Here is a 54,664-nt window from a genome sequence, read left to right as displayed (position 1 = left end):
GCGGCGCCCTCGGGGGCTCCTACCTTGGCCGAGCGCAGCAGGTGCTCCAGTTGCCGAATCCGGCCCTCCATCTGGCCCTGCTCCTCGCGGGCGGCGTGATAGCCGCCGTTCTCGCTCAGGTCGCCCTCTTCGCGGGCGGAGGCGATCCGGGCGGTGACCTCGGGGCGTCCGACGGTCTTGAGGTGGTTCAGTTCCGCCTTGAGCTTGTCGTAAGCATCCTGGGTGAGCCAGATAACGTCGGTGGTGGTTTCAGACATGTCGCATCAGGTGTTGTTTGGGGCTGCTCGCAACAGAGCGGACAGCCAGGCGTGCGGACCCTGTTTGGGCCCCGGGAAGGCGCCCCGAGCGGGGCGCATATTCAGGACAGCTTAGTCAGTTGACGCAAAAGCACAAGAACCCGGCATTCGAGCGGGGATGCGGGTTACGCCGAGCCGGGCGTCTTGTCGCCGGAGGGGTGGGCGGCGATCTCGGTGCACAGACGAGCGATGTGAAGGGCGATGTAGGCGGTCTCGTCGAGCGTGAGGGACGCGTCGAAGCGCACCTCGATCAGGAACCGCACCTTCATCGCGCACGCCATGGCCTCGGGGTGGGTGTTGGAGATCGCGTCGAAGAGGGCCGGGTGCGGATCCGCGATCTGTTTTCCCGTGGCGATGCGGACGAACACGTAGCGCAGGTGCGTGACGAAGCGGCTGGCGCTCATCGACGGCTGCGTGATCTTGATCGCGAACGTGTCCTCGACGATCTGGAAGATGCGGGCGATGATCTCGGTCATCCGGATCGTCTCGGCGTGGCCGGGGCCGGCGAACTGCACGTTCACCAGATGCATCGCGATCGCGGTGCATTCCTGCGCGTCGAGGTGCACGCCGAGGCCCTCGTCGGCGATCGCTATCGCCTCGACGCCGATGCCGTACTCGACGGGGTACAGCTGGCTGACCTCCCACTGCAGGGGATATTCGATCGTGACGCCCTCGCGAACCCGCCGCATGGCGAAGTTCAGGTGGTCGGCGAGCGGCAGGATCAGCGACTGCGTCACGTTGATGCCGAGCTGCCGGTGCGCGAGCTCGGCGATCTGGCCCGCGACGCGGAGGCACTCGGCGGGCGTCTCCGCGAGCAGGGTCGTGAGGTGCTGGTCGTGTCCGTCGGTGCTCGCCAGGAACACCTGCTCGACACGCTCCTTCTCGACGACATCGCCCGGGCGGCGCCCGAAGCCGACGCCCCGGCCGAGGACGACGACCTCTAGGTCTTTGTCGTCCTCGGCCAGAACGGCGTTGTTGCTGATGACGCGCACGACGCGCATCACAGCGTTCCTTCTCGTGGATCAGGCATCGGAGGCGGCGTCGCTCCGGAGGTCGGTGCCGTTGCTGCCGATCACGCGCTGGTACCAGAAGAAGCTGTCCTTCTTCACCCGGGCCAGGTCGCGCAGCTCGAACTCGTCGCGGTCGACGTAGATGAATCCGTAGCGCTTCTTGAACCCCTGATGCGTCGAGATCAGATCGATCGCCGTCCAAGGGCAGTAGCCGAACACGTCGACCCCGTCCTGGATGGCGAGGCCGATCTGCTCGATGTGCTGGCGCAGGAAGTCGATCCGGTACTCGTCGTGAACCCGCCCGTCGACCAGCTCGTCGATGGCTCCGAGGCCGTTCTCCGTGATGATCAGCGGAAGGCGGTAGCGGTCCCAGATGCGACGCAGGGTGGTGCGCAGGCCCGCCGGGTCGATGGCCCAGCCGAACGAGTTCACCGGGAGGTTCGGGTTGACCGCCGGGCGGTAGACGCCCTCCTCGCCCACGATGATCTGCTGATCGCCGGGCCGGGTCTGCACGTCCGTGCCGTCTCCGCGAGGCGCCCCCACGGTCTGGGTGTTGTAGTAGTTGAACCCGATGAAGTCCGGCTTGCCCGCCGCGAGGATCTCCAGGTCGCCGTCGAGGATGGTGGGCTGGTAGCCCTTCTCCACGAGGTAGGCCCAGGCCACAGGATGGTAGGTGCCGCGCACCGCCAGGTCGAGGTAGAGCAGGTTGCGGATGGCGTCCCGGTCGTCGGCGGCGATCACGTCGGCCGGCGAACAGGTCTCCGGGTACACCGAGACGATGTTGGGGGCCGGCCCGATCTTGGCGTCGGGCAGCAGCTCGTGACACAGCGCCATGGTGCGCGCCTGGGCGAGGGCCATGTGGTGGTTCTGCTGGTACATCACCTTCATGTCGGTGCCGTCGCCGCCGCTGCGGCCGAGCGAGCCGACCGCATTGCCGTGCAGGATCATCATGTTCTGCTCGTTGATGGTGAGCCAGTAGCGCACCTTGCTGCCGTACTCCTCGAACAGGACGCGGGCGTAGCGCTCGAAGGCGTCGACCGTGGCGCGGCTGTTCCAGCCGCCCTTCTCGTCGAGCGCGTCCGGCAGGTCGAAGTGATACATGGTGACCAGTGGCACGATGTCGTGCGCGAGCAGCTCGTCGATCAGCCGGTGGTAGAAGGCCACCCCGGCGGGGTTCACCTCGCCGTCGCCGTCCGGGATGATCCGGGTCCAGGCGATCGAGAAGCGGTAGGCCTTGAGGCCCAGCTCGGCGAACAGCGCGACATCCTCGGCGAAGCGATGGTAGTGATCGGCGGCGACGGCGAAGTCTGTGATGCCCGCCGGGCGATGGCTGTTCGCATCGATGACGGATGGGCCCTTGCCGTCCTCGTTCCACGCGCCCTCCACCTGATAGGCGGAGGTGGCTGCGGACCAGAAGAAGGTATCGGGGAACTGCGGGGGAGCGGTGTATTTCATGTGCTCGATCCTCTTTTCAGTGCGTGAGGGCCACGATGGGCTCGCCGGCGATCACGTCGCTGGCCTCGTTGACAGGGCTGATCTCGGCGATGCCGCCACGGTTGGTAATGATGACGATAACGGTCGCGGGATGGCCGGCGGCCTTGATCGCGTCAAGATCGACCTGAGCGAGCGTCTGGCCGGGCTGGACGACATCGCCCTTCTTGACCTGGGGGCTGAAGCCTTCGCCCTTCATCTGCACGGTGTCGACGCCGATGTGCACGAGCACTTCGACCCCGTCGGCGGTGCGGATGCCGTAGGCGTGGCCGGAGGGCATGGCCGCCACGATGGTGCCGCCGCAAGGAGCGACGATGCGGCCGTCGAGAGGTTCTACCGCGATACCGGGGCCGAGTGCGCCGGAGGCGAAGGCCGCGTCCGGCACGTTGGCGAGAGCCACGACGGTGCCCCGGCATGGCGAGGTCAAGTCGGCGGTGGCGACCGCGACCGCAGTGGCGACCGAGCCGGTGACGGCCGCAGCGGCAGGAGTGGAAACCGGGGCGGCCGCGGAGGTCGAGGCCGCCGTCGACGCAGCGAGCCTCTTGGCCTTCGCGTCGAAGCGGGAACCGAGGATCGCGGTCAGCGTGCCGGTGACGGCTGTCGTGATGAGCAGCGCGATCACGATGTTGATCAGGTGGCGCATGGTGCCCTCACCGATATACATGGGCAGCGTCGGAATGCTGGAGCTGCCGGCGGCGAAGCGTCGAACCCCCATGAGGCCGGCGTAGAGGCCGCCCGCGGCTCCACCGATGACGCCGGCGATGAGCGGGTAGCGCTTGGGCAGGTTGACGCCGTAGAGCACCGGCTCGGTGATACCCATGAACGCCGTGATCGAGCCGGCGGTGGCAATCTGCTTCTCCTTGAGATCCTTGACGCGGAAAGCCACTACGGCGCCCGCGACGGCCATCGAGATGTTGGCGACGACGGCGCCGGGGCCGATCAGGGAGTCGTAGCCGTAGGTGCTCAGCTGCAGGAAGAGCAGCGGGGCGACGGCGATGTGCACGCCGAACATCACCATGATCGGCCACAGCGCACCGACCAGGAATACCGGAGCCCAGGGCGCGTTGGCCGCCAGCCACTCGAAGCCGATTGCGATGCCGCTGCCGAGGAAGGTGCCGATCGGGCCGAGCAGGGAGAAGGCGAGCGTGCCCACCACGAGGAACAGGATCATCGGGATGACGACCAGCTTGATGGAGTTGGGAATGATCTTCTCCAAGAAGCGCTCGATATAGGACTGCACCCACACGACCAGCAGGATCGGGATCACCGACGAGGCGTACGAGGTCAACGTCAGCGGGATGAACTCGAACAGGGCGATGGGTTCGCCGGCCGCGACGATCTCGGCCCACTTCGGGTGCAGCATCATGGCGGCGAGCACGGCGGCGAGGATGCGGTTGGTCTTCAGCTTGTCGGCCGCGGCGAAGGCAAGGAAGATCGGCAGGAAGTGGAACACCGCGTTCGCCATGAAGGCCAGCACGATGTAGGTCGGCGAGTCGGTGCTGCTGAGGTTGAACACCACCAGCAGCGAGAGCAGCGCCGAGATCATGCCCGCACCCGCGAGGGCCGGGATGACCGGCATGATCGTCGCCGAGATGAAGGTGATGAAGCTGTTGATCGGGTTGAACTTCTTCTTCGCTCCGCCCGCAGGGGCGTCGTCGCCCGGGCCCTCGGCGCTGGCAGGAAGCAGGCGGGCGACCTCTTCGAACACGTCCTTGACGTGGGTGCCGATGATGACCTGGAACATGTCGCCGGCGAAGAGCGCCGAGGCCACCCCGTCGAGATCCTTGACCGCCTGCATGTTCGCCTTCGCGTCGTCGCGGAGGGTGAATCTGAGACGGGTCTGACAGTTGAACACCGAGGCGATGTTCTCGGGCCCGCCCACCAGACCGATGATCTGCTCGGCGAGCGGTGCGTATTGGCTACTCATAGCGGCTGCACTCCTCCTTGAGACAAAAAAAGACCCGAACCACGAACATCGGATTCGATGCGATCGTGATTCAGGTCTTGCTCCGCGCGATGCGGATAACATCCTGTGTGCCCGCCGTCGTCGGCAGACACCGAGGATGCTACCGGCGGCCTCCGTGCAGTGTCAATGGTCGGCAGCGGGGTGTGAACAGTAGCTAGCCCACGATCCGGCAGCCCTCGATGGAGATTGATGCCGGCTCCTTGATGGTGTTCAGGGACACCGTGATGGCGGTGAGCTTCTCGGTGCCGGGCGGGATCTCGACCATGGTCTCAGCCACCTTCTCGTAGCTGAGGGCTTGGGCGAACATCGCGCACTCGGCGGCGTCCGACGGAGTGGTGCGCTGCACCACGATCTCAGCTTGGATCTCCGTCGGGCTGATCACGTCGAAGGAGCGCACCATGGCCGCGACCGGCGGGTTGGAGCGCTGCACGCCGCTGATGGCGACGAAGACGATGGTGCCGATCAACACCGCGAGGGCGACGCCGAACAACAGGTAGTCGGTGGCGGTCCTGCGGGGGTAGCGGGCTTTGATGCGCGCCTCGTCGGTCATGTCCACCGCTCCATTGTGCACCAGCGGCACCATGGCGACGTGCGCCGCTATCGGCGAACGGGTGCGCGCAGGCGGCGGAAGGGCGGCACAATACTTCCCATGTCTACGACCACCGCCTCGCCGAGCGTGCTGCGCCTGCTCAATGTGCATGCGCATCCCGACGACGAATCCAGCAAGGGAGCGGCCACCACGGCCAAGTACGTTGCCGAGGGCGTCGAGGTGATGGTGGTCACCTGTACCGGAGGCGAGCAGGGCTCGATCCTCAACCCGCACCTGCTCGACGATCCGCAGCAGCTCGCGGACATGCCGGAGCTTCGTCGTCGCGAGATGGCGCGGGCCGCGGAGATCCTTGGGGTCCGACACGTCTGGTTGGGCTTCGCGGACTCGGGCTGCCCCGAGGGCGACGAGCCCCATCCGCTCCCGGAGGGATGCTTCGCGACGCAGGACGTCGACGAGGCCGCCGGAGGGTTGGTCAGGGTGATCCGCGAGTTCCGCCCGCACGTCATCACCACCTACGACGAGCACGGGGGTTACCCGCATCCCGATCACGTGATGTGCCATCTGATCACGGTCGCGGCCTTCAAAGCCGCCGCCGACGAGCACCTCTGGCCGGAGCATGGCGCGCCCTGGCAGGTGGCCAAGCTGTACTACCACATGAGCTTCCACCGTCGTCGTTATGCGGCGCTCGACCAGGCCATGCACGAGCACGGGCTCGAGCCCAAGGGGCCGCCCTTCATCGACGACGACATCTACTCCGACGGCCGGCTCACCACCTTCATCGAATGCTCCGAGTACTTTCCAGTGCGCGATGAGGCGTTGAGGGCGCATGCGTCGCAGGTGGACCCGGATGGGCCCTGGTTCGCGGTGCCGCTGGCGGTGCAGCAGAAGGGGTGGCCGACCGAGGACTACCAGCTTGTCGTCTCCAAGGTGCCGACGATCATCCCTGAAGACGACCTGTTCACCGGGCTGCGCGCGCCGCTGACCGCTCCGGAGTTCTATATCTGATCGCCTATCCGATCGTGGGCGCGTCAGCTCGTCGGTCGGCGGCCGTTCAGCAGCCAAGCGGCGATCACACCACCGATGGCCCCGCCCAGGTGAGCCTGCCACGACACCCCGGCTGTCATCGGAAGGATGCCCCAGAGCACGCCGCCGTAGACGGCGAGGATGAGCACTGCCAACAGGATCTGGCCGATCCGTCTGGTGAAGAACCCGCGCACCAGCACGTAGGCGAGCCAGCCGAAGACCACCCCGGAGGCGCCGGCCGTGATGGAGCCCGACGGTGACATCAGCCACACCAGGAGCCCGGAGGTGACCACCACCGTCAGCGTCGTGATCACCCAGCGGCCCACCCCGTCGAGATAGACGATGACGCCCAGCGCGAAGAACGGCACGGAGTTGGCGATCAGGTGGGCCCAGCCGAAGTGCAGCAGCGGCGCGGTCGCGATGTGGGCCAGGCTTCCCAGCCGGCGCGGCACGATGCCGAAGTTGTCCAGGGCGTGCCCGGTGAGCACGTCGACGATCTCGACGACCCAGAGCAGGACCAGTAGCGCGCCGATCACCTGGATGGCACGAACCAGGGGACGCTGCGGGGTGGCGGTGCTCGACATGCACCCATGTTAGGTGGGCGAGGGAAGCGCTCGGGTCGGGTTCCGTGAGCCCCTCTTTCGATCTCGCTCAGGAGATCCTGGCGGTGTTGGGAGAACCCATCGGGTTCACAGGTTCGGCCGATGTCGGTGCAATCGCTGCGGCGCGGCTGGCGCTCGACCCGGCGCTCGACCTCGCGATGACGTCGGGTGTTGAGGCGTGGCGTCGACGATGGGGCCGGATTGGGCTCGTTGACGAGCGGGGTCTGGTCGTTGCCGACAAGGAGGCCGATCTGCTGTTCCGCGCCGGTCGTGCCGCTCGCCTCACTCGGCGTCCTGGTGCTGCGGACTTCATGCCTGGTGCGACTGCGCACGATATCGCCGACGCGCTTGGCAAGAGCGGCATCGACTACGCCGTGACGGGGGATGCCGGCGCGAACCTCTACCGCTCCAGCGCTGGGGAGGCCTGGCCCGTGATTTACGTCGAGGATGTGAAGCGGGCCGCTGAGGTGGCTGTGCTGGTGCGCAAGGAGCCGGGTTCCTTCGGCATGCGGGTCACGCTGATCCCCTTCGACGGTGTGAGCGAGGTTGGTCGAACTGCCATCGATGGAGTGAAGGTGGTCGTGCGTGATCAGGTCATCGTCGATGCCTACGGCGGGATCGACCGAATGGCCGAGCAGGCGGACATCTTGTTGGGCAGGCGAGTGGCGTGACTGAATACAAGGCACCTCGCACCGAGATCGAGTGGAGCCGCCGAGCGATCATCAATGTGGTCACCATTCTCGCCGCTCACGTCGAGTCGTTGACGCTCGTCGGGGCACACGCCGTCTTGCTGCGCACCGTGGATCTCGACGTGCCGAGCATGCCGACCGGTGATGGTGACCTGGGCGTCACCCCCGGGTTGGTCGGCGATGTACCCAGCGTCGAGGCGAGGAACGTCTGAGATGAGAAAACCCGGCCCCAGAGGGGCCGGGTGGTATGGCCCAAGTATAGCAGCGCGCTGACTCTGGCTACCAGGCTGGAGGTTTGATGATACGTGGTCCGATGGTTGGCGGTAGCTGGTGGGCGTACCAGTCGGAGGGCTGCATCTGGTACCACCAGTGGTTGCCGACGCCGTCGGTGTGCTCACCGGCGAGTTTTCCTGCCCGGTAGCCCTTGGTGGGGTTGATGAGGCCGATCGGTATTCGGTCTCGCGCGAAGGCGATGGGGTAGGCCAGGTCGCTGTCGTTGGAGATCACTACGGCAGCGTCCACCGCAGTGGTGAGCACATCGATGAGTAGATGGGACGCGACGTTGACGTCTGAACCCTTCTCTTCGCGCCGAGCAACCGAAGCCATGAACCTGGCGTCGGGAACGTCTTGCTCGGCTCCGTCTTGCACCATCAGTGGCCAGTGTGGGTGACTGATGACCGGCTTGCCATTGCGACCGGCGGTTGCGAGCGGTGCCGTGGCGACTCGTGCGACGTAGTTGCCGTAGCTGATCCGAGTTGTCGAGCCGGAGCGGTCCAGCGCACGCAGGTAGACGTCTTGTTCGCGTTGGCCGACGGGGTTACTGGCTCCGCTCACCCGCGCCGTGCAGTAGGTCACTGTCTCGACGATCGCACCCTGCCAGTGCGAGTGTGAGGCGATCAGATTGGAGGCCAGAGCCTTCACGGCGGCCTCGCCGTGGAAGTGCGGAGTAAGCGCCGGCCGGGTGAGCCGGCGGGGTCCCAGCCAGTAGCCTTGGGCGCATGAATCGATTGGGAGAATCCTCCAGCGACTACCTGCGCCAGCACGCGCACCAGGCCGTCGACTGGTGGGAATGGTCGCCCGAGGCTCTCGCGGAAGCGCAGCGCCTGGACCGGCCCGTGCTGCTGTCCATCGGCTACGCGTCGTGCCATTGGTGCCACGTGATGAGCCATGAGTCCTTCGACGACGCCAGCATCGCCCAGCTGATCAATGCGAACTTCGTGGCCATCAAGGTGGACCGGCAGCAGCTGCCCGAGGTGGACACCGTCTTCATGACCGCCACCCAGGCGATGAACGGAGGGGCCGGAGGCTGGCCCCTGACCGCCTTCCTCACGCCCGACGCCAAGCCGTTCTTCACCGGCACCTACTTCCCGCCGGAGCCACGCGACGGACTGCCGTCGTTCCGACAGGTGCTCGAGATCCTGGCGCTCGGCTGGCAGAAGGATCGCACGCAGCTCGTCGACTCCGCCCACGTCATCGCGGCTCACCTGGGCAGCCTCACCTACGAGCAGCCCGACGCCGCACCCGAGCCGCGGGAGGCGCTCGACGCCGTGCAGGAGTCCTTCGACCTGATCCATGGCGGATTCGGCACCGCACCGAAGTTCCCCGCTCCCACCTTGATCGACGCGCTGCTGGTCAAGGGCGACCCGTCCTCGCTCGAGCTGGCCCAGCGCTCCCTCGAGGCGATGGCGCGCGGCGGCATCTACGACCAGGTGGGCGGCGGCTTCCACCGCTACTCCGTCGACCCCGGGTGGGTGGTGCCGCACTTCGAGAAGATGCTCTACGACAACGCGCTCCTGCTGGGTTCCTACATCCGCGGTTGGCGGCGCACCGCCGATCACGACGCCGGCCTGCGCGTGCTGTTCGAGCGCACGGCATACGGCATCGTCGACTGGCTCGAGCGCGAGATGGTGAGCGAGCACGGCGCGTTCATGGCCGGCCTCGACGCCGACTCCTGCGACATCCGCGGAGCCGTGCACGAGGGCATCTACTACCTCTGGAACCCCGCCCTGCTGGAGGACTCGCTCGGTGCCGAGGACGCGCAGTGGGCGCAAGACGTCTTCCACGTCACCAGCGTCGGCACCTTCGAGGACGGGTTGTCGACGCTGCAGCTGCGCGGTCGCCCCGACTTCGCGCGGCTCGACGCCGTGGTTTCCGCGCTCCGGGCCGAGCGGGAGAACCGGTTCCGCCCGGCCACGGACTCGCTGGTGGTGTCGTCGTGGAACGGCTGGACCATCTCCTCGCTCATCACCGGGGCCTTCGTGTTCAACGAACCTGGCTGGCTCGCCCTGGCCGAGCGCGCCGCGCGCCACTTGATGGAGGTGCACGTCGTCGACGGCACGCTGCGCCGTTCTTCGCGCGACGGCGTGGTGGGCGAGTCCATCGGCAGCGCTGAGGACTTCGGCGCGGTGGCGGAAGCCTTCGCCCTGCTGGCCGGTGCCACCGGAGACGCGGCGTGGCTACGGGCCGCGGAGGCTCTGGTCGACCAGGCGGTCGAGCTGTTCGGCCACGACGACGGCGGCTTCTATGACGGCGTCGAGACGGGGCTGTTCACGCGCCCACGCACGCTCACCGACAACGTGACTCCCAACGGCACCTCCGCGCTGATCTTGGCGCTGCGGGTGGTGGGCCTGCTGGCGGAGCGTCCTGAGCTGATCGAGCGCGCCGACCGTGCCGCCAAGTCGACCTGGCAGACCCTGCACGACACCCCGCGCTTCGCCGGTTCCGCGCTGGCCGACCTGCTGATCGCCGACGAGGCCCGCCGCGGCCTGAAGCCCGCCACCGCCGTCGTGGTGGTGGACGACCCCTTCGACGAGCTGGCTAGAGCTACCTGGCGGATGGCGCCGGCGGGATCGGCGATCCTCGTCGGGGCAGCGGGCACGCAGGGCTTCGGCAGCCATTTCGACGCTCGCGAGCGCCGGGGTACGTATGTCTGCCGTGGCACGGTCTGCTTCGATCCTGTCGACGACTACAACGACCTGAAGACCCCGCTCTGGAGCCGGGTTTAGGGGCCCTTCGAGACGATCTCCGCTGGCTCTTCCAGCCTCGAATATAGCGCTGGCTATCTGGCGCGGCGTGTACCTATGGCACAGGCCGCGCCAGATAGCCAGCGTTATCCGCGCCAGTGGGCTTTCGCCGCCATAGCGCACCAACAAGAATCGGTGATCAGTCCTCGAGCATCTCGGTGACCAGGGCGGCGATCGCGGACCGCTCCGAGCGCATCAGGTTGATGTGGGCGAACAGAGGATTGCCCTTGAGCTTCTCGATCACCGCGACCACGCCGTCGTAGCGGCCGACGCGAAGGTTGTCGCGCTGGGCGACGTCGTGGGTCAGCACCACGCGGGCGTTCTGGCCGATGCGCGACAGCACGGTGAGCAGCACGTTGCGCTCCAGCGACTGCGCCTCGTCGACGATCACGAAGGCGTCGTGCAGCGAGCGGCCGCGGATGTGGGTGAGGGGGAGCACCTCGATCATCTCCTGGGCTATCAGCTCGTCGATCACGTACTTGCTCGCCACTGAGCTGAGCACGTCGAACACGGCCTGGCCCCAGGGCTGCATCTTCTCGTCGGCGTTGCCCGGGAGGTAGCCGAGTTCCTGGCCACCGACGGCGTAGACCGGGCGGAACACCATCACCTTCTCGTAGATCCGCTGCTCGAGCACCAGCTCGATGCCGGCGCTGAGCGCCAGCGCCGACTTGCCGGTTCCGGCCCGGCCGCCGAGCGAGACGATGCCGATGCTGTCGTCCATCAGCAGTTCCAGGGCGACGCGCTGCTCGGCGGAGCGTCCACGGATGCCGAACACCTCGCGGTCTTGGCGCAGTTTCTCGACGGATCCGTCGGGGAGCTTGCGGCAGAGAGCTGTTGAGTTGGGGCCCTTCAGCACGACGCCGGCGTGCACGGGCGCCCTCTCGACGGCGTCGTCGACGTAGGCGAGTCGGCCCTCGTGATGCAGCTCGGACACCAGATCGGCGGTGACGTCGACCTCCAGCATCCCGCCCCACCCGGCCTCGCGGGGGAGTTGGCTGCGGTACTCCTCGGCCGTGATGCCCAGCACGGAGGCCTTGATCCGCAGCGGCACGTCCTTGCTGACCAGCGCGACATCGTGGCCCTCCTCGGCAAAGCTCGCGGCGACGGCCAGAATCAGGGTGTCGTTGCTCGCCTGCCGGAATCCCGGCGGCAGGATCTCCGGCGTCATGTGCGTCAGATCCACCTCGAGCGTGCCGCCGCGGTCGTTGATCGTCAGCGGCTGGTCGAGGCGCCCGTGCTGACGTCGCAGCTCGTCGAGCAGGCGCAATGCGGTGCGGGCGAAGTAGCCCAACTCGTGATGATGGCGCTTGGCCTCGAGCTCCGTCAGCACGACGAGCGGCAGGATCACCCGGTGCTCGTCGAAGCGCTGGAACGCCTTCGGGTCGGACAGTAGGACAGAAGTGTCCAGGACGTAGATGCGTTGTCCCTCCATGACCCGACGATACTCCTAGCCAGGAGTGAGCTCAGGCCCTAACTGAAGACGGCCAGCCAGATGGCGATGAGGTGGCAGAGGGCGGCGACGATGGTGCAGGCGTGGAACACCTCGTGGAAGCCGAAGCGTCGGGCGTTGGCTCCCGGCCATTTCAGGGCGTAGGCCACGGCACCCAGCGAGTAGACGACGCCGCCGACGGCGATGAGGACCACCACGGCAGGGCCACCGGAGGCCCAGAAGGCGGGCAGCCATCCGACGGCAGCCCAGCCCATGCCGACGTACAGCAGTGTGTACAGCCAACGCGGGGCGCCCAGCCAGGTGGTGCGGAAGATGACACCGAGGACGGCCATCGACCAGACCAGGATCAGCAGGGTCGCCTGCGGTCGCCCGTCCAGCATGGCGAGCGTCAGCGGCGTGTAGCTGCCGGCGATGAACAGAAAGATGTTGGAGTGGTCCATCCGACGCAGCACCGCCTCCATGCGGGGGCCCCAGGTGCCGCGGTGGTAGACGGCGCTGGTTCCGAACAGCAGCACGGCCATCAAGGTGTAGACCGCGCATCCGATGCGCGCCTCCAGCGTGGGGGCGACAGCCGTGAGGACCAGCCCGGCGATGAGGATCAGCGGCACCATGCCCAAGTGCAGCCAGCCGCGCATGGCCGGCTTGGCCGGGGGTGCGGCCTGGGCGATCGTGTGCTCGGTCAAGGTGGTCATGTCCTACCTACGCTTCCGTAACTTACGGTACCGTAGGTTACGCCAGTTGGGCCTGAAATCAAAGTCTCTGCGCGGGAGATCTCCATGGCCACGTGCCATCCGCCTCGGAAGCTCTTGGTCGCGCTAGTCTGGTCGGCATGACAGCCGCTGGGGAGTTCGTGGGCCGGTTCTGGCCGCCCAGCTTCCTGTACTCGGGGTACGAGAAGAAGATCCTTTCGCACCTCGACGCCGACCGGCTCCCGCGTCACGTCGCGGTGCTCGCCGACGGCAACCGTCGCTGGGCCCGGATGAATGCGCCGGGGGAGCCGTTGGTCGCCGGCTACCGAGCCGGTGCCGTGAAGCTGCTGGACTTCGTCGAATGGTGCGACGAGGTGGGCATCCAAGTGGTGACCCTCTGGGTGCTCAGCACCGACAACCTGGCCCGCTCCGAAGCGTCCGAGCTCGCGCCGTTGCTGGGTGTGATCGAGCAACTCGTCGACGACCTGGCCACCCGGGGCACGTGGCGGGTCCGCGCGGTCGGTGCGCTCGACCTGCTGCCGGCGGAATGCGCCGAGAAGCTGGCCGCGTCGGCCTCCCGCACGGAGGGCGCGGACGGAATGCAGGTCAACGTGGCGGTGTCCTACGGAGGCCGGCACGAGCTGCGCGACGCCGTCCGCTCACTGCTCGCCCAGCGCGCGGCGGAGGGCGCCACGCTGGACGAAGTGGCGGAGACCCTCGAGATCGACGAGATCTCCGAGCACCTCTACACCAAGGGCCAGCCCGATCCCGACCTGATCATCCGCACCTCCGGCGAGCAACGGCTCTCTGGCTTCCTGCTCTGGCAGTCGGCGCACAGCGAGTTCTATTTCTGCGAGGCGTTGTGGCCCGACTTCCGCCGCGTCGACTTCATCCGGGCACTCCGCGCCTACACGCAGCGGGAGCGGCGATTCGGCCGATAGCCTCGGCTGCGGCACGATAGGGGCATGGCAGCACCGCACGGTATGAAGGGCAACAGCCGCGACATGGTCATCTCGATGGTCGTGCTGATCGTCCCCGTGCTGCTGATCACCTGGTTCTTCACCCGTACACCCGCTCCGGAGGTGGAGACGGTGGACGTCGCTCCGGTGCTCGCGCAGGCTCAGGAGGAGTCGCCGTATCCGGTGCTCCGGCCCGCCGGACTGCCGGCCGACTGGCAGCCGGTGCGAGCGGCATGGGCCGCCGACGGCGAACGCTGGATCACCGGGGAGCCGGCGGTCGGCAACTCCTGGCAGCTGGGCTACATGGCCCCCAATGACATCTACGTCGGCCTGCAGCAACGAGATCGCGCCATCCCGAGCTTCATCACCTGGGTGACGCGCGAGGGCCTGAAGGAAGAGGGGTCGCTCGACGCCGCGGGCCTCACTTGGGACAGGTATGTCTCGCACGACGGTCGCACCCGAAGCCTGATCGCAGAGACCGACGACGTGGTGGCCGCCATCACCGGCGACACCGACTACACGCAGCTTGAGGCCTTCGCCACGACGCTGACCAGCCAGGCTGCGGACTAGTCCGTTTGCCGCGCCCTGGCTACCTGCTCGCGGGCGCCGTCGAGGAAGCCTTGGCAGACGCCGGCCAACTCCTCGCCGCGTTTCCACAGGGCCATCGACTCGGCCAGTGACACCCCGCCTGACTCCAGTGTGCGCACCACCTGGGCGAGTTCGTCGCGGGCGGCCTCATAGGTGAGTTCCTCACTCATGGGAGTCCTCTCTTCCGGCATGCGGGATGGCGTCGACGACGTCGAGCGTGAGTTCGCCGTCGGCGAGGTAGGCGTGGATGCGCGATCCGGGCTTCGCGTCGTCCACGACGGAGACCGAGCGCCGGTCGTCATCAACGAGCACCGCGTAGCCGCGCTCCAGCGTGGCCTTGGGCGACATCGCGCGGATAGCGCCCAGGTGGGTGCGCAGCGTCGCCTGCTCGTCGGCGAGCCGGCGGTCGATGGAGGTGGTCAGCCGATGACGAAGCAACTCGAGCCGGTCGTAGTGGGCGATGAAGGCGCTGGTGGGATCCACCATGACGGGGCGTGCGCGCAGCTCGTCGAGGTGACGCTGGGCGGCGTCGAGTTGCGACGAGACGGCGCGGCGGAGCCGGTTCCTCGCATCTCGGATCAGGGCGGCCTCCTCGGCGACGTCAGGCACCACGCGCTTGCCGGCGTCGGTGGGGGTGGAGGCGCGGACATCCGCGACGAAGTCGATCAGCGGCACGTCGCGTTCGTGTCCGATCGCCGAGATCACTGGTGTCATGGCCTCGGCCACCGCGCGCACCACACCCTCGTCGGAGAAGGGCAGCAGATCTTCGAGCGCTCCGCCGCCGCGGGCGACGATGATCACGTCGATGTCCGGATCCTCGTCGAGATCTGAAAGGGCGTCGATCACCGACGCGGCCGCGCGAGGGCCCTGGACCAGTGCATAGCGGGTGCGGATCTGCGCGGCGGGCCAGCGCCTGGTGACGGTGGTGATCACGTCGCGTTCGGCGTCGGAGTCTTTGCCCGTGACCAGGCCGATCACCCCGGGGAGCAGTGGCGGCCGGCGCTTACGGTAGGCCTCGAAGAGCCCCTCGGCCTGGAGCTTGCGCTTGAGCTGCTCGAGCTGTGCCAGCAGTCGGCCCTCGCCCGCGACCCGCAGTTCCAAGCACTCGAAGCTGAGCTGCCCGCTGCGCTCCCATACGCGAGGACGAACCCGAGCGACCACTTGGGAACCCTCCGGCAGTGGGCCGGCCGCGTCGAGCACGTAGGCGGTGGTGGTGACCTGCACCGACGACTCGGTGAGCCGGTCGCGGAAGGTGAGGAACTGCGTCGGTGCGCTGCGGCGCTTGATCTCCACCACCTGGGCCTCCACCCAGACCTCGCCCAGGCGGCCCACCCAGTCGCGCACGGCCAGGATGATCCGGCCGAGCGGCTGCGGCTGCTCCGGCGAACTGGTCAGCGCCATCGGGATCTCCGGCGCGATGAGCGGATCATGCAGCCGAAGCTATCAGCAGATAGGGACATTCTGCGGAACCTCTTAGACTGGGGCGCATGACTGACCAGACGGGCAAGAGGGTGGTGGTGGCCGCGCCGCGCGGCTACTGCGCGGGCGTCGAGCGTGCCGTGGTAACGGTAGAGAAGGCGCTGGATCTCTATGAGGGGCCCGTCTACGTACGCAAGCAGATCGTGCACAACAAGCACGTCGTGGAAGACCTCGAGGCGCGCGGCGCGATCTTCGTCGACGAGCTCGACGAGATCCCCCAGGGGGCGACGGTGGTGTTCTCCGCGCACGGCGTCTCGCCGGCGGTGCATGCCGAGGCGGCCGAGCGCAGCCTGAAGACCATCGACGCCACCTGCCCGCTGGTCACCAAGGTGCATCACGAGGCCAAGCGCTTCGCCAAGGACGGCACCAAGATCTTGCTGATCGGCCACGCCAACCACGAAGAGGTCGAGGGCACCATGGGTGAGGCGCCGGAGATGACCACTCTGGTGGAGCGTCCCGAGGACGTCGAGAAGCTCGAACTTCCCGACGCCACGAACGTCGCGTGGCTGTCGCAGACCACCTTGTCGGTGGACGAGACCATGGAGACGGTCACCCGGCTGCGCCAGAAGTTCCCGCTGCTGATGAACCCCCCGTCAGATGACATCTGCTACGCGACGCAGAACCGCCAGCTCGCGGTCAAGCAGATCGCCGGCGGCGGCTGCGACCTGATGATCGTCGTCGGCTCCAAGAACTCGTCCAACTCGGTGCGGCTGGTGGAGGTGGCGCTGGAGGCCGGCGCCAAGGCGTCCTACCGCGTCGACAATGCGGGGGAGATCGACGAGGCGTGGCTGGAGGGCGTCGAGAGCGTCGGCGTCACCAGCGGCGCGTCGGTGCCGGATGAGCTGGTGCAGGGCGTGCTGGAGTTCCTGCGCGAGCGCGGCTATCCCGAGGCCGTCGAGGAGCGCCTGACGGAGGAGACCCTCCAGTTCGCGCTGCCTCCGGAGCTGCGTAAGGATCTCCGCCGTTCCGTGAAGCACTGATCCGCGCTCTTTTCGAGGCTCGTCCCTCGCACCTCAAAGAGCGTCATCGGCGCTCTGTGAAGCACTGATCCGCGCTCTTTTCGAGGCTCGTCCCTCGCTCCTCAAGGAGCGCAGGTGGTCACACCAGGAACTGGAAGTAGGGGGAGTCGTAGGCGACCTCGTGGATGTGCATGCCCGACTCCTCGAGCCTCAGCAGGAGGAACGGATAGTCGGTGGGATTGCCCAGCTCGATGCCGACCAGCGCGGGGCCGGTCTCGCGGTTGCTGCGCTTCACGTATTCGAAGTAGGTGATGTCGTCGTCGGGGCCGAGCACGTTGTCGAGGAACGAGCGCAGAGCGCCGGGCTGCTGAGGGAAGTCGACGAGGAAGTAGCGCTTGCGTCCCTCATGGATCAGCGAGCGTTCCACCACCTCGGCATAGCGCGCCACGTCATTGTTGCCGCCGGAGACGATGGTGAGCACGCGCGACCCGTGGGCGATCTGGGCGCGCGGACCGACGCCGCCGGTGGGCAGGGCCGACGGGGCCAGCGCGCCGGCGGGCTCGGCGATGATGCCGTCGGTCTGATAGAGGTCGAGCATCTCCGTGCACACCTGGCCCTCGGGCACGCGGATCAGCTCCACCTGGGCCTCACGGATGGCCTGGAACGTGAAGTCGCCCACCTGCGCGACGGCGGCGCCGTCGACGAAGGTCTCGATCTCCGGCAGCTTGACCGGGCGTCCGGCCGAGATGGCGGCGGCCACGCACGGCGCGCCCTCGGGCTCGACGCCGATGATGCGCACCTCGGGATGCGTGTGACGCAGCCATGCGGCCGCGCCGGAGAGCAGACCACCGCCGCCGACCGGGATGACCACCACGTCGGGCACGAAGCCGAGCTGCTCGAAGGCCTCGACGATCACCGTGGCTTGCCCGGCGACGATACGCGGATGGTTGAACGCCGGAACCGAGACGCGGCCCGTTTCGGCGGCGTAGGCCCGCGATGCTTCCATGGCGGCGTCATAGGTGGAGCCCATCAGCTTCAGCTCGACGTGGCCCTGGCCGATCGCCAGGATGCGGTCGCGCTTCTGTCTGGGCGTGGTGCGCGGCACGAAGATGGTGGCGTGGATGCCCAGCGCCGCGCAGCTGAAGGCCACGCCCTGAGCGTGGTTGCCCGCGGAGGCGCAGACGACGCCGGCGCGCTTGTCCTGCTCGCTCAGCTGAGACATCAGGTTGTAGGCGCCGCGCAGCTTGTAGGAGCGCACCGGTTGGAGATCCTCGCGCTTCACCCACACGTCGCATCCGGTAGCTGCGGAGAGACGCTGATTGCGCTGCACGGGGGTGTGCTCGGCAACGCCGCTGAGGCGTCGCCGGGCCTCGGCGATCTCCGGTACCAGATCTGTCAGGATGCTCACCGCACCATTTCTACCACTCCGGGACGCGGTAGCTCGGTCAGCCCGCCGACGGGCTGACGTCGCGTCGGTCGGCTAGTTTGGCCAGCTCCGCGATCTGCATTCTTTCCTCCTCGTAGGCGAGCATTTCCGGTACGGCCGGCGTGCGGACCGGCTCGTCGATAGGGTCCAGCTTCTTCAGCTCCGTGTCGGCCACGCGGAGATCGTTGAAGCGGCGGGCCGACACCATGACGCGCGACTCCAACGAACTGACGGCGCTGTTGTACGCGCGCACCGATGAGGTGAGCGAGCGGCCGAGCTTGTCGACGTGGGCGCCCATGGTGCTCAGGCGATCGAACAGCTCGCGTCCCAGGCGAATCACCTCGGACGCCGACTCGGCCAGCTCCGTCTGACGCCATCCGTGCGAGATGGTGCGCAGCAGGGGGATGAGCAGCCCTGGCGACGCCAGCACGACGTCGTGTGTGGCCGCGTAGTCGTGCAGATCGGGCAGTGCCTCCAGCGCGAGTCGTAGGAACTCGTCGCTGCCGAGGAACAGAACGACGAAATCCGGCGAGCGCTGATCGAGCTGCCAGTAGGACTTGGAGCCCAGCTGCTCGATATGGGTCTTCACATGCGTGGCGAACCGCGCGATGTGCGCGCGCTGAGTGGTTTCGTCGTCGGTGTTGTAGGCGTCGAGGATGGCGGCCAAGGGCACCTTGGAATCGACGAAGACCACCCGCGAGTCCGGCAGGTTGACCCGCATGTCGGGGCGGAACCGACTGCCGTCGGAGGCGGTGTAGGTCTGCTGGTCGTCGAAGTCGCAGCGTGCTGTGAGGCCGGAGATCTCGACGATGCGTCGCAGGCTCTGCTCGCCCCACGCCCCGCGCACCTGTGGCGTGCGTAGCGCCGTGGCCAGGCTGAGTGCCTCCCTGCGCACCGACTCACCGGAGTCCTGCACCTGGCGTACCTGCTGGGACAGCTCGGCGGACAGCCGGGCGCGTTCCTTCTCCACCTCGGTGAGGCGAGCGGTGAGCGTCTTGAGGTTTTCTGCCAGTGGCTCTACCAGTTGTTGAGTGGCGGCCATCCTGGCCTCCGCGGTCCTGTCGGCCTTTGCCGATTGGGCCTCCAAAGAGCGCTGTGACAACAGTGCGAACTGATCGGCCATCGCGGCGCGGTCTGCTTTCAGTTCGTCGGCCAACCGGACGGCCGCGTCGCGCTCTGCCGTCGCCTTGGCCTGGGCCGTACGGGCATCGGCTTGTGCCCCCGAGGAGGACAAGCGGGCGAACAGATAGCCGACGACGCCACCGACCAGTAACGCGACGAGGAGGAGCACGAGGCTGATTGTGTCCATGTCCCAAGCCTCTCAGGCACCTCTGACAAAACGGTCGGAGGTGCGTGTGCGACTGGGGCTCAGCCCTGACGACGCCGGAGCCGCAGCTCCTCCAGCTCCTTGCGCTCGCGCTTGGTGAGGCTGTGGATGCCCTCCGCACTTATCTTTGCGAGAAGCTGATCCAGCCGTTCCTCGTCGCTGGCCCGACGGCGTTCCTGACGGCTGGGAGCAGCAGGTTGCTGCGCGGCATGCGAGCGGGTGCGCTGCGGGCGCGGGGCGCCGCTGGGCAGCCAGTCGTAGGCGCTGAGCAGGCCCACCCGTCGCGCGCCGAGTGCCACGAACACCAGAGAGACAGCCGTGGCGATCAGCGCGCCCCAGGCGCCCATCACGAGCATCTGCAGCGTCTGGAGACCGAGGATGAAGGCCCCGAACACCCATGCCGGGATGTTGAAGAAGAATCGGGCCCGAGGGAACTCCGCGATCCACAGCAGCAGGATCAGGAACTGCACCTGGCCCACGCCGGCGAGCCCACCGACGGTGGTCAGAACCAATCCGAAGATGCCGGTCGTGACCGTGAGCGTGGCCCAGATGGTCACATAGAGCCGCATCATCCGGTCGCGGCCGAGGTTGCTCTCCAGCATCGAGCCGAAGTACCAGAGCATCAGGAAGGTGAGCAGGCTCCAGATCGTCAGTTCTCCGGCCAGCGGCCAGGTCACGATCCGCCAGAACTGGAGCTGGAACAAGCTCGACGCGTCGAAGTAGAGGGCGAGGCGCAGATCGCCCGAGAAAGTGCACGCCAACGCCCCGATGGCGCCCAGCAGCACGACCAGCATCGTCGACGTGACATGGAGTTTTCCGACGCGGAACCAGTAGTCGCCGCTGGCTTGGGGCTGGAAGGGGCTGCTCACGTGTACCAGGGTGTCATGCTTCGACCCCCGATGCGAGCCTTGCCCACCCTCAAAGATGTCAGGGAGCACCGTTATGAGGTTCCGCAGGTAGGTGGCACCTACTGCGGCGCACTGGATGGCGACCTGGCTTCGTTGTCGAACTCACTGGCATGACCCGATGGCAGTTTCGTTCTCCGTCTTGCCAGGTCATCCATCCAGCACGTCCTCGCTACGGCACCACCTACCTGCGGAACCTCTATCTTGGACAGATGCACCCCGACGCACGTTCCCACATCCAAGATTTGGCCGACTTCGTCGTCGCCTCGCCCACCTCGTATCACGCGGCGTCCCAGATCGCTCGCAGATTGAGCGCCGCAGGGTTCCGGAGCGTGGATGAGAGGCTGCCCTTCGGGGTTCCTGGTGGGCGTTGCTTCGTCGTTCGGCACGGTGCGGTGATCGCGTGGGTGGCGCCCGAGGAGCTCGCCGACGACGCAGAGCTGCGGATCGTCGGCACGCACACTGATTCTCCCGCGTTCAAGGTGAAGCCGCTTCCCGCGCTCGGCGCAGCCGGTTGGGCACAGGTGGGCGTCGAGATCTACGGTGGTCCGCTGTTGAACTCGTGGCTCGACCGCGACCTCGGCATCGCCGGCCGGCTCGTCACCCGCGACGGCTCGGTGCACCTGGTGCGCTCCGGTGCCATCGCTCGCATCGCGCAGCTGGCCATCCATCTCGATCGCGGCGCCAACGACGGGTTGAAGCTCGATCGGCAGGCTCACCTCCAGCCCATCCTCGGTGCAGGTGCCGACGTCGACCTGCTGGCCCACCTCGCTGAGCTGGCCGGCATCGAGGCCGACGACGTGGTGGCGCACGACCTCCACACCTTCGACACCCAGCGTCCGCAGGTGATCGGCATCGCCGGGGAGTTCCTGGCCTCAGGGCGCCTGGACAACCTGGCCTCGACCCACGCGGCGCTGACGGCCATCGAATCCGCCGAGCAGGGTCGCGATGTGACGGTCTTCGCAGCCTTCGACCATGAGGAGGTCGGCTCGGCCACCACGTCGGGCGCCGCCGGCCCGTTCCTCGAGGATGTCGTCGTCAGGCTTGCCGCCGCCTACGGGCTGGGAGTCGACGCGACGAGGGCCTTGCTGGCCCGTTCGTCGTGCATCTCGGCCGACTGCGGGCACCTCGTGCACCCCAACTACGTCTCGCACCACGACCCGGTGGCCCGCCCGCAGCCCAACCGTGGCCCGCTGCTGAAGGTCAACGCCCAGCAGCGCTACGCCACCGACGCCGTGGGTGCGGGGATCTGGGCGGCAGCCTGCGAACGTGCAGGCGTGCCCACCCAGACTTTCGTCTCGAACAACGACGTGCCCTGCGGCTCCACGATCGGCCCGATCACCGCGACGCGGCTCGGCATCACGACGGTCGACGTCGGAGCCGGGCTGCTCAGCATGCACTCGGCCCGAGAGCTGATCGGCGTCGACGATGCGTGGTACCTCGCGCGGGCGATCGAGTCCTACTGGAGCTAAGAGATCCCGCCAATAGGTACCACCTACTGGCGGAATCTCTAACTCGCCCGTAACTGTCGCTGCGCCCGTACCTCAGCGACCGTGAGAGTTGCGCGGCACGACGATCACCGGCACGGGGGAGTGCCGGGTGATCTTCGACGCGGTGCCGCCGAGGAACACACCGATGGCTCCCATCGTGCGGCTGGAACCGACGACCAGCACGTCGCCCCAGTCCCAGTCGACGTCGGCGAGCGCCTCGTGCCAGGTCGATCCGCGTCCGAAGGCAGGTGGCAGCTGCTCGGGTGGGTGAGGGAGTCCGGCCAGAGTGGAGCTCAGATCCGTGGCGATCTCGCGCAGTTCCGCCGCCCAGGTGTCCACCACGTCGTTCTCCGTGCCTTCGCCCAGGCTGCTCGTGACGGGTGGGGCTGAGTGCACCGCGAACGACACCAGGCGCACGCTGGCGCCCACGCTCGATGCGACCGACCCGGCGAACGACACCATGGCGGCCTCGTCGGCCCCGCCGATGAAGCCGATGCTTACGCGAGGAACCCTGCGATTGTCGGGCGCCGTGTATCCGTGCGGGGCCACCGCGATGGGCACCGAGGAACTGTGCATCAGGCGCTCGGTGACGCTGCCAAGGGCGACGAAGCCCAGAGAGCCGGTGCTCGACGAGCCCAGCACCAGCAGTGGCGCGTCGAACTCCTTCGCGGCGGCGAGCAGGCCCTCGGAGATGGATGGCGACGTGCGCACCACCGTCTGGCAGGGGACATCGTCCGGGAGCGACTCCCTGATGGTGGCGAGAGTTCCCTCGGCGAGTTCGTGGAGGTAGTTCAGGTAGTCGCGGTCCACCTGCAGGGCGCGTCCCCGCCACGGCGTCGGAACGACAGCCACCACAACCATGTCCGTGCCCCCTGCGCGCGCGAGCAGCGTGGCCAGTGCCACGCCCTCGTGCGCCTCATGGGCCGGGGAAACACCGACGACGATGCTCACGAACCTGCTCCCGCCTTGTTGAGGACCGAGTGCTTCCGACCGTAGACGAAGTAGTAGGCCAGAACGATGACGGTCCAGATGAGGAACACGTAGATGGTGACGGGACGCAGATCCTTGATGATCCAGGCACAGCCGGCGATCGAGAGGATCGGGGTGATCGGGTACAGCGGCACCTTGAATCCGCGCGGCAGGTCGGGCTCGCGGCGACGCAGCACCATCACGCCGACGGACACCACGATGAAGGCCACGAGCGTTCCGATGCTGGTCATCTCGGCAAGGAAGTTCAGCGGCACGACACCCGACAGCAGCGCGATCAGGACGCCGCAGATGATGGTGTTCGGCACGGGGGTGAGCGTGCGCGGGTTCACCTTGTGGAAGATCGGCGGCATCATGCCGTCGCGCGACATGGTGAACAGGATGCGGGTCTGGCCGTACAGCACCACCAGGGTGACGCTGAAGATGGAGATGATGGCGCCCGCGGCGATGACGGTGCCGGGCCAGGTGGATCCCGTGATGTTCTGCAGGATGGTGGAGAGGCCGGCCTTCTGGCCCTCGAACTCCGTCCAGGGCTGGGCACCCACGGCCACCACCGCGATCAGGATGTAGATGGCCGTCACGACGACGAGCGCTCCCATCAGGGCGAGCGGCAGGTTTCGCTGAGGATTCTTCGCCTCCTCGCCGGCGGTGGCGATCACGTCGAGGCCGATGAACGAGAAGAAGATGATGCCGGCGCCGAGCGTGACTCCGGAGAGGCCGTGCGGCATGAAGTCGGCGAAGTGGTCGACGTTCCAGCCGAAGATGCCGATCGCGGCGAACAATGCGAGTACGCCGATCTTGATGAACACCATGATGGTGTTCACCGTCGTGGACTCGCTCACGCCGCGGATCAGCAGCAGCATGCACAGCAGTACCAGGATCACGGCCGGCAGATTGATGATGCCGCCCTGCTCGGGAGACAGCGACAGGGCATCAGGTAACTGGAACCCGAAGAGATTGCCGAGGAACTGGTTGAGGTACTCCGACCAGCCGACGGCGACCGCCGCGGTGGACACTCCGTACTCCAGCATCAGACAGGCGGCCACTGCCATGGCGGGCAGTTCGCCGAGCGTCGCGTAGGCGTAGGAGTAGGACGAGCCGGACACCGGCACCGAACTGGCGAGTTCGGCGTAGCAGATGGCGGTGAGACCGGCGACGACGCCCGCGATCATGAACGAGACGAGTACGGCCGGTCCGGCGAAAGGCACGGCCTGGTTGAGCACGAAGAAGATGCCGGTGCCAACCGTGCCGCCGATGCCGAGCATCATCAAGGGCAGCAGGCCCAAGGTGCGTTTCAGGCTGTCCGGGCCTTCACTGTCGCCCGTGAAAGGGGCGACGGGCTTCTTGCGGAAGAGCTCTTGGGTGAGTGTGCTCATGGGACGCCTCTCGTGGTCGATTCCGGAATTCTGGCACCGCAAGCCTGATCGTGGAGAGGCGTCCACGAGGTTAACGGGAAGTTAATGAGGTTGAATGGGCCCATCTCGCGGGAGTCGCTAGTCTTCGTCGAGGATCTACGAGAAGGAGAAGCGACGTGACCACAGCGCAGAAAGCCGCCTTCGTGCGGCGCCCCAGCCCGCGACTGTCCGAGGGGCTGGTGACGCACATCGAGCGCAGCGACGATGTCGATGCCGATCTGGCGCTGACCCAGTGGGAGGGTTACGTCGATGCTCTGCGTGAGGCCGGCTACGAGATCCACGAGGTGGAGCCGGTGCCGGATTGCCCCGACGGTGTGTTCATCGAGGACACGATGGTGGTCGCCGAGGATCTGGCCGTGATCACCCGGATCGGCGCCCCGTCGCGGACTCCCGAGCATCCCACGGCGCGCGCGGCGGCCGAGGCCATGGGCCTGCGCGTGGTGGAGCTCACCGAAGCGCCGGTCGACGGCGAGATCGTGCTGGACGGAGGCGATCTGCTGAAGGTGGGCGACGTCGTCTACGCCGGCGTGGGTGGACGCACCACCGAGGCCGGCGCCGCCGCGCTTCGCCACCACTTGGCCACCGTGGGCCGGAAGGTGGTCTCGGTGCCGATCGCCAAGACGCTGCACCTCAAGAGCCAGGTGACCGCGCTGCCCGATGGCACCGTGATCGGCTACGAGCCGCTGGTCGACGATCCCGACTTCTGGCCCAGCTTCCTGGCCGTGCCGGAGGCCGAGGGCGCCCACGTCGTCGTGACGGGGACCAACTCGGTGCTGATGTCGGCCGATGCCCCGCAGACCACCGCGCTGCTGCGCGAGCGCGGGCTCGACGTGACGACGGTGCCGATCAGCGAGTTCGAGAAGCTCGAGGGCTGCGTCACCTGCCTCTCTGTCCGTCTCCACGACGCCGACTGAGGAGCCCGACCCTGCTGCGAGGTATTATGTAGGCACGTACCTACGATGGAGGTGTGTCATGACGAGCATGATGACATCCCGTGACCTCAACCGAGATGTGAGCGCGGCCAAGCGGGCGGCAAATGATGGCCCCGTGATCATCACCGACCGGGGCGAGCCCGCCTATGTCTTGTTGGCTATCGATGACTACCGACGTCTCAAAGACCATCGCACCATCGTCGACGTCCTGCGGATGGACGAGCCCGACATTGTGTTCGAGCCCGTCGTGCTTCGTGACTTGCCCAGGGCGGCCGAGTTGTGAGGTACCTGCTCGATACCAACGTCATCAGCGAACTCCGTAAGCGCCACGGTGTAGCCGATAGGAACGTCGTCGAGTGGGCCAGCGGGCAAGATGCCGATCATCTGTTCATCAGCGTGATTTCGGTGATGGAGATAGAACTCGGCATCAGGCTTGTTGAGCGTCGTGATCACGCTCAGGGCGTCGTGCTGCGTACCTGGTTCGAGCGCGCCGTGCTGGAGGATCTGGTCGACCGGATTCTGCCGGTAAGCCTCGATATTGCCCTCCGAACAGCGGCGCTTCATGTTCCGAACCCGCGGCCCGAGCGTGACGCATATATCGCGGCCACCGCTCTGAGTCATGGTCTGACGGTGGTTACCCGCAACATCGCAGACTTCGAGTCCACCGGCGTCCGCCTGTTCAACCCGTGGCAGGAGAAGTAGGCACTGTCGCCAGCCTGAAGGCCGGGTGGACTTCACAAGAGATAGCTGGAACGGCCGTGATGGTCGGCCCGGGAGCTTAGGGTGAACCATGACACTCAGCATTGGCATGGTCACCATCGATTCTTCCAAACCCAAGCCCCTGGCCGTCTGGTGGTCCGAGCGCCTGGGCGCACCGATCGTCGAGGAGAACGAGGGATGGTTCATCATGATCGGCTCGACGCCGATGATGGCCATCCAGCACGTCGAAGATCCGACGCCCGGCAAGAACCGTATCCACCTCGATCTCGTCACCGAGGATCTCGACGCCACTCGCGATGAACTGCTTGCCGCCGGTGCGACCCTCGTGGCCGAGCGCGGCGACGCCTCGTTCCGTTGGGTGACGCTGGCCGATCCGCAGGGCAACCAGTTCTGCGTCGCCAAGCACTGACGCCGAGGCTTGCCCCGTCAGACCCTGCCCATAGGCTCGTCTCAATGAACGCGACCGGCGCCCTGCCGGTCTTTCGAGGGGAGAACCCATGACCACCGATCTGACTATCGCCGGGCCTTGGTCCGAGCCCACGATCATCGAGATCGATGCCCTGCCGTTGGTGGTCGTGCGCCACGAGGGCGTGCGCATCGGCGATCTGCGCGGCATCTTCGACTCCTGCTTCGGTCCCGTCCAGAAGGTCGCGGGTGAGGCCGGATTGTCGCTGACCGGTCCGGCCTATGCCGTCTATGAGGGCGATCCGATGGACGTCTTCAACCTGGAGGTGGGCCATCCGGTCGACCGCCCGCTGCCTGAGGCACTGGAGATCGATGGCGTCCGCGTCATCCCCAGTGAACTTGCGGCCGGACGCTACGCGCTGCTGACCCACATCGGTCCGTACGACGGGTTGGGCAACGCCTGGGGCCACCTGATGGGCTGGGTGGGGGAACAGCACCTTGCGCCCGGGGCACGCTACGGCGAGATCTACGTCACGGAGCCGACGCCCGACGCTGACGCCAGTCAGTTGCGCTCAGACCTGTTCCTCAGCCTCCGCTGACCCGGCACCCGGAGCCGGGCGCGGCACCGAGATGGTGACCACGCCCGACTCCAGGTCGAGCGGCTTCGGTCCCGGCGCCCCATCCGGCGCCTCGACGACGAGGATCTTCTCCAGATCCTTCTGGCGCCGGGTGTACTCCATCCCGGGATTGAAGATGGTGAAGATGTCCGACATGGAGCAAGCCTACGTCGTCGAGGAGATCTCGTAGGGAGTGGCTATCCGGTGTTCTGCAGGCCGGCGGAGACGCCGGAGACCGAGAGCAGCAGCAGGTGCTCCCATTCCTTGCCGATCTGTTCGGCTGCGTCGGAGCGCAGTACGCGCAGGGCTCGCAGCTGGAGGAGCGAGAGCACGTCGACGTACGGGGCGCGCAGGTCGACGGCGGTGCTCAGGGCGGGCCGGTTGGCCAGCAGGGCGTCGCCCCCCACGATCCGGATCAACCACGAGCGGGTCAGCTCCATCTCGTCCAGCACCAGCTCGGTGAAGTCGGGACGGTCGCCCAGCTCCAGGTATCGGCGTGCGATCCGCGCGTCGGCCTTGGCAAGGCTCATACCCACGTTGTCGATCATGGCGCGGAACAGCGGCCACTCCTCGTAGGCCTCACGCAGCTGCTCCACGTCGCCCACCGCGTCGAGCGCGCTGCCCAGGCCGAACCAGCCGGCCAGGTTGATCCGGGCCTGCGACCAGGCGAACACCCACGGGATCGCCCGCAGATCAGCCAGCGACTCGACGGAGAGCCCCCGCCGGGCGGGACGGGAGCCCAGCTGCAGGCGCCCGATCTCCTCCATGGGGGTCACCGTCGCGAACCAGGGGGCGAAGCCGTCGGCCTGGACGAGCGAATCGAAGCGGCTGCGGGATGCGGTGCTCAGCTTCTGGGCGATGGCCGCGTACTTCTCGGCGGCGGCGACGTTGCGCCGCTGCACGGACGGTGCCACCGCGAGCAGGGTGGCGGCCGCGACCTGGTCGATGTGCCGCATCGCGATCGTCGGATCGCCGTAGCGGGCGAAGATCACCTCTCCCTGCTCGGTCAGCTTGAACCGGCCATTCACGGAGTGCGGGGGCTGAGCCAGGATGGCGGTGTTGGTGGGGCCGCCCCCGCGGCCGAGCGCTCCACCGCGGCCATGGAACAGGGTCAGTTCGAGGCCGTTTTCGATGGCCCACTGCGAGATCGCCACCTGCGCGTCGTAGAGCGCGAGGTTGGCCGCCACGGGGCCGACGTCCTTCGACGAGTCGGAGTAGCCGAGCATCACCTCGAGCTTGCCGCCCGTCTGCTCGAGGCGGGCAGCGAACTCGGGGTATGTGACGGCCTCGGCGAGGATCGCGCGAGCTCCCTGGAGGTCGGCGAAGGTCTCGAACAGCGGGATCACGTCGAGCACGACGTCGGCGCCTGAGTACTTCGCCAGTTTGCGGACGGCGGCCAGATCGGCGGCCGACTGGGTGAACGAGACGATGTAGCGGCCGGCGGCTCGTGGTCCATAACGGCGCTGGATCTGCGCCATCGCGCGGAACACCTCCAGCACGCTCTCGGTCTCAGGTGAGCGCGGCCCACCGGCCTCGCACTCTGCCAGCGCCTTGGCGTGCACGGCGGAGTGCTGGCGCACCTCCAACTCCGCGAGGTGGAAGCCGAAGGTCTCCACCTGCCACAACAGCGTCTGCACGGTGCCGTATGCCTGGCGAAGCGCGCCGGCGGCCCGCAGCGAGTCCTGCACGGTTCGCAGATCTGCGATGAGCTCCTCGGGGTCGCCGTAGGCCAGGTCGGCGTTGCGATTGCGGGTGGCGGCGATCCGCCGCGCGATCAGCGTCATCACCTGCTTGTGCGGCTCGTTCGGAGCGCTGATCGTGGTGGTCGCTGCGGCGTCGCGGTCGGCCATGGACAGGTTCTGCCAGAGGCTGACGAGCGCCGGCGTGGGCGGCGTGGCGTGGGAGTCGAGGGTGATGCTGCGCGCGATCGCGGTGGCCGTGTGCTCCAGGCCGCGCAGCACATGGTCGGAAGCGATGGCCGCTGCCTGGATGGTCACCGACGGCGTCACGAACGGGTTGCCGTCGCGGTCACCGCCCACCCAGGAGCCCAGCCGCATGAACGGCCGCACCAGGGGGTCGCGGCGCCCGGCCTCGTCGCCCTGGAGGGCATCGTCGACGTAGCGGTACATCCGCGGAATGGTCAGGTAGAGGGTCTCGTCGAAGATCGCCATCAGGGAGCGGACCTCGTCCTCCGGGCCCGGCTGCGTCGAGCGCAGCGGAGCGGTCCGCCACAGGGTGTCGATCTCCTCGAGGAGCCGGCGCTGAATGCGACGCTGCGAGCCCTGATCGCCCTGCGCCACCACCTGCTCCTCCAAGAGGCGAGCGATGCGGCGGATGCTGGTGGAGACCGCGCGACGACGGGCCTCCGTCGGGTGTGCGGTGAAAACGGGGTGGAAGCGCAGGCGCTCCAGCCGCCGCTGGGCTGCCTCCTCGCCGATCTCCTCGCGCAGGCACGCCATGGCCTTCGGGATGGTATCGGTGGCCCCCTCGACCTCGGGATCGCCCTCGCGCACCATGCGGATGCGCTGGAACTCCTCGGCAAGGTTGACCAGGTGGAAGTAGACGGTGAAAGCCCGCGCCACCTCGTCCGCCCGCTCCACCGAGAACGACTCCGCGATCTCGATCGCCTTCGAGAGGGCCTCGGGGGTGACATCACGGTGCGCGGCGACGCTGGCCTGCCGCAGTGCCTCGACATCGTCGAACAGCCCGGCGGAGCCGCCCTCCTTCAGGACTTGCCCCAGAAGCGTCGTGAGCAGGCGTACGTCGGCGCGCAACTGGTCGGAGAGTTCGCTGACGGTGATGGCGCTGCTTTCGGCAGGCATCGGCGTCGTGTTGATATCGGGCATGGCCTACAGAGTAGTGGTCCCTGGTTTCGGTGCGATTTCATCCGTCACTTCCAGGTGCTGAGATCCACCGTGCGGTCGGGTGTCTGGGAACACCGGAATCGGGTCTGCGTGGTGCGGGCATGGCACTCGGTCCATTCGCGCAGCCGGGTCAGCGTGGCGAGGTAGTCGTCGGCGTCGAAGGTGAAGGAGATCGAGGTGGGGAGGGGGTCGTGGCGCTCCAGAGAGGGGGTCTCCCAACCGAACTGGGACCACACGATGCGTTTGCCGTCTCGCACGACGGATGCGCTGAGCACGCCGTCCTCGAGGTCTCCGCAGATCTGGCACACCAGGATGGGGGTGCGTCCGTCGTGCAGCGGGCCGCCGGAACCGTCGAGGCCTTCGAGCAGTTCGAGCACGAACTCCAGCTCCCAGCCGTCCTGGATCGCCGTGCTTTCCGCGAGCGGTCGCTCGAACCCGAGATGCTGCCACAGCCTGACCCCGTTGATGGTCCAGTCGAGAAACTGGGCCAGCACGCCGTCTCTCTTGTAGTCGCGCCAGCCCGTCGTCGCCAGTTCGACCCCCAAGACATCCATGGCGCTCACGCTAGTGGCTGGAGCTTTGTCTCGGGCGGTCGCCCGTCGGCGAACACCTCCGGCGCGCGTGGAGCGGCGGTTTTCGAGCTATCGAGGGGCTTGTTGTCGGGGCCGATACGTGCAATCCGGCCAGGATGTGTCACAGTAGAGGTGCGCGACTTGTAGTTTGGGTCGCGTTGCCTGAAGAAAGTAGTACAAGCAACATGGCACAAGGAACCGTCAAGTGGTTCAACGGCGAAAAGGGCTTCGGCTTCATCGCTCCGGACAATGGTGGCGAGGACCTCTTCGTCCACTACAAGTCGATCCAGGGCCGGGGTTTCCGGACCCTCGATGAGGCGCAGCGCGTCGAGTTCGACGTCGAGCAGGGCGCCAAGGGCCCGCAGGCAGTGAACGTCGAAGCGATCTGACCTCCCGACTTCTTGCACGAACGCCCCGGTGATCACCGGGGCGTTCGTCTTTCTCCGACGCGACCCCCGCGCCCGCCCGGTAGGCTCCTTTCCCATGACGACCCCGTCGATCCAGGTGCTGCTCTCCGCTCTGCCTCCCGAGTCCACCCACGCCGACGCCGAGCAGGTGCTGAGGCAGGCGGGTTGGGAGCCCTGCGGTGCCGGCGACTGGGCCTTCGCGCTGGCGTCGCCCGACGGCGGCCTCGTCGCGAGGATCAGTCCTTTCGATCCCGTCGGCCCCTACACGGCACGGCTCTATCAGGAGGCCGCTGAGACGGGCCTTGTGCCTCGGCTCATGGCTCACCGCCGGCTCGCCGGAGGAGGCGACCTCCAGGTGATGGAGCGGCTGACCGCGGTGTCGGAGACCGAAGCCGAGATGTTTCTCGCTCGGCTCGCGGAACCCGGTCTGGAACTCGGTGCCTTGGTCGCGGTGGTAGCCCGGGTGCATCTCGAGGCCCAGCAAGCCCTGCCGTGGTGCGGGCCGGTGGACAGCAACCCGTCGAACGTGATGCGTGGAGGGGCCGGCCAGTTGGTGCTCACCGACCCGTACTACGCCGACGGCCCCAACCTGTATGCCACCGCTGAGAACGATCCCGACCGCCTCGTCGCCCTCATTCCCGAGCACGAGCGTCGCTACATGACGGAGATCCCGCTCACCGAATCCGGGCCCTGGCCGAGCGAGGAACGCGAGGCGCTGCGCGAGAAGCTACGGCTGGCCGACGAGCGCCGGCGTGATCGTTAGTGGGCCCTAGCTCTCTCTTGACGCCGTGGTATCGGCGATGGGGGCGGCGTCGCGTCGATCCGGCCGGGATCTTGGGATCGATCCTGCCTACCCGGATCCTCGACCACCAGTCGCCCGAGATCCAGGCGCTCGCCGCCAGGGCAGCAGGCCTTGCCGTCGGGGAAGGGCCTCGCTCCGTGCTGCAGGCGGCGCATGCGATCATCCGCGACGAGGTGCGTCCCGTCTATGCGCTCGACGAGACCACGCCGGCGTCGCGTACGCTCGCCCGCGGGTTCGGGTCGTGCAGCCAGCGCCTCGCGATCCTGGAGAGCGTCGCCCGTGCGGCGGGGGTGCGCACCCGGGTGCGGGCGCTGCTTATCGACGGCTCTTTCTGGTACCCGCGCTTTCCTCGGATCGGGCGGCTGCTTCCGGACCGGGTGATGATTGCCTGGCCCGAGTTCCTGCTGGGGGAGTGGGAGCCGGCGTCGGAGCTCTTCGGGCCGATCGGCTGCCAGGGCGGTGGACGTTTTGCGAATTCCGGTGCCGAGACGCTCTTCGAGGCTGCAGGACGCTGTGCCGTCGACTGGGACGGACGCAGCTCCGACAGCGCCTATGATCTCTCCCCTTTCGTGCGAGCGGATCACGGCTATTTCGCGAGTCGCGATGAGTTGTTCGCGCGGCTCGGCCAGACGCTCTGCGCCCCGCTGCGCGTGGTGGTGGATCCCATCGCCCGCCGCATCGCCGCGTGACGGGTGCGTCACACCACTCCGATGAGCATCAGCAACGTGCCGATGATGATCAGGCCCAGCCCCACCAAGGCTCTGCGCGACTGATACTCGCGAAAGATCAGCGTCGCGAGGACGACGGTGACCACGATGCTCAGCTTGTCGATCGACACGACGACGCTCGCCGGACCGTCCTGCATCGCCTTCCAGAAGCAGAGCCAGGATGCTCCGGTGGCGGCCCCGGACAGTCCGATGAACCACAGCTCGCGTCGGGGAATCGTCCGCAGCGCCCTGCCCTCGCGTTTCATGGCCACCAGGATCCAGGCCATCACCAGCACCACGACGGTGCGGATGGCCGTGCCGAGGTTCGATTCGACCTCGGCGATGCCGACCTTGCCGAACAGCGCCGTGAGTGCGGCGAAGACGGCGGAGCCGAGCGCATACAGCAGCCAGGGCCCGCGTGCCGGCGTGGCGGGATCGGGCCGTCGCTCGATCATCAGGTAGGTGCCGACCCCGATCAACGCGATCCCGATCAGCCGGGCCGCGAGGTCGTCGGTCTCGCCGAGCAGGACGACGGCCAACAGCACCGTCAGCACGATGCTCGACTTGTCGATCACCGCGACCTTGGAGACCGGACCCAGTTGCAGTGCTCGGAAGTAGCAGAGCCAGGAGGCGCCCGTCGCGGCACCGGAGAGCACGAGGAAGAGCCAGGTTCGTGGGCTCAGGTCGACGATGGACGATCCCGAGCCGACGACCAGCACCATAACGCAGGCGCCGACGAGCACCACTACCGTGCGGAGCGCCGTCGCCAGCGTCGACGGGGTGTTGCGCACCCCGGCCTTGGCCAGGATCGCGGTGAGTCCCGCGAAGACCGCGGCTCCGAGCGCATAGCCGATCCACACGAGGCGATCAGACTCCCACCGCGTGAGCCAGGGCGGCGATGTCGGCCGGCGTCGTTCGGCAACACCCGCCCAGCAAGACGGCGCCCAGGCGTGACCATTCGGCGGCGTTGTCGGCGAGCGTGCTGCCCGACGGGGCCGCGCGCCAGGTATGGGTCGTGGCGTCGTAGGTCTCGCCGGAGTTCGGGTAGGCGATCAGTGGCTTCGAGGTGTGCGCGGCCAAGACCCGGAGAGCAGGGGATACCCGCTTCAGCGGCACGCAGTTGATCCCGACCGCCACCACATTCGGGCTGTCGTCGACGAGCTCCGCGATCCTCGCGATCGACGTTCCGTCGCTGATGTGCTCCTCGTCCCGCAAGGTGAACGACATCCACGCCGGAACGCCGAACTCGTCGATCAGCTCCCTCAAGGCCTGGGCCTCGGCGAGCTGAGGGATCGTCTCGCAGGCGAGGAGGTCTGCGCCGGCGGACACCAACGCGGCGATCCGGGCGCGATGAAACTCCTTCAGCTCGTCGTGCGGTACCTCGTAGTCGCCGCGATACTCCGAGCCGTCAGCGAGGTAGGCGCCATAGGGGCCGACGGAGCCCGCCACCCATCGGAGACGCTCGTCGCCCGAGGCATCGCACTGGTCGCGTGCGTCCGTGACGAGCCGGACGCTGTGCTCGAGCAGATCGATGGCTTCGGCGTCGCTCATGCCCTGCGCACGACACGCCAACGGCGTCGCCTGGTAGCTCGCGCTGCTGACGATGCTGGCGCCCGCGTCGAAGTAGTCCTTGTGCACGCCCGTCACCACGTCGGGGGACTCCATCAGGACGCGGGCGGACCACAGGGGGTGGTTGAGGTCACACCCCCGCTGCTCCAGTTCGGTGCCCAGACCGCCGTCGAGCACGATGACCGCACCGCGAGAGCGATGCTCCGCGATCACCTCGGCGATCGAGTTCGGGCGAGCATCCGATGCCGTCATAGCGCGTGACTCTCCTCGTCGATCGGGGTGGTGGGGCGTGCCCCGGGGCGGCCGAAGCGCCACCAGTAGTACAGGTAGCACAGGCCGACGAATGGCACGCCGAACCAGAGCGCCGCCACCTGCGTCGGATCGAAGGCGATCGCGACGATCGAGATGGCCAGCAGCACGAAGGCTGTGATCGGCACGAACGGGTAGAAGGGGGCGGGCACCTTGATCGACGACGCGTCCCCCTGCTCCCGTAGGATGCGGCGGCGGTACAGGAACTGCGACGCGACGATCGACATCCACACCGCCACCACGGCGAACCCCGCGATCGACACCAGCACCAGGTAGACGGTGTCGGCGGCGATCACGCTGGTCGCCAGCGAGGCCAGGCCGAAGGCCATGCTCACGCTGAGCGCGACGATCGGCACGCCCCGGCGCGTCAGACGGGCAAGGGCGCGCGGCGCGTTGCCCTGCTCGGCGAGCGAGAACAGCATCCGGGCGCAGGAGAACAGCCCGCTGTTTCCGGCGGAGAGCAGCGCGGTGATGATGACGAAGTTCATCAGGTCGGGGGCGAACGGCACGCCCGCGTACTCGAAGACGTCGACGAACGGGCTCTCGGTGACGCCGACGCTCTCCCAGGGCACGATCGCCGCGATCACCAGGATCGAGCCGACGAACATCACGAGCAGGCGCAGCACGGTCGAGCGGAGAGCACGGGGAATGTTGTGCTCGGGATCCTTGGTCTCGCCGGCCGCCACGCCGATGAGTTCGGAGCCGCTGAATGCGTAGAAGACCGCGAGGGTGGTCACGAGCACGCCGCCGATGCCCGTCGGGAAGAGACCGTCCGGGGTGACGAAGTTGTTCAGGAGGATGGGTTCCCGGTCGATGGAGGACAACGGCGTCCAGCCGAAGATCGCCGCGGTTCCCACGATGATCAGAGCGACGATGGCCAGTACCTTGATCAGCGAGAACCAGAACTCGCTTTCGCCGAAGACCTTCGACGATACGGCGTTGAGCGTGAACAGCATGGTGGCGAAGACGAGGCACCAGACCCACACCGCGATGCCAGGGAACCAGCGTTGCATGAGCATGCCGGCCGCGGTGAACTCGGAGCCCAGCGCAACAGCCCAGGTGAGCCAGTACAGCCACGCCGTCGTGAAGCCGGTGGCCGGGCCGATCTCGCGCGCCGCGTAGATGTGGAAGGCGCCGGACACCGGATAGGCGACGGCGAGCTCGCCCAGGCAGACCATCACCAGCCAGACGACGAACGCCCCGATCAGGTAGGCGAGCACGGCACCGAGTGGGCCGGCCTGGCTGATCGTGTAGCCGGAGCTGAGGAACAGCCCCGAGCCGATCACTCCGCCCAGAGCGATCATGATCAGATGCCGGGCGGTCATCGATCGCTGCAGCGTCGGGCGCTCTTCGGTCTGGATGCTCATATGCGCTCGATTCAGGTGGGGGGACGAGACGGGTTCCGCAACCATAACGCCGGCCTTCTTGGTGTGGGGCGTCGTCCATCGTCGACCTCGAGCGCCGCGGATCCGCTACTTCTTCGGCGACCCCAGGGAACGGCCGTCCAGGGCGATGACGGCAGCTCCGGGACGTGCGATGTCCTTGCGGCCGTGCGCCGCGTGGTAGAACAACGCCGAGAGCACGATCAGCACGGCCAGCAGCGCGTACATCGAGCCGTAACCCCAATGCGCGACGAAGAAGCCGAGGAGGATCGGGCCGAGTCCCACGCCCGCGTCCGTGAGCAGTAGCAGCGTGGAGATTCCGGTCCCGAGTTGGTGCGGCGGAACCAGCCGGACGGCGATCGCCTGTGCGGCGGGCATCAGCGTGCCGTAGCCGAGTCCGGTGAGAGCGCCGGCGAGGATCACCTGCCAGTCCTGATCGGCGAGGGCGAGGACGACGAGCGCGACGGCGAAGCTGACCAGGCCCAGGTAGACCACCACGTTGTCGCCACGATGGTCCTGGAGACGGCCGAGCACGAACCGCATCACGAACATGGAGGCGGCGTAGGCGAGGAAGAACATGCTGGCGCCGAACACCACCCCCCGCTGCTCCGAGTACGCGTTCAGATAGGTGATCACGCCCGCGTAGCAGAGGCCCACGATCAGCATGAAGCTGCCGATCGGCACCACGGCGGGGTGGGCGATGTTCCGCAGCGAGAAGGCCTGCTTCGTGCGTGTCTCGATGGCGCCCGGGATGGGCTGATGGGTGTAGCGGTGCAACAGCAGGCCGAGCAGGAGGCCGAGGACGGCGATCCCGAGCGATGTCCAGAACAGCACGTCGTAGCTGAAGTCGCCGACGATCATGAGGCCGATGGCGGGGCCGATCGCCGTCGCCAGAGTGGACCCTAGCGCGTAGTAGCCGGTTCCCTCAGCACGTCGCTTGGGTGGGATCACCGATTGCGCGAGAGCCATGGTGGCGGTGCTGGCGAAGGCATAGCCGATGCCGTGCAGCATCCGCACGGCGATCAACAGCACCAACGATCCGGCCGGAAGATACAGCCCGCAGGCGATTGCCACGACGACCAGGGAAACGAGGAGGATCCGGCGCTGACCGAAGGTGTCGACGAGGTAGCCGGCGAACACGCGGGCGAGCGTGGCGCCGACCACGAACGCGCTCGAGGCCAGTCCGCCGCCGGCGTCGGAGGCCGCGAACTGCTTGACCGCGTACAGCGCCATGGTGGTCACCAGGATGTAGAACGCGAGGTACTGGGTGAAGTTGACGAGCCAGGCCAGCGCGAAGGGTGGGGTGACGAGCGGTGCGCGTCCGCCAGCCCCTCCGGTGTGGTTCTTGGTGCCTGCCGGGGCTTGCTGTTCCGGTTCCTCAGATGCCGTCAACTCGGCTGTCCTTCCTTGCGATTTGTATGATGCAATTTGTATCATACAAACAGCGAGCGTGAAAATCCGAGAACGCTCATCCCGGACCGGTTGGAGTGACGATGCTCGATGCCCTGGAGTCCCTGGTCTACGAGCAGATGCTGTTGCAGCGCCATGCCGTTCACAGCACTGCGCCCCATGGTCGGCAAGCCCACCTCGACCGCAGCGCCACCGTCCTGTTGGCCCGGCTCGAGGCGCAGGGACCGATGACGGTCGCCCAGCTCTCCGAGGCGTTCGGGTTGGACATCTCCACCATCCACCGACAGCTGACGGCGGCGATCAAACACGGGCTCATCGAGAAGATCCGCGATCCCGACGGTGGTGCCGCGTGGCTGCACCGGCCGTCGGAGGAAGGCAGCGCCCGGCTGCTCGAGGAGCTCAAGGCGCGGCGCGGGGCGTTCGGGGCGATCGTCGGCGACTGGGATCCCGACGACGTGCGGCGGTTCGCGGAGCTGATGCGGCGCTTCAACGAGGGCGTCGAGGCTCAGCGTTCGCAGCCGTGGCCTCGCGGAGGTATCGGGTACCAGAGCGAGTGACGCCGGGGTGAAGCGCTCAATGTGCATGACACCTGGACCAGGAGTAGGCTGATTTGGCCCGACCCGAATGGCCGGACCTTCCTTCCCCCACCGTTTACGACCTGGCGCTTGCGCGCCCGGAGAGTTTTTCATGACCAAGACCCTGACGGTCGGCTCGCCCGTCCGTGTGATCGTGCTGTTCGCCATTCCGCTGCTGTTGGGCAATGTGTTCCAGCAGATCTATCACTTCACTGACGCCGTCGTCGTCGGACGACTGCTGGGGGTCAATGCTCTCGCTGCCGTCGGGTCGACGAGCAGCGTGCTGTTCCTACTGCTCGGCTTCACCTTCGGCGCAGCGGGCGGCATGGCGATCCCGGTGGCGCGGTCGTTCGGTGCGGGCGACATGGTGGCGACGCGTCGGTTCATCGCGCTCGGGACGCTGGTCTCGGTGGCGATCGCCGCGGTGGTGACCGTCGCCGGCACGCTGTTGGCTGAGCCGCTGCTGACGCTGATGCGGACCCCACCGGAGCTGATGGCCGACGCGACCATCTTCCTGCTGGCCTCGTTCTGGGCGACGCCGGCGACGATGGCGTTCAACTACGTCACGGCCGTCATTCGCGCGCTCGGCGACAGCCGCACGCCGCTGATCTTCCTGATCGCCTGCAGCGTGCTCAACGCGGGATTGGTGTTCTTCTTCATCGGCGCGGCGGGTCTTGGGGTCGGTGGCGCGGCTTTGGCCACCGCAGTCGCCCAGCTGGCATCGGCGGTGGGCTGCTCTTGGTGGGTGCTGCGACGCACGCCCGCGCTCCGTCTCGTCCGGGCCGACTGGAGGCCCGTTCGTGGAGAGGCGGTCGATTCCGTTCGTCCCGGCCTGGCACTCGGCTTCCAGATGTCGGTGATCGCTATCGGCGCCGTCGTGCTGCAGCAGGCGATCAACGGACTCGGGCCCGACGCCGTTGCTGCCGCCACTACGGCCATGCGGATCGACCAGCTCGCCATCGCCGCGTTGTCCGCATTCGGTGTTGCGATGGTGACGTTCACCGCGCAGAATCACGGGGCTCGGGAGTGGGGGCGGATCCGACAGGGCGTCTGGCAGGTCAGCCTGGTGACGTGGGGTCTCGCCCTGGTGCTGGGGCTCACCCTCTTCGTCTTCGGCGCGCCCATTGCCGAGCTGTTCACCGGTGCCGGTGAGCCCGCGATCGTCAGGCTCGCGCACGACTACCTGACCATGCAGGCCCTCTTCTATCCTGCGCTGGCCAGCCTGTTCGTGCTGCGGCAGTCGATCCAGGGCCTGGGTGCGACGCTCGTTCCGACGCTGGCCGGCTTCATGGAGTTGGTGTTCCGCGCGGCGGTCGGCCTGCTGCTCGTCGGTCCGCTCGGCTTCCTCGGTGTCACCCTCGCGGCCCCGCTGGCCTGGGTGGGTGCGCTGGTGCCGCTGGTCATCTCGTGGGTGGGGCACCGTCGTAGGCTGATCGCGTTGCAGGCTGAGGTGACCGAAGCTGCCGCCGTGGCGGAGCCCGAGCTGGCCTACGCCTGAGCCCCCAGCCGGGCCGTCACCACCAGTGGGTGGTGGTGGTCTGATGGTCGCCGCGCTGGATCTCCGTGGCCCGAGCCTATCCCCGGCGCATCGATAAGGCGCCCTGTCTCGTTGCTGACGACGCCCACAGATCTACCACTCCCACGCCCCCGAGCCGATCAGGTCACGGCCGGCATTTGGAGGGGGATCGTCGCTATTGCCTTCATCGGCGAGAGCGTTGAGTGTCGGGGTCGCGTCCTGTGTCGAGCGCCAGACCTCGCGCCAGCGGTCGGCAAGCGAATCGATGTTTTCGTGGGCGTTCAGGCCGCTGGGCTGGGGGACCACCCACAGTGCGACGTCCGGCGGCCAGCCCTCGACGATGGCGGGACCTTGCTGCCCGAGCTTTGCCTTGGGCAGGGAGAAGGCCGTTCGGAACGCGGTGATTCCCGCGATGGCCACGGCGCTGGGTCGTAGGTCATCCAGGCGGCTCACGAGCCTTGCACCGCCGGTGCGGAGTTCCTCGCGGCTGAGTTCGTCCGCTCGGGCGGTGGCCCGGCCGACCAGATTGGTGAGACCGATGCCTCGATTCAAAAGCTGGGCCTCGTCGTCGACGGAGAGCCCGGCGGCCGCGTCGACGACGTGATCGGTGAGCCCGGCCCGGTGCAGCGATGGCCAGAAGCGGTTGCCGGGATGGGCGAACGGCGCGTTCACGGCCGCCGTCCAGAGTCCGGGGTTGATTCCGACGATGAGCATTCGCAGCGGCGCGCCGTCGGCGGGCAGTACGTCGTCGATCGCGTCGGGATTGTCGGTGGCGAATCTGGTGAGGTCGGCGCGGGTCGGTCTGCGTCCGCCCATCGGCGACGGTCTCCTGGGTCGCCCGATGACGCCACTTTCGCCCATCGCCTGCACCTCCATGTTCGCGTCGCCGTTCGACTTCCGATTCCCACGCTACCGCCGACCGTCCGGTGCCCGCTGTCCATCGCCTTTGAGAAAGTGCCGTCTGTCTTGTGGTGATGTGAGCCGGCCACCTGGAGGCGGTGTCGACAGGCCCTAATCTTGGCGCGTGAGCATTCCGACGATTCTGCTGACTGGGTTCGAGCCGTTCGGAGGCTCGGCAACCAATGCCTCGTGGGACGTGGCCCTCGCGGTCGCGGATGCCTGGGATGCGCAGGGTGAGGGGGCCAGGCTGGTCACGGCGCTGCTCCCGGTGACCTACGCAGGAGCGCCGGAAGTCGTCGCCGGCATCGTCGAGCGGGAACAACCAGTGGCGGTTCTGCATCTTGGGCTGTCCGGGCGGGTGCCCAAGGTCGAGATCGAGCGAGTGGCCCTCAACCTGGCCGACGCACGGATCCCCGACAATGCCGGAGCCCAGCCGCTCGACGAGTCCCTCGATCCCGACGGCCCGCCCGCCCTGTTCGCGACGATCCCCGTGAAGGCGGCGCTGGCGGCGTGTCAGGAGCAGGGCCTGCCGGTGGAACTCTCCTTGTCGGCCGGCACCTACGTCTGCAACGCGGTCATGTACCACTCGCTGAGCAACGTGGCGGTCCCCCAATCCGGTTTCGTCCACCTTCCGGAGATCGGCGACGGAGTGGGTCAGCTGCCCCTCGACACCATGGCCCGGGCAGTGGCCACCATCCTGCGAGCCTGCCTTGCTGAAAGGGTAACAGCGTCCTCATGAGCCCGGGTGGCCATTTCGGGTGACGCGAGAAGCCCTGAGACGCGCGCTTTGAGGCGAACCCCAGACGGTCTCCCTCGACGAGGATGCAGCCGTCACCCTGATGCGGATTTATAGCTGGCTGGGCTGGTCGCAGCGTACGTATTACACAGTGCGACCAACCTAGCCAGCTATAAGTTCAGGGCCGTCGGTGAATGTGGCTCTAGGGCAAGCCCAGGGCGTCCAGGTCGGCGACGAGGGCCGGGATGCTGCGCTCGCCGAAGTGACGGACCCCCAGCAGGCGGTGATGGAGGCCGAGGACGCGGCGACGTTCGTCGAAGTCGTCGGGGACCGGCCACTCGGAGGTGTACGCGTCCCAGAACTCGGGTGGGAACGGGTTGCTGGAGGCGCCGAGCATGTGGGTGAGGTCGAGTTCGCGGTCGGTGAAGGACACCTCCGGGTCGATCACCCAGCGTCCATCGACCGTGTTGCCGACCCACAGGTCGCCGTGTGTGAGGGACGGCGTCGGGTGGTCGGGCAGCATCGTGAGGAGCGGACCGTCGCAGGCCCGGTGCAGGCGTCGACGCACCTCGTCGGGGACCGTAGGGTCGTCCAGATGGGTGCGGACGCGGTTTTCGGCGAAGAACGTCGGCCAATGCTCGGATGGGGTGTTGGGCTGGACGAACCTGCCGGCCCGGTTGTCGATGCGCCACCCGTAGTGAGGGCCGGTGGCGCGGTGCATGCGCGCGATCGCCGCGCCCAGGCCGGCCCAGTCGGGTTTACCGGTGACGTACTCGAGGATCAGACGGTGGCCTGTTGCCGAGAGGACGTCCGGGACAGGGACGCCGGCCTCGCGGAGGGCGGTCAGCCCGTCGGCCTCGATGACGGCGGCGTAGGGGCAGTCCTTGACCACGACCCGGGTGCCATCGACGAGAGTCGCCAGCTGGGTCCGCGCCACCCAGCCGCCACCGATCGGCTCCAGTCGTACCGACGTCGGCAGATGGCCGGGCCAGCCCTCGGGCGAGTCTTCATCCAGCGTCATCCGCACATCGTATTGCTGCGTGCGAAAGAAAACTGGAGATCCATGCCTTCCCTCGGCGAGCCAAATCGACCCTCGCGGTAGGCGCCGAAAGCACCGGCAGGCGCGTCACTTCACGGCGAGCGTCTCGATCGGTTGGCCTGTGATCTCTGCGATCAGGTCGAAATCCTTGTCGACGGCGAGCACGGTCAGTCCGGCCTTCTCTGCCGTGGCAGCAATCAGCAGGTCAGGGATGGATGGCGCACGATGTTGGCCGCGATCGGCGAGCAGCATCTGCACCTCCCAAGCGCGGTCCTCCATCGCAGGAGTCAAGCGTTCGATGGGCATGAGTGAGAGCGGAGGCATCCCGAACGCCTCGCGCCCGGCAGCCCCTGACCGTGCTGAGAATCCCAGTTCGAGCCTGGTTACTGTCGAGAGCCGAACGAGCCCGCGCTGGATGCGAAGGTTCCACTCGCCAAGGTGTAGAGCTTGTCCTGCCAGCATGCGAACATAGGCCGACTTATCGATGAGCCAGCCCGTCATCGCCATGCGGCGTCCATCACAGCCGGATCGGCAAGGTCGGCGAAGACGGCCGCAGAGCGAGCCCAATCGTCGACGGTGATTGTCGTGTCAGGGGCAGGCTGAATTTCGTTTTCCAGCTTGCGACGCAGGAACTCATTGCGCGACAGCCCTAGCTCGGCCGCCCGGGCGTCGATGTGCTCCACCGCCGCTTCGCTGAGCCCGCGGATGAGAACGTTCGTCAAGGTGACACCTCCGGCTTGTTGATATCATGATATCAACAAGCCGGAGGTGATCAATCAGCCATATGCCAGCGCGAGGCCAGCTCTTGCGCCCTGTCTCGGATAGTGGCGCAGGCGCCGGGTGGTAGGTCCGGCCACTCCGGTTCGGGATAGTCGCAGCAGTCCATCACCACGAGATCCTGCAACTCGGCGGAACCGTCGTGCCCGACTCGCTCATGCATCCAGACGAGGAACTCCCTTTCGCCGATCTCCCCGGCAAGCAACCGCTCGGCTGCGGCCCGGATGTCCGCGTCCGTGGTGGTTGGCCTCGCGGGCGTGCGGAACCATGACCAGGCCCAGCCCACGTCGTGTGCCTTCTCCATGCGATTCACCTAACCAAACCTGGTCCCGGCGGGGTGTCCGACACGCGTCGGGTTGTTCCTGGTTCGCCCATTAGCCTGGGGTGATGAGTGAGCTTTCGGCAGAGTCCTCGGCAGCCTCGTTCGGTGCGGGGTGGAAGGTGCCCGATGTCCTGCGTGAACCGGTCGACGGCCGGCCACGGATCGTCTGCATCTGTGGCTCGACGAGGTTCCGCGACGAGATGGCCGACGCGAACCGGTGGCTGACGCTCGCCGGCGCGATCGTCGTCGCCCCGGCCGTGTTCCAGCACCGAGGCGACGTGATCGCCGAGGAACAGAAGGAAGGGCTGGACGCGCTTCACCTCCGCAAGATCGACCTTGCAGATGCCGTGTTCGTCGTCGACCCCGGCGGCTACGTCGGCGAGTCCACCAGCCGTGAGATCGCCTACGCCGAGTCCCACGGCACACCCGTCGTCAGGCTCTCGGCTTTGGCGGAGGCCGTCCTGGATCGTGCTCTCCCCGCCGGAGGCCTCGAGAGGCCGTCGTCTCCGACGTGATGGCGCTTGTGAAGCCGGGAACAGTGCCCCTCACCGACGTGTCCAGCTATTACGCGGAGAACCGCCGTGACTGAGCGCGTCGTCGAGGCCGGACCTCGCAGCGGCCTTGGAGTATCGAGACGGTCAGGGAGCAGAGCCGTCGGTGTACCGTGGCTCAATGAGTGACTCAGTGCCGAACCCCAGACTCAACCGCATCAATCTGATTTGTCTGGGAGTGGCCGACCTCACCCGCTCCCGGGCCTTCTATCGTGATGGACTCGGCTTCGAGACGCCCAACAACGAGGACAACCCCGAGATCGTCTTCTTCGACAACGGGGGCACCAAACTCGAACTTTTCCAGCGCGAGGCGTTGGCCGCAGACATCGGCGGAGACAATCCGCCGGCCACCTCAGACCCGGCCGCAGCCTTCACCGGCATCGCGCTCGCCTATAACGCCAAAACCCGCGAAGAAGTGGACGCGATCTTCGCGACGATTGAGAACATCGGAGGCACCATAGCCAAGGCGCCCGAGCTGGTCTTCTGGGGTGGCTACAGCGGCTACTTCCGCGATCCTGACGGCTACTACTGGGAAGTTGCCTACGCCGACTCGTGGAAATTCGACGCCAACGACATGCTGGTCATCGAGTAGCGCCACGAGCGCGAGAAGGGACCGCTCGCAGGAGCAGGAACCCGTGTCGGTTGAGCCGACCTCCACGCGCTCGGCAGAAGTCACCGGGCGCTTTGCCAGGTACTTTTCGTAACTCAGTGCCATCGTGGTCACTCTCCTCACCGGCTCGGCAACCGTGAGTGAGTGTGGGAACAATGCGGTTAGAAGAGTCGGCATACCGACGGAACCAGCCGCGCTGTTCCCGATCCGGGAACCGACTACACGTTGAAGCGGAGCTCCACTACGTCGCCGCTTCTCCCTGCTTCTGACCCTGCAAGAACTTGCGTATTGATCCAGCGCTTGTCGGTCCGAGAACGAGTCCCTCCGGCATGGGGGTCATCTTGCCACGGATCGGCGGCACGACCCCGATCTGAAATTCATCCTCATAGACGACCTCCCCAGGGCCATCGGAGAACACCACGTCGTGCTCAACGCCATGCGCGTGAAGTATGGCTTGGAGCGCTTCCACACGATGAGCCATCGCATCGGGAAGCGGCACTTTAAACCAGGTCACCGCACCGATCGTGTTGCCATCCTCATAGAACGGCGGATTCGGCAAATTCTCCTCGAACCAGTCATCGATGTCGAGGTATTGGTTCTCTTGGTGAGCGTCGAGCACCCCGGCACGACGGAGGTGATCCACAGCGACGAACACACCCACCTCGATCCCTAGACGTCCTCGATAGCGCACCTGAACTCGAGTGAACTTCCGCTCGGACGAACGGCTCGCTTTCTGCCTCCAGGGGTCAGACATTGAATCTAAATTCGACGACATCGCCGTCGGCCATGACGTAGTCCTTGCCTTCCAGGCGGACCTTGCCTGCCGCCTTTGCGGCGGCCATGGAGCCGGTGGCGATCAGGTCGTCGAAGCTCACGACTTCGGCCTTGATGAAGCCCTTCTGGAAGTCGGTGTGGATCACGCCGGCGGCCTCGGGGGCGGTGGTGCCCTTCTTGATGGTCCAGCCGCGCGACTCCTTCGGGCCGGCGGTCAGGTAGCTCTGCAGGCCCAGGGTGTCGTAGCCGACGCGGGCCAGCACATCGAGGCCAGGCTCCTCGACGCCCATCTCAACCAGGAACTCGCGGGCCTCGTCTTCCTCCATCTCGACCAACTCGGACTCGAACTTGGCGTCCAGGAAGATAGCCTCGCTCGGGGCGACGATCTCGCGCATCCGGGCCTTGAGGTCTTCGTCGGCCAGCTCGTCCTGGTCGCAGTTGAAGACGTAGATGTAGGGCTTGGCGGTCAGCAGGTGCAGCTCGTAGAGCTCATCCAGGTCGAGGCCGGCGGTGCGCACGCCCTTGCCCGACTCCAGCGCCTCCTTGGCTGCCTTGAAGGCTGCCAGCTTCGGCTGGGTCTCCTTCTTGATCCGGGCCTCCTTCTCGACGCGGGGGAGTGCCTTGTCGACGGTGGCCAGGTCGGCCAGGATCAGCTCGGTGGTGATGGTGTCGATGTCGGAGGCGGGATCCACCTTGCCGTCGACGTGGGTGACGTCTTCGTCATCGAACACGCGGGTCACCTGGCAGATCGCGTCGGCCTCGCGGATGTTCGCGAGGAACGCGTTGCCCATGCCCTCACCCTGGGAGGCGCCGCGCACGATACCGGCGATGTCAACGAAGCTGACCGTGGCCGGCACGATGCGCTCGGAACGGAACACCTTGGCCAGCTCGGGCAGCCGCGCATCCGGCACGCCGACGACGCCGACGTTCGGCTCGATCGTCGCGAACGGATAGTTGGCGGCGAGCACGTTGTTACGGGTCAGCGCGTTGAACAAGGTCGACTTGCCGGCGTTGGGCAAGCCGACGATTCCAATAGTGAGAGCCACGAGGGAGTAGCTTACCGGGCGCGGCACGGAAAGCAGATCGTCACAGGTGAGGTCGGGCGGAGTCTGTCGTTCGGCTTCCGGATATTCCTTTCGAGGCGACTTCGTCGCACCTCAAGGAGCGGGGGAGGCTAGATGGTGCCGGTGTCCTGGTCGGGGATGCCGTCCTCGTTCATGTCGGCGGAGCGAGCCTTGTGAGCGTCCCAGCGCAGCAGGATGGCTCCCAGGATCGCCGCGAGAAGCGAAGCCGTCAGCACCGCGATCTTCGCGCCCGCCGTGTGATGGCCGTCGGGGAAGGAGAGTTCGGCCACCAGCAGGGCGACGGTGAAGCCGATGCCGGTGAGGAACCCGACGGGGAGCAGATCGCGGAGACCGATCGCGTCCGGCAAGCGCAGTCTGGTGAAGCGAGTGACGACCCAGGTGGTGCCCAGCACGCCGAGCGGCTTGCCGATCACCAGGCCTGCTGTGACGGCGAGGACGACGCCTTGCCCGAAGATCGACGCGATTCCCTCGCCACCCACCAAAGTCACCCCGGCTGCGAAGAACGCGAAGATCGGCAACGCGACTCCCGACGACAGGGGATGCAGCGTGTGATTGAAGCTGCCGGTACGCGAATGCTGTTCACCATGGATGGCGACGGCGGGCACCGTCATGCCAAGCAGCACGCCCGCGACTGTGGCGTGCACGCCGGAGGAGTGCAGCAGGGCCCAAGCCACGATGGCGAGGGCGAGTAGAAGGTACCAACGCACGCGGCGCATCCTGACGACGAGGCCGAACAGCGCGATCACGATCAGCGAAAGCCCAAGGAACAGCCCTTGGATGGCGGCGGTGTAGAAGATAGCGATGATGATGATCGCAATGAGGTCGTCGACGACGGCCAGCGTCATCAGGAAGGTGCGCAGGCCTCGCGGCAGACCGCGCCCGAAGACGGCTAGCACGGCCAGGGCGAAGGCGATATCGGTGGCTCCGGGGATTGCCCAACCATGGACGGCGCCTGGGTCCGTAGTCAGGATCACGGCAATGAACACCAGTGCAGGCACGACCACGCCCCCAGCTGCCGCGATCATCGGAACCGCAGCTTCCTTGGGATTGCGCAGGCTGCCGGCCACGAACTCGTGCTTGAGCTCCATGCCGACGACGAAGAAGAACAGCGCGAGCAGGCCGTCCGACGCCCACGCGGCAAGGGAGAGGTCCAGATGGAGTGCGTGGGGTCCGACGGTGGTCTCGGAGAGAGCCGTGTACGCCTCGTGCCACGGAGAGTTGGCCCAGATGAGGGCGATGGCGGCTGCGGCGAGCAACAGTGCGCCGCTCGCGGTCTCACTGCCGGTGATCTTGCGAAGCAGAGTCTGCTTGGTTTGCGTCATGGGGCCTTCCTGTGTCGGGCCGGAGGTGTGCCTCGCGGCCGTCGACCAGACTTCCCGACACACCGGTGCTGACGATACACGCCATTGACGCGAGGCTTTCGCAGGCCGTCTCGCCGACGAGGTGTCCGAATGGTGGGCATTCAGCTGTCCGAAAGTCGACTCCAGGAATTGGTTAGGCTAACCTCTCTAGAATCATTTTGTGCACAAACAACTTGTGTAAATCGACGAGAATTGACAGCTATCAGGAGAAGGACCATGTCCCTGCCCCGTCCCCTTGCTCTCACAACCCTGGCCGCGGCCGCTGCCCTCGCGCTCACCGCGTGCGGTGGTTCGCCCTCCGAGCCCACCACCAACGCCCCCGCGACCTCGCCGAGCGCCTCCGACAGCGCGACCGCCAGTGAGCCCGCCGCCGCCGACAGCTACACCTTCGACGACAACCACGGAAGCCACACCGTGGCACTTCCGCCCAAGTCCGTCGTGGCGCTGGACAACCGCACCTTCCAGACCCTCTCCGACTGGGGCGTCCAGCTCTCCGCTGCTGCCGTCTCGCTGATGCCCGACACCATCGCGTACACCCAGGACTCCTCGCTCGTCGACGTCGGCGCGCACCGCGAGCCCAACCTCGAGCTGATCGTCGCCGCGCAGCCCGACCTGGTCGTCAGCGGCCAGCGCTTCGTCGGCTACTACGAGGACATCAAGAAGCTGGTTCCGGACGCGGCTGTGATCGAGTTGGATCCCCGCGAGGATCAGCCCCTCGACGCCGAGCTCAAGCGTCAGGTCACCGTGCTGGGTGAGATCTTCGGCAAGCAGGCCGAGGCGAAGCAGCTGGGCGACGACCTGGATGCCGCCATCGCTCGCGTGAAGGCCGCCTACGATCCGGCTCAGACCGTGATGGCCGTCAACGTCTCCGGCGGCAACATCGGGTTCATCTCCCCGGATCATGGCCGCACCCTCGGCGAGATGTTCCGCCTGCTCGACCTGACCCCCGCGCTGACCATCGAAGACGCCACCGACGACCACGAGGGCGATGAGGTCTCCGTCGAGGCCATCGCCAAGGCCAACCCCGCCTGGATCCTCGTCATGGACCGCTCCGCTGCGATCGAGTCCGACGACCCGGCGTTCCAGCCCGCAGCCGAGGTCATCGGCGGCTCGGAGGCGCTCAAGAACGTCGACGCGGTGAAGTCGGAGCAGATCGTCTACATGCCCAACGACACCTACATCAACGAGGGCATCCAGACCTACACCGAGTTCCTCAACTCCTTCGCCGACGCGCTGGAGGCAGCCAAGCAGAGCTGATGCGCTTGCGCACAACGCACCGACGGTGGGGCGAGCATTCGTGCTCGCCCCATCGTCGCGCCCTCTAGAAGATCCCGAAAGGTCTCCTTGTGACTGCACTTGCCTCCGCCCGGCCGCGGTATCGCGGCCGGCTTTTCGATCCCTGGCTGGCCGTCGGGTTCCTCGTCGTGGCCGGGTTGCTCGTGGTCTCGCTGTTCACCGGCGTCTATGACACCTTCGGCGCCGAGGACGGTGCCGAGATGTTCCAGATCACCCGTGTACCCCGCACCATCGCTCTCGTCCTGTCTGGGGCGGTGATGGCGATGTCGGGCCTCGTCATGCAACTGCTCACGCAGAACCGCTTCGTCGAGTCCACCACCACCGGAACCACCGAGTGGGCCGGCCTCGGGTTGCTGAGCGCGATGATCTTCCTCCCCGCCTCCGGGCTCGTGACCAAGATGGTGATCGCCATCGGGTTCTCCTTCATCGGCACGATGGTCTTCTTCATGTTCATCAGGCGGGTCTCGCTGAAGGCCTCGCTGATCGTGCCGATCATTGGCATCATGCTAGGTGCCGTCGTGGGCGCGGTGTCCACCTTCTTCGCGCTCCAGTTCAACGCGCTGCAGAACCTGGGGGTGTGGTTCGCCGGCAGTTTCACGTCGGTCATTCGAGGCCAGTACGAGCCGTTGTGGATCGTGCTGATCGTCGTGGTGGTCGTCTTCGTGGCGGCCGACCGGTTCACCGTCGCGGGCCTGGGTGAGGAGATCGCCACCAACGTCGGCCTCAACTACCAGCGCATCATGCTGCTGGGCACGGGGCTGATCGCCATCGCGACGGGCGTGGTCACCGTCGTGGTGGGCAACCTGCCGTTCCTCGGCCTGATCGTGCCGAACATCGTCTCGATGGTGCGCGGCGACGACCTGCGCTCGAACCTGCCCTGGGTGGCGCTCCTCGGCATCGCGATCGTCACGGTCTGCGACCTGATCGGACGCACCATCATCATGCCGTTCGAGGTGCCGGTGTCGCTGATCCTCGGCGTCGTGGGTGCTGCCGTGTTCATCTTCCTGCTGCTGCGCACCCGCAGGAGGGTCTGAGATGTTGATCACCGGATCCCAGGCCGAGCCGATCCGCACGTCGCACGCTCTGCCCGACGCGAGGGCGAGGCGTCGCTACTGGTTCCTGCTCATCGGCCTGCTGACCCTGTCCCTGCTCTTCGCCTTCGGGCTGCTGGCCTGGGACAACCCCATGCCCGTCGGCAGCGATGGCTTCTGGACCATCGCCAAGATGCGGGCCACCAGCGTCGTCGTCATCCTGATCGTGGCGTTCTGCCAGGCCATCGCGACGGTGAGCTTCCAGACCGCGACGAACAACCGCATCATCACCCCGTCGATCATGGGCTTCGAGTCGTTGTACCGAGCGGTGCAGACGGGTGCGGTGTACTTCCTCGGCGTCGCCGGGATCACCGCGGTCCAGGGCGCCTCGCAGTTCCTCTTGCAGGTGGCCCTCATGGTCGGGTTCTCCCTGCTGCTCTACGGGTGGCTGCTGTCCGGCCGCTACGGCAACCTGCAGGTGATGCTGCTGGTGGGCATCATCCTGGGGGCGGGCTTGGGGTCCATCGCGACGTTCATGCAGCGCCTGCTGACTCCCAGCGAGTTCGACGTGCTGACCGCGCGCCTGTTCGGCAGCGTCGCCAACGCCGATGCCTCCTACTTGCCGTTCGCCATCCCGCTGGCGGTGATCGCCGGCGGAGGGCTATGGCTCAACTCCAAGCGGCTCAACCTGCTGAGCCTCGGCCGCGACGCCGCCACCAGCCTCGGCATCAACCACCGGCGTCAGACCATGGTGACGCTCTTCTTCGTCTCCATCCTGGTGGCCGTCTCCACCGCCCTGGTCGGACCGATGACCTTCCTCGGCTTCCTCGTCGCGACGCTGGCCTACCAGCTCGCCGACACCTACGACCACCGCTACATCTTCCCGATGTCGGTGGCCGTCGCCTTCATCGTCCTGACGGGCTCCTATTTCGTCATGAAGCACGTCTTCTACGCCCAGGGCGTCGTCTCGATCATCATCGAATTGGTCGGCGGCGGCGTCTTCCTGCTCGTCCTCCTCAGAAAGGGCCGACTGTGATCTCGCTCAGCGCGGTACGAAAGAACTACGGCGACGAGGTCACCATCGGCCCCGTCGACCTGCAGATCCCCGCCGGCGGCATCACCGCCCTGGTGGGCCCGAACGGCGCGGGCAAGTCGACCCTGCTCACCATGATCGGACGCCTCCTGAAGCTCGACGACGGCGTGATCGAGGTGGCCGGATACGACGTCTCGCGCACCGCGTCGAAGGACTTGGCGAAGATCGTCTCGATCCTGCGCCAGGAGAATCACTTCATCACCAGGCTGACGGTGCGCCAGCTGGTGTCCTTCGGGCGCTTCCCTTACTCGCAGGGGCGCCTGACTCCGGCCGACGAGGAGCACATCAGTCGCGCCATCGACTTCTTCGACCTGCGCGAACTGGAGGGCCGTTACCTCGACCAGCTCTCCGGTGGCCAGCGGCAGCGCGCCTACGTGGCCATGGTGCTGTGTCAGGACACCGAGTTCGTGCTGCTCGACGAGCCGCTCAACAACCTCGACATGAGGCATTCGGTGCAGATGATGAAGCACCTGCACCGCGCCGCGGAGGAGCTGGGTCGCACCATCGTCATCGTGCTGCACGACATCAACTTCGCCGGCCACTACGCCGACTACATCTGCGCGGTGAAGGACGGCGTGATCGCGGAGTTCGGCACCCCGGAGGAGATCATGACCGACGACGTGCTGACGCGAGTCTTCGATACCCCTGTGCACGTCGTCGACGGCCCGACGGGACGGTTCGCCGTCTACTACTGAGGTCGGCCGGGCCGTCCGCGGTGCTAGCCTTGCTGCTGTCACGGTGGTGGGGCTCGCCTGGAGACGATTCTCCGAACCGCGGCTGCGGTCGCCAACAGTCCCTGCAATATCCCTGCGGGGTGTGCCGTGACGTGCCCTCACGAACGCTCCCCGGGGACTGGTGTCGTCCGGGGAAGGCGGAGAAGATGCGGGTTGCGCAAACGCTGGTGGTGTTCGTCGGGGGTGCGATCGGCACCCTGATTCGGGCGGTGCTACAGGCCGCTTGGCCCGCGACAGGGTGGCCGTGGGCGACGTTCCTGATCAACCTCACTGGGTCGTTCCTGTTGGGGCTTCTCCTGACCGCCTTGGTGCGCAACGGCGGTGATGCCGGTTGGCGTCGCTTTGTGAGGCTCGGCGTCGGAACAGGGCTGCTGGGCGGCTACACCACCTATTCCGCGTTCATCATGGAGGGCGAGAAGCTCGCGTCGTCGGGCGGGCTGTTGATGGCCGGTGCGTATCTGATGGGAAGCATCGCGCTCGGTGCCGCGGCTGCCGCCGCCGGAATCCTGCTCGCGCGTCGTGTGGTGCCCCATCATGCGGAGGGGGCGCGATGACCTGGGTGTTACTGGCCGTCGCGGGTGGCGTGGGATCGGTGCTGCGGATGTGGGTGGGGATCCTGATCGAAAAGGGTCCGCGTCCGCGGATCCCCGTGGGAACCACGGTGATCAACGTCACTGGCTCCTTCCTGCTGGGCCTGCTGACCGCCCTTGTCCTTGACCACACGGGGCTCGCCGACCTCAAGCTCGTCCTCGGAGTCGGGCTGCTCGGTGGCTACACGACCTTCTCGACGGCGAGCGTGGAGGTAGCGAACCTGGCGTTGTCGGATAGACCCCCGGGGGGTATCCTGGCGGTATTGCACGGCGCGTCGATGCTGGCGTTGGCTGCGGCGGCCGGGGCGCTCGGGCTCTGGCTGGGGTAGTCCCCGCTCGGCGCGCGGACAGGAGAGGCGGCATGAGCGGGCACCACCACCATCACGGTCATGGTCACGACCACGGCGGGATCCCGCAGACCCAAGACCACCGGCGGCGGCTGCTCGTGGTGGTGGCGCTGACCGGGGTGATCGTCGTGGCTCAGCTGGTTGGCTCGATCCTGACGGGCAGCCTCGCGCTGCTCACCGACACCGCCCATGCGATCACCGACTTCAGCGGCCTGCTGGTCGCCCTGATCGCCGCGACGCTGATGCTGCGGCCCGCCGACGCGACGCGCACCTGGGGTTTCCGCCGGATCGAGGTGATCGCCGCCTTGGCCCAGGCGACGCTGCTGCTCGCGGTGGGTGTGTACGCCGCGATCGAGGGCGTCCAACGGCTGTTCGCGCCGCCGGAGGTGCCCTCCACCGAACTGCTGATCTTCGGTGTGATCGGCTTGGCGGCCAACCTGATCGGCATCGCGGTGCTGCAAGGCGGCCGCGACGCCAACTTCAACATGCGAGCTGCCTTCCTCGAGGTGGTCAACGATGCGCTGGGATCCGTCGGCGTGATCGTCGCGGCCATCGTCATCGCGCTCACCGGTTTCCAGCAGGCCGACGCATTGGCCGGCCTGTTCATCGTCGCCCTGATCGTGCCGCGCGCCATCGGGATCATCAAGGACACCACCCGCGTGCTGATGGAATACGCCCCCGAGGGCCTGGATCTGGGCGAGGTGCGCCGGCACATCGAGGAGGTCGACCACGTGGTGGCCGTGCACGACCTGCACGCCTCCACCATCGCCACCGGGCTGCCGGTGCTGACCGCCCACGTCGTCACCTCCGACGAGTGCTTCCGCGACGGCCACGTGCTGCGGATACTCACCGACATCAAGTCGTGCGTGGCTGAACACTTCGACGTCTCGGTGCAGCACTCCACCTTCCAGCTGGAGTCGGAGACGTTCAACCGGGAGCAGGGCGCGGGCATCGACCACTCCTGCGACCCCGCCCACTGAACGCTAGACGCGCAGCTGGATGACGCTTCCGAAGTCGGGGGCGTTCAGGAGGCGCAGCACTCCTCGGGCCGCGTCGTCCGGGGAGGCCAGAGAGCCCGATTCCTTGAGTTCGACGAAGTCCGCCTGGCCAGGGAAACCCTCGGATCCGCGGATGGCGGCCTGCATATCGGTGTCGACGACGCCGGGGGCGATCGCCGCGATCCGCACACCGTCGAGGTTCTCGGCTGCCACCGTGGCTGCGTGATGATCGACGGCGGCCTTGGTGGCGCAGTAGACGCTCCAGCCCGGCACCGGGCGGCGACCTGCTCCGCTGGAGATGTGTGCGATCCGCGTGGGCACGCCGGCAGGACGCTCGCGCAGCACCGCGTCGGTGAGCAGGATCAGCGCCGTGACGTTGACGTTCACGGCGGCGACGGTGGCCGCCGGATCGGCGCGACCGGCAACCTCCGCCGACCCCAGCAGCCCCGCGTTGTTGATCAGCAGGACCTCCGACGCGTCGGCCAGGAAGCGGGGGAGGGCGTCGCCCTCAAGCCAAGCCAGGAGGGCCGCGGGATCGCCGAGATCGACGCGCTCGCCCGCGGAGCGCGAGATGCCCAGTACTTCCCAGCCCTCTTGCTCGAGCTGTGCGGCCAGCGCCGCACCCAATCCGCGGCTGTGTCCGGTGACGATCGCCTTCTTCATGTCCCTCACCCTATTAAGAGATTCCGCAGGTAGGTGGCACCTACTGCGGCGCACTGGATGGCGACCTGGCTTCGTTGTCGAACTTACTGGCATACCCGATGGCAGTTTCGTTCTCCGTCTTGCCATGTCATCCATCCAGCACGTCCTCGCGACGGCGCCACCCACCTGCGGAACCTCTAAGGTGTCTCTCATGGCTCGACTCGACGCCTGGCTCTGGGCGGTACGGATGTACAAGACGCGTTCGATGGCGACCGCCGCCGTGCGCGGCGGGCATGTGCGCGTCGACGATCACCTGGCCAAGGCGTCGCAGATGGTGGTGACCGGGCAGAAGATCCGGGTTCGCAAGGAGCAGGACGAGAAGATCATCGAGGTGGTCGATCCCAGCCTTGTGAAGCGCGTCGGGGCACCGGCCGCACAGGCCGCCTACATCGACCGCACCCCGGAGAAGCCCAAGCCCATCGCCGAGATGCAGGGGCGCGTCGCCATCCGCGACCGCGGCGCCGGCCGCCCCACCAAGCGCGATCGCCGGGCCATCGAGAAGCTCCGAGGCCACTGATTCCAGCTCCCCCTTGCTGTCCACGGCTGGGTGTCCCGAATAAAAGTGGCTGAGCGGGGGTGATCTGTGCGTATTGCACAGATCACCCCC

Annotated in this window: 61 protein-coding genes (1 of these 61 cut by a window edge); 29 read left to right on the top strand and 32 right to left on the bottom strand. The window is 67.0% G+C overall.

The window, feature by feature from the left end:
• From greA to P0D62_RS12340, 5 genes are all read right to left on the bottom strand, one after another.
• On the bottom strand, window positions 1-257 hold the 5' portion of the coding sequence (gene greA / locus P0D62_RS12360; RefSeq protein ID WP_275702863.1) for a transcription elongation factor GreA. 247 nt of this gene lie to the left of the window's left edge; 257 of the gene's 504 nt are visible here — the first part of the coding sequence; its start codon is at window positions 255-257; its stop codon lies beyond the left edge, outside the window.
• A 164-nt stretch (window positions 258-421) separates the two neighbouring features.
• A complete protein-coding gene (locus tag P0D62_RS12355; protein ID WP_275702862.1) occupies window positions 422-1,297 on the bottom strand; it encodes a PRD domain-containing protein in 876 nt (291 codons plus the stop codon).
• A 21-nt stretch (window positions 1,298-1,318) separates the two neighbouring features.
• Complete coding sequence (locus P0D62_RS12350; RefSeq protein ID WP_275702861.1) at window positions 1,319-2,761, bottom strand: glycoside hydrolase family 1 protein; 1,443 nt, start codon at window positions 2,759-2,761, stop codon at window positions 1,319-1,321.
• A gap of 16 nt (window positions 2,762-2,777) precedes the next feature.
• Complete coding sequence (locus P0D62_RS12345) at window positions 2,778-4,724, bottom strand: beta-glucoside-specific PTS transporter subunit IIABC (RefSeq protein ID WP_275702860.1); 1,947 nt, start codon at window positions 4,722-4,724, stop codon at window positions 2,778-2,780.
• Between the two features lie 193 nt (window positions 4,725-4,917).
• Window positions 4,918-5,313 carry a DUF4307 domain-containing protein gene (locus P0D62_RS12340; protein WP_275702906.1) on the bottom strand — a complete coding sequence of 132 codons (396 nt, stop codon included), beginning with the start codon at window positions 5,311-5,313 and terminating at the stop codon, window positions 4,918-4,920.
• Between the two features lie 99 nt (window positions 5,314-5,412).
• Between P0D62_RS12340 and mca the strand changes: the two genes are divergently transcribed.
• Window positions 5,413-6,318 carry a mycothiol conjugate amidase Mca gene (mca, locus tag P0D62_RS12335; protein WP_275702859.1) on the top strand — a complete coding sequence of 302 codons (906 nt, stop codon included), beginning with the start codon at window positions 5,413-5,415 and terminating at the stop codon, window positions 6,316-6,318.
• Window positions 6,319-6,341: 23 nt separating this feature from the next.
• Here the strand turns inward: mca and P0D62_RS12330 are convergent, their stop codons facing one another.
• Window positions 6,342-6,869: a rhomboid family intramembrane serine protease gene (locus P0D62_RS12330; RefSeq protein ID WP_319947008.1), complete on the bottom strand. Its 528-nt coding sequence runs from the start codon at window positions 6,867-6,869 to the stop codon at window positions 6,342-6,344.
• A gap of 95 nt (window positions 6,870-6,964) precedes the next feature.
• Between P0D62_RS12330 and P0D62_RS12325 the strand changes: the two genes are divergently transcribed.
• Window positions 6,965-7,609 (top strand): hypothetical protein, encoded by a 645-nt coding sequence (locus tag P0D62_RS12325; RefSeq protein ID WP_275702857.1) that lies wholly within the window; start codon window positions 6,965-6,967, stop codon window positions 7,607-7,609.
• A complete protein-coding gene (locus P0D62_RS12320) occupies window positions 7,606-7,839 on the top strand; it encodes a hypothetical protein (RefSeq protein ID WP_275702856.1) in 234 nt (77 codons plus the stop codon). Before P0D62_RS12325 ends, P0D62_RS12320 begins: the two co-directional genes overlap by 4 nt.
• Before the next feature lie 67 nt (window positions 7,840-7,906).
• On the opposite strand, the gene P0D62_RS12315 is transcribed toward P0D62_RS12320, so the two are convergent.
• Window positions 7,907-8,548: a PIN domain-containing protein gene (locus tag P0D62_RS12315; protein WP_275702855.1), complete on the bottom strand. Its 642-nt coding sequence runs from the start codon at window positions 8,546-8,548 to the stop codon at window positions 7,907-7,909.
• 77 nt (window positions 8,549-8,625) lie between these two features.
• Here P0D62_RS12315 and P0D62_RS12310 point away from each other — a divergent pair, with 77 nt between their 5' ends.
• Window positions 8,626-10,632 carry a thioredoxin domain-containing protein gene (locus P0D62_RS12310; protein WP_275702854.1) on the top strand — a complete coding sequence of 669 codons (2,007 nt, stop codon included), beginning with the start codon at window positions 8,626-8,628 and terminating at the stop codon, window positions 10,630-10,632.
• A gap of 157 nt (window positions 10,633-10,789) precedes the next feature.
• On the opposite strand, the gene P0D62_RS12305 is transcribed toward P0D62_RS12310, so the two are convergent.
• Window positions 10,790-12,082 (bottom strand): PhoH family protein, encoded by a 1,293-nt coding sequence (locus P0D62_RS12305; protein ID WP_275702853.1) that lies wholly within the window; start codon window positions 12,080-12,082, stop codon window positions 10,790-10,792.
• 38 nt (window positions 12,083-12,120) lie between these two features.
• The gene (gene trhA, locus P0D62_RS12300) at window positions 12,121-12,792 is read right to left on the bottom strand and encodes a PAQR family membrane homeostasis protein TrhA (RefSeq protein ID WP_275702852.1); all 672 of its coding nucleotides are present in this window, start codon (window positions 12,790-12,792) and stop codon (window positions 12,121-12,123) included.
• A gap of 137 nt (window positions 12,793-12,929) precedes the next feature.
• Here trhA and P0D62_RS12295 point away from each other — a divergent pair, with 137 nt between their 5' ends.
• Window positions 12,930-13,730 (top strand): isoprenyl transferase, encoded by an 801-nt coding sequence (locus tag P0D62_RS12295; protein ID WP_275702851.1) that lies wholly within the window; start codon window positions 12,930-12,932, stop codon window positions 13,728-13,730.
• 24 nt (window positions 13,731-13,754) lie between these two features.
• On the top strand, window positions 13,755-14,318 hold the full coding sequence (locus tag P0D62_RS12290) for a DUF4245 domain-containing protein (RefSeq protein ID WP_275702850.1): 564 nt from the start codon (window positions 13,755-13,757) through the stop codon (window positions 14,316-14,318).
• On the opposite strand, the gene P0D62_RS12285 is transcribed toward P0D62_RS12290, so the two are convergent.
• Both P0D62_RS12285 and xseA read right to left on the bottom strand, forming a co-directional pair.
• A complete protein-coding gene (locus P0D62_RS12285; RefSeq protein WP_275702849.1) occupies window positions 14,315-14,527 on the bottom strand; it encodes an exodeoxyribonuclease VII small subunit in 213 nt (70 codons plus the stop codon). The genes P0D62_RS12290 and P0D62_RS12285 overlap by 4 nt on opposite strands.
• Entirely contained in the window at window positions 14,499-15,737 is a 1,239-nt protein-coding gene (xseA, locus tag P0D62_RS12280) for an exodeoxyribonuclease VII large subunit (RefSeq protein WP_275702848.1), read from the bottom strand. Before xseA ends, P0D62_RS12285 begins: the two co-directional genes overlap by 29 nt.
• An 86-nt stretch (window positions 15,738-15,823) precedes the next feature.
• Between xseA and P0D62_RS12275 the strand changes: the two genes are divergently transcribed.
• Window positions 15,824-16,795, top strand: coding sequence for a 4-hydroxy-3-methylbut-2-enyl diphosphate reductase (locus P0D62_RS12275; protein WP_275702847.1), 972 nt, complete (start codon window positions 15,824-15,826; stop codon window positions 16,793-16,795).
• Window positions 16,796-16,913: 118 nt separating this feature from the next.
• On the opposite strand, the gene ilvA is transcribed toward P0D62_RS12275, so the two are convergent.
• The 3 genes from ilvA to P0D62_RS12260 are packed head-to-tail and all read right to left on the bottom strand — an operon-like array spanning window position 16,914 to window position 20,396.
• The gene (gene ilvA, locus P0D62_RS12270; protein ID WP_319947007.1) at window positions 16,914-18,182 is read right to left on the bottom strand and encodes a threonine ammonia-lyase IlvA; all 1,269 of its coding nucleotides are present in this window, start codon (window positions 18,180-18,182) and stop codon (window positions 16,914-16,916) included.
• Window positions 18,183-18,219: 37 nt separating this feature from the next.
• Window positions 18,220-19,509, bottom strand: coding sequence for a DNA recombination protein RmuC (locus tag P0D62_RS12265; protein WP_275702846.1), 1,290 nt, complete (start codon window positions 19,507-19,509; stop codon window positions 18,220-18,222).
• Between the two features lie 59 nt (window positions 19,510-19,568).
• The gene (locus P0D62_RS12260) at window positions 19,569-20,396 is read right to left on the bottom strand and encodes a DUF6576 domain-containing protein (RefSeq protein ID WP_275702845.1); all 828 of its coding nucleotides are present in this window, start codon (window positions 20,394-20,396) and stop codon (window positions 19,569-19,571) included.
• A 248-nt stretch (window positions 20,397-20,644) separates the two neighbouring features.
• Here P0D62_RS12260 and P0D62_RS12255 point away from each other — a divergent pair, with 248 nt between their 5' ends.
• Window positions 20,645-21,904 carry a M18 family aminopeptidase gene (locus tag P0D62_RS12255; RefSeq protein WP_275702844.1) on the top strand — a complete coding sequence of 420 codons (1,260 nt, stop codon included), beginning with the start codon at window positions 20,645-20,647 and terminating at the stop codon, window positions 21,902-21,904.
• Between the two features lie 72 nt (window positions 21,905-21,976).
• Here P0D62_RS12255 and P0D62_RS12250 read toward each other — a convergent pair whose 3' ends face one another.
• Window positions 21,977-22,873, bottom strand: coding sequence for a universal stress protein (locus tag P0D62_RS12250; RefSeq protein WP_275702843.1), 897 nt, complete (start codon window positions 22,871-22,873; stop codon window positions 21,977-21,979).
• Window positions 22,870-24,285 (bottom strand): amino acid permease, encoded by a 1,416-nt coding sequence (locus tag P0D62_RS12245; protein WP_275702842.1) that lies wholly within the window; start codon window positions 24,283-24,285, stop codon window positions 22,870-22,872. Before P0D62_RS12245 ends, P0D62_RS12250 begins: the two co-directional genes overlap by 4 nt.
• A 155-nt stretch (window positions 24,286-24,440) precedes the next feature.
• On the opposite strand from P0D62_RS12245, the gene ddaH reads away from it, so the two are divergent.
• The 5 genes from ddaH to P0D62_RS12220 all read left to right on the top strand — a co-directional run bounded on the left by ddaH (window position 24,441) and on the right by P0D62_RS12220 (window position 26,980).
• The gene (gene ddaH / locus P0D62_RS12240; protein WP_275702841.1) at window positions 24,441-25,238 is read left to right on the top strand and encodes a dimethylargininase; all 798 of its coding nucleotides are present in this window, start codon (window positions 24,441-24,443) and stop codon (window positions 25,236-25,238) included.
• Window positions 25,239-25,296: 58 nt separating this feature from the next.
• Window positions 25,297-25,539: a type II toxin-antitoxin system prevent-host-death family antitoxin gene (locus tag P0D62_RS12235; protein ID WP_275702840.1), complete on the top strand. Its 243-nt coding sequence runs from the start codon at window positions 25,297-25,299 to the stop codon at window positions 25,537-25,539.
• Window positions 25,536-25,958: a type II toxin-antitoxin system VapC family toxin gene (locus tag P0D62_RS12230; RefSeq protein WP_275702839.1), complete on the top strand. Its 423-nt coding sequence runs from the start codon at window positions 25,536-25,538 to the stop codon at window positions 25,956-25,958. Before P0D62_RS12235 ends, P0D62_RS12230 begins: the two co-directional genes overlap by 4 nt.
• Before the next feature lie 88 nt (window positions 25,959-26,046).
• A complete protein-coding gene (locus tag P0D62_RS12225) occupies window positions 26,047-26,385 on the top strand; it encodes a VOC family protein (RefSeq protein WP_275702838.1) in 339 nt (112 codons plus the stop codon).
• 88 nt (window positions 26,386-26,473) lie between these two features.
• Window positions 26,474-26,980 (top strand): GyrI-like domain-containing protein, encoded by a 507-nt coding sequence (locus tag P0D62_RS12220; RefSeq protein ID WP_275702837.1) that lies wholly within the window; start codon window positions 26,474-26,476, stop codon window positions 26,978-26,980.
• On the opposite strand, the gene P0D62_RS12215 is transcribed toward P0D62_RS12220, so the two are convergent.
• The 3 genes from P0D62_RS12215 to P0D62_RS12205 are packed head-to-tail and all read right to left on the bottom strand — an operon-like array spanning window position 26,954 to window position 30,416.
• Entirely contained in the window at window positions 26,954-27,154 is a 201-nt protein-coding gene (locus P0D62_RS12215) for a DUF6191 domain-containing protein (protein ID WP_275702836.1), read from the bottom strand. The genes P0D62_RS12220 and P0D62_RS12215 overlap by 27 nt on opposite strands.
• Window positions 27,155-27,195: 41 nt before the next feature.
• Window positions 27,196-29,844 (bottom strand): phosphoenolpyruvate carboxylase, encoded by a 2,649-nt coding sequence (locus P0D62_RS12210; protein ID WP_275702835.1) that lies wholly within the window; start codon window positions 29,842-29,844, stop codon window positions 27,196-27,198.
• A gap of 44 nt (window positions 29,845-29,888) precedes the next feature.
• Entirely contained in the window at window positions 29,889-30,416 is a 528-nt protein-coding gene (locus P0D62_RS12205) for a hypothetical protein (protein ID WP_275702834.1), read from the bottom strand.
• A gap of 203 nt (window positions 30,417-30,619) precedes the next feature.
• Here P0D62_RS12205 and P0D62_RS12200 point away from each other — a divergent pair, with 203 nt between their 5' ends.
• From P0D62_RS12200 to P0D62_RS12190, 3 genes are all read left to right on the top strand, one after another.
• Entirely contained in the window at window positions 30,620-30,823 is a 204-nt protein-coding gene (locus P0D62_RS12200; RefSeq protein ID WP_275702833.1) for a cold-shock protein, read from the top strand.
• A gap of 94 nt (window positions 30,824-30,917) precedes the next feature.
• Window positions 30,918-31,604 carry a hypothetical protein gene (locus P0D62_RS12195; protein WP_275702832.1) on the top strand — a complete coding sequence of 229 codons (687 nt, stop codon included), beginning with the start codon at window positions 30,918-30,920 and terminating at the stop codon, window positions 31,602-31,604.
• Window positions 31,605-31,621: 17 nt separating this feature from the next.
• Window positions 31,622-32,332 carry a hypothetical protein gene (locus P0D62_RS12190; protein ID WP_275702831.1) on the top strand — a complete coding sequence of 237 codons (711 nt, stop codon included), beginning with the start codon at window positions 31,622-31,624 and terminating at the stop codon, window positions 32,330-32,332.
• 8 nt (window positions 32,333-32,340) lie between these two features.
• On the opposite strand, the gene P0D62_RS12185 is transcribed toward P0D62_RS12190, so the two are convergent.
• The 4 genes from P0D62_RS12185 to P0D62_RS12170 form a co-directional block, all read right to left on the bottom strand.
• Window positions 32,341-33,210, bottom strand: coding sequence for an EamA family transporter (locus tag P0D62_RS12185; RefSeq protein WP_275702830.1), 870 nt, complete (start codon window positions 33,208-33,210; stop codon window positions 32,341-32,343).
• A 7-nt stretch (window positions 33,211-33,217) separates the two neighbouring features.
• A complete protein-coding gene (gene mmuM, locus P0D62_RS12180; RefSeq protein ID WP_275702829.1) occupies window positions 33,218-34,171 on the bottom strand; it encodes a homocysteine S-methyltransferase in 954 nt (317 codons plus the stop codon).
• Window positions 34,168-35,595: an amino acid permease gene (locus P0D62_RS12175; protein WP_275702828.1), complete on the bottom strand. Its 1,428-nt coding sequence runs from the start codon at window positions 35,593-35,595 to the stop codon at window positions 34,168-34,170. The genes mmuM and P0D62_RS12175 overlap by 4 nt, the downstream gene beginning before the upstream one ends.
• A gap of 105 nt (window positions 35,596-35,700) precedes the next feature.
• On the bottom strand, window positions 35,701-37,002 hold the full coding sequence (locus tag P0D62_RS12170; RefSeq protein ID WP_275702827.1) for an MFS transporter: 1,302 nt from the start codon (window positions 37,000-37,002) through the stop codon (window positions 35,701-35,703).
• Window positions 37,003-37,103: 101 nt separating this feature from the next.
• Here P0D62_RS12170 and P0D62_RS12165 point away from each other — a divergent pair, with 101 nt between their 5' ends.
• Both P0D62_RS12165 and P0D62_RS12160 read left to right on the top strand, forming a co-directional pair.
• Complete coding sequence (locus tag P0D62_RS12165) at window positions 37,104-37,577, top strand: MarR family winged helix-turn-helix transcriptional regulator (protein WP_275702826.1); 474 nt, start codon at window positions 37,104-37,106, stop codon at window positions 37,575-37,577.
• Between the two features lie 130 nt (window positions 37,578-37,707).
• A complete protein-coding gene (locus tag P0D62_RS12160; RefSeq protein WP_275702825.1) occupies window positions 37,708-39,093 on the top strand; it encodes an MATE family efflux transporter in 1,386 nt (461 codons plus the stop codon).
• Window positions 39,094-39,225: 132 nt separating this feature from the next.
• On the opposite strand, the gene P0D62_RS12155 is transcribed toward P0D62_RS12160, so the two are convergent.
• Window positions 39,226-39,927: a mismatch-specific DNA-glycosylase gene (locus P0D62_RS12155; RefSeq protein WP_275702824.1), complete on the bottom strand. Its 702-nt coding sequence runs from the start codon at window positions 39,925-39,927 to the stop codon at window positions 39,226-39,228.
• Window positions 39,928-40,135: 208 nt separating this feature from the next.
• On the opposite strand from P0D62_RS12155, the gene P0D62_RS12150 reads away from it, so the two are divergent.
• Entirely contained in the window at window positions 40,136-40,750 is a 615-nt protein-coding gene (locus P0D62_RS12150) for a pyroglutamyl-peptidase I family protein (protein ID WP_275702823.1), read from the top strand.
• A gap of 199 nt (window positions 40,751-40,949) precedes the next feature.
• Here the strand turns inward: P0D62_RS12150 and P0D62_RS12145 are convergent, their stop codons facing one another.
• The 4 genes from P0D62_RS12145 to P0D62_RS12130 all read right to left on the bottom strand — a co-directional run bounded on the left by P0D62_RS12145 (window position 40,950) and on the right by P0D62_RS12130 (window position 42,867).
• A complete protein-coding gene (locus tag P0D62_RS12145; protein ID WP_275702822.1) occupies window positions 40,950-41,768 on the bottom strand; it encodes a fructosamine kinase family protein in 819 nt (272 codons plus the stop codon).
• A 105-nt stretch (window positions 41,769-41,873) separates the two neighbouring features.
• Window positions 41,874-42,293 carry a PIN domain nuclease gene (locus tag P0D62_RS12140; protein ID WP_275702821.1) on the bottom strand — a complete coding sequence of 140 codons (420 nt, stop codon included), beginning with the start codon at window positions 42,291-42,293 and terminating at the stop codon, window positions 41,874-41,876.
• Window positions 42,284-42,508, bottom strand: a complete 225-nt coding sequence (vapB, locus tag P0D62_RS12135) for a type II toxin-antitoxin system VapB family antitoxin (protein WP_275702820.1) — start codon at window positions 42,506-42,508, stop codon at window positions 42,284-42,286. Before vapB ends, P0D62_RS12140 begins: the two co-directional genes overlap by 10 nt.
• A 50-nt stretch (window positions 42,509-42,558) precedes the next feature.
• Complete coding sequence (locus tag P0D62_RS12130; RefSeq protein ID WP_275702819.1) at window positions 42,559-42,867, bottom strand: hypothetical protein; 309 nt, start codon at window positions 42,865-42,867, stop codon at window positions 42,559-42,561.
• An 83-nt stretch (window positions 42,868-42,950) separates the two neighbouring features.
• Here P0D62_RS12130 and P0D62_RS12125 point away from each other — a divergent pair, with 83 nt between their 5' ends.
• Complete coding sequence (locus P0D62_RS12125; protein WP_275702818.1) at window positions 42,951-43,400, top strand: hypothetical protein; 450 nt, start codon at window positions 42,951-42,953, stop codon at window positions 43,398-43,400.
• Window positions 43,401-43,557: 157 nt separating this feature from the next.
• Window positions 43,558-44,028, top strand: coding sequence for a VOC family protein (locus tag P0D62_RS12120; RefSeq protein WP_275702817.1), 471 nt, complete (start codon window positions 43,558-43,560; stop codon window positions 44,026-44,028).
• A 259-nt stretch (window positions 44,029-44,287) separates the two neighbouring features.
• Here P0D62_RS12120 and P0D62_RS12115 read toward each other — a convergent pair whose 3' ends face one another.
• The 3 genes from P0D62_RS12115 to nhaA form a co-directional block, all read right to left on the bottom strand.
• On the bottom strand, window positions 44,288-44,707 hold the full coding sequence (locus tag P0D62_RS12115) for a hypothetical protein (protein WP_275702816.1): 420 nt from the start codon (window positions 44,705-44,707) through the stop codon (window positions 44,288-44,290).
• 85 nt (window positions 44,708-44,792) lie between these two features.
• Window positions 44,793-45,866: a redox-regulated ATPase YchF gene (ychF, locus tag P0D62_RS12110; RefSeq protein ID WP_275702815.1), complete on the bottom strand. Its 1,074-nt coding sequence runs from the start codon at window positions 45,864-45,866 to the stop codon at window positions 44,793-44,795.
• 128 nt (window positions 45,867-45,994) lie between these two features.
• Entirely contained in the window at window positions 45,995-47,227 is a 1,233-nt protein-coding gene (gene nhaA, locus P0D62_RS12105; RefSeq protein ID WP_275702814.1) for a Na+/H+ antiporter NhaA, read from the bottom strand.
• A 255-nt stretch (window positions 47,228-47,482) separates the two neighbouring features.
• Between nhaA and P0D62_RS12100 the strand changes: the two genes are divergently transcribed.
• From P0D62_RS12100 to P0D62_RS12070, 7 genes are all read left to right on the top strand, one after another.
• Window positions 47,483-48,523 (top strand): siderophore ABC transporter substrate-binding protein, encoded by a 1,041-nt coding sequence (locus P0D62_RS12100; protein WP_275702813.1) that lies wholly within the window; start codon window positions 47,483-47,485, stop codon window positions 48,521-48,523.
• Between the two features lie 89 nt (window positions 48,524-48,612).
• Window positions 48,613-49,596 (top strand): ABC transporter permease, encoded by a 984-nt coding sequence (locus tag P0D62_RS12095; RefSeq protein WP_275702812.1) that lies wholly within the window; start codon window positions 48,613-48,615, stop codon window positions 49,594-49,596.
• Window position 49,597: 1 nt separating this feature from the next.
• Window positions 49,598-50,629 (top strand): iron chelate uptake ABC transporter family permease subunit, encoded by a 1,032-nt coding sequence (locus P0D62_RS12090; RefSeq protein ID WP_275702811.1) that lies wholly within the window; start codon window positions 49,598-49,600, stop codon window positions 50,627-50,629.
• Entirely contained in the window at window positions 50,626-51,381 is a 756-nt protein-coding gene (locus tag P0D62_RS12085) for an iron ABC transporter ATP-binding protein (protein WP_275702810.1), read from the top strand. The genes P0D62_RS12090 and P0D62_RS12085 overlap by 4 nt, the downstream gene beginning before the upstream one ends.
• Before the next feature lie 185 nt (window positions 51,382-51,566).
• Window positions 51,567-51,974 carry a FluC/FEX family fluoride channel gene (locus P0D62_RS12080; RefSeq protein ID WP_275702809.1) on the top strand — a complete coding sequence of 136 codons (408 nt, stop codon included), beginning with the start codon at window positions 51,567-51,569 and terminating at the stop codon, window positions 51,972-51,974.
• The gene (locus P0D62_RS12075) at window positions 51,971-52,339 is read left to right on the top strand and encodes a fluoride efflux transporter FluC (RefSeq protein ID WP_275702808.1); all 369 of its coding nucleotides are present in this window, start codon (window positions 51,971-51,973) and stop codon (window positions 52,337-52,339) included. The genes P0D62_RS12080 and P0D62_RS12075 overlap by 4 nt, the downstream gene beginning before the upstream one ends.
• A gap of 32 nt (window positions 52,340-52,371) precedes the next feature.
• Window positions 52,372-53,337, top strand: coding sequence for a cation diffusion facilitator family transporter (locus tag P0D62_RS12070; RefSeq protein WP_275702807.1), 966 nt, complete (start codon window positions 52,372-52,374; stop codon window positions 53,335-53,337).
• Between the two features lie 3 nt (window positions 53,338-53,340).
• Here P0D62_RS12070 and P0D62_RS12065 read toward each other — a convergent pair whose 3' ends face one another.
• Complete coding sequence (locus tag P0D62_RS12065) at window positions 53,341-54,018, bottom strand: SDR family NAD(P)-dependent oxidoreductase (RefSeq protein WP_275702806.1); 678 nt, start codon at window positions 54,016-54,018, stop codon at window positions 53,341-53,343.
• 190 nt (window positions 54,019-54,208) lie between these two features.
• On the opposite strand from P0D62_RS12065, the gene P0D62_RS12060 reads away from it, so the two are divergent.
• Window positions 54,209-54,574, top strand: a complete 366-nt coding sequence (locus tag P0D62_RS12060) for an RNA-binding S4 domain-containing protein (protein WP_275702805.1) — start codon at window positions 54,209-54,211, stop codon at window positions 54,572-54,574.
• Window positions 54,575-54,664: the final 90 nt, after the last annotated feature.

Origin of the sequence: Tessaracoccus caeni (assembly GCF_029211185.1) — a bacterium.
GTDB classification, from domain to species: Bacteria; Actinomycetota; Actinomycetes; order Propionibacteriales; family Propionibacteriaceae; genus Arachnia; species Arachnia caeni.
Note: the sequence above shows the minus strand (reverse complement) of the source record. Positions and strands in the feature narration are given on the sequence as shown.

Bases quoted from the DNA above. Each gene is read 5' to 3' on its own strand.
- P0D62_RS12125 (WP_275702818.1), top strand. From the start codon at position 42,951: ATGAGTGAGCTTTCGGCAGAGTCCTCGGCAGCCTCGTTCGGTGCGGGG.
- nhaA (WP_275702814.1), bottom strand. From the start codon at position 47,227: ATGACGCAAACCAAGCAGACTCTGCTTCGCAAGATCACCGGCAGTGAG.
- P0D62_RS12160 (WP_275702825.1), top strand. From the start codon at position 37,708: ATGACCAAGACCCTGACGGTCGGCTCGCCCGTCCGTGTGATCGTGCTG.
- P0D62_RS12195 (WP_275702832.1), top strand. From the start codon at position 30,918: ATGACGACCCCGTCGATCCAGGTGCTGCTCTCCGCTCTGCCTCCCGAG.
- P0D62_RS12305 (WP_275702853.1), bottom strand. From the start codon at position 12,082: ATGGAGGGACAACGCATCTACGTCCTGGACACTTCTGTCCTACTGTCC.
- xseA (WP_275702848.1), bottom strand. From the start codon at position 15,737: ATGGCGCTGACCAGTTCGCCGGAGCAGCCGCAGCCGCTCGGCCGGATC.
- P0D62_RS12215 (WP_275702836.1), bottom strand. From the start codon at position 27,154: ATGTCGGACATCTTCACCATCTTCAATCCCGGGATGGAGTACACCCGG.
- P0D62_RS12255 (WP_275702844.1), top strand. From the start codon at position 20,645: ATGCACCCCGACGCACGTTCCCACATCCAAGATTTGGCCGACTTCGTC.
- P0D62_RS12210 (WP_275702835.1), bottom strand. From the start codon at position 29,844: ATGCCCGATATCAACACGACGCCGATGCCTGCCGAAAGCAGCGCCATC.
- P0D62_RS12075 (WP_275702808.1), top strand. From the start codon at position 51,971: ATGACCTGGGTGTTACTGGCCGTCGCGGGTGGCGTGGGATCGGTGCTG.
- P0D62_RS12275 (WP_275702847.1), top strand. From the start codon at position 15,824: ATGACTGACCAGACGGGCAAGAGGGTGGTGGTGGCCGCGCCGCGCGGC.
- P0D62_RS12205 (WP_275702834.1), bottom strand. From the start codon at position 30,416: ATGGATGTCTTGGGGGTCGAACTGGCGACGACGGGCTGGCGCGACTAC.
- P0D62_RS12130 (WP_275702819.1), bottom strand. From the start codon at position 42,867: ATGGAGAAGGCACACGACGTGGGCTGGGCCTGGTCATGGTTCCGCACG.
- P0D62_RS12355 (WP_275702862.1), bottom strand. From the start codon at position 1,297: ATGCGCGTCGTGCGCGTCATCAGCAACAACGCCGTTCTGGCCGAGGAC.
- trhA (WP_275702852.1), bottom strand. From the start codon at position 12,792: ATGACCACCTTGACCGAGCACACGATCGCCCAGGCCGCACCCCCGGCC.
- P0D62_RS12060 (WP_275702805.1), top strand. From the start codon at position 54,209: ATGGCTCGACTCGACGCCTGGCTCTGGGCGGTACGGATGTACAAGACG.
- P0D62_RS12345 (WP_275702860.1), bottom strand. From the start codon at position 4,724: ATGAGTAGCCAATACGCACCGCTCGCCGAGCAGATCATCGGTCTGGTG.
- P0D62_RS12245 (WP_275702842.1), bottom strand. From the start codon at position 24,285: ATGAGCACACTCACCCAAGAGCTCTTCCGCAAGAAGCCCGTCGCCCCT.
- P0D62_RS12065 (WP_275702806.1), bottom strand. From the start codon at position 54,018: ATGAAGAAGGCGATCGTCACCGGACACAGCCGCGGATTGGGTGCGGCG.
- P0D62_RS12080 (WP_275702809.1), top strand. From the start codon at position 51,567: ATGCGGGTTGCGCAAACGCTGGTGGTGTTCGTCGGGGGTGCGATCGGC.
- P0D62_RS12340 (WP_275702906.1), bottom strand. From the start codon at position 5,313: ATGACCGACGAGGCGCGCATCAAAGCCCGCTACCCCCGCAGGACCGCC.
- P0D62_RS12285 (WP_275702849.1), bottom strand. From the start codon at position 14,527: ATGCCGGAAGAGAGGACTCCCATGAGTGAGGAACTCACCTATGAGGCC.
- P0D62_RS12120 (WP_275702817.1), top strand. From the start codon at position 43,558: ATGAGTGACTCAGTGCCGAACCCCAGACTCAACCGCATCAATCTGATT.
- mca (WP_275702859.1), top strand. From the start codon at position 5,413: ATGTCTACGACCACCGCCTCGCCGAGCGTGCTGCGCCTGCTCAATGTG.
- P0D62_RS12350 (WP_275702861.1), bottom strand. From the start codon at position 2,761: ATGAAATACACCGCTCCCCCGCAGTTCCCCGATACCTTCTTCTGGTCC.
- P0D62_RS12070 (WP_275702807.1), top strand. From the start codon at position 52,372: ATGAGCGGGCACCACCACCATCACGGTCATGGTCACGACCACGGCGGG.
- P0D62_RS12145 (WP_275702822.1), bottom strand. From the start codon at position 41,768: ATGACGCTGGATGAAGACTCGCCCGAGGGCTGGCCCGGCCATCTGCCG.
- P0D62_RS12090 (WP_275702811.1), top strand. From the start codon at position 49,598: ATGTTGATCACCGGATCCCAGGCCGAGCCGATCCGCACGTCGCACGCT.
- P0D62_RS12295 (WP_275702851.1), top strand. From the start codon at position 12,930: ATGACAGCCGCTGGGGAGTTCGTGGGCCGGTTCTGGCCGCCCAGCTTC.
- P0D62_RS12100 (WP_275702813.1), top strand. From the start codon at position 47,483: ATGTCCCTGCCCCGTCCCCTTGCTCTCACAACCCTGGCCGCGGCCGCT.
- P0D62_RS12235 (WP_275702840.1), top strand. From the start codon at position 25,297: ATGACGAGCATGATGACATCCCGTGACCTCAACCGAGATGTGAGCGCG.
- mmuM (WP_275702829.1), bottom strand. From the start codon at position 34,171: ATGACGGCATCGGATGCTCGCCCGAACTCGATCGCCGAGGTGATCGCG.
- P0D62_RS12155 (WP_275702824.1), bottom strand. From the start codon at position 39,927: ATGGGCGGACGCAGACCGACCCGCGCCGACCTCACCAGATTCGCCACC.
- P0D62_RS12200 (WP_275702833.1), top strand. From the start codon at position 30,620: ATGGCACAAGGAACCGTCAAGTGGTTCAACGGCGAAAAGGGCTTCGGC.
- P0D62_RS12290 (WP_275702850.1), top strand. From the start codon at position 13,755: ATGGCAGCACCGCACGGTATGAAGGGCAACAGCCGCGACATGGTCATC.
- P0D62_RS12310 (WP_275702854.1), top strand. From the start codon at position 8,626: ATGAATCGATTGGGAGAATCCTCCAGCGACTACCTGCGCCAGCACGCG.
- P0D62_RS12265 (WP_275702846.1), bottom strand. From the start codon at position 19,509: ATGGACACAATCAGCCTCGTGCTCCTCCTCGTCGCGTTACTGGTCGGT.
- P0D62_RS12165 (WP_275702826.1), top strand. From the start codon at position 37,104: ATGCTCGATGCCCTGGAGTCCCTGGTCTACGAGCAGATGCTGTTGCAG.
- P0D62_RS12140 (WP_275702821.1), bottom strand. From the start codon at position 42,293: ATGGCGATGACGGGCTGGCTCATCGATAAGTCGGCCTATGTTCGCATG.
- P0D62_RS12220 (WP_275702837.1), top strand. From the start codon at position 26,474: ATGACCACCGATCTGACTATCGCCGGGCCTTGGTCCGAGCCCACGATC.
- P0D62_RS12225 (WP_275702838.1), top strand. From the start codon at position 26,047: ATGACACTCAGCATTGGCATGGTCACCATCGATTCTTCCAAACCCAAG.
- P0D62_RS12175 (WP_275702828.1), bottom strand. From the start codon at position 35,595: ATGAGCATCCAGACCGAAGAGCGCCCGACGCTGCAGCGATCGATGACC.